Source organism: Mycobacterium sp. 852014-52450_SCH5900713, assembly GCF_001667075.1.
Lineage (GTDB): Bacteria > Actinomycetota > Actinomycetes > Mycobacteriales > Mycobacteriaceae > Mycobacterium.
Genome location: NZ_LZIL01000053.1, coordinates 168,900 through 226,570, shown reverse-complemented (window position 1 = coordinate 226,570; position 57,671 = coordinate 168,900). Strand labels below are relative to the sequence as shown.

Below are 57,671 nucleotides of genomic sequence, written 5' to 3'. Positions count from 1 at the left end.
CATGTGCCGGGCGAGCTGCTGGACAAGCTGGTCGCCGAGGGCGTCAACGTCGCCCCGCCGCCGCAGGCGCTGGTGCACGCCCAGGACAAGCTGGTCATGCGCCGGAAGCTGGAGTCGCTGGGCGTTCCCGTGCCCACCTACGCCGAAATCCGGAGCGTCGACGAACTCGATGCCTTCGCGCGGCGCATCGCCGGCCCCGTGGTCGTGAAAGCGGTGCGCGGTGGCTACGACGGGCGCGGGGTGCGGATGGCACGCGACCCGCTGCACGCCCGAGAGATCGCGGCCGACTTCCTGGCGGCTGAGGTGCCGGTGATGGCCGAGGAGCAGGTGAGTCTGCGCCGCGAGCTTTCGGCGCTGGTGGCGCGCTCACCGTTCGGCCAGGGCGCGGCGTGGCCGGTCGTCGAGACGGTGCAACAGGACGGGATCTGCGTGCAGGTGATCGCGCCCGCCCCCGGGCTGCCCGATAGCGTCGCGGCCGCCGCCCAGCAGCTGGCGTTGCGCCTGGCCGCCGAGCTGGGTGTGGTCGGGGTGTTCGCGGTCGAGCTGTTCGAGACCACCGACGGGGAGCTGCTCGTCAACGAGCTGGCGATGCGGCCGCACAACTCCGGGCACTGGACCATGGACGGGGCGCGCACCAGTCAATTCGAACAGCACGTCCGCGCGGTGCTGGACTATCCGCTGGGCGACACCGACGCCATCGCGCCGGTGACGGTGATGGCCAACGTGCTCGGCGCCGCGGAGCGGCCCGCGATGACGATCGACGAGCGGTTGCACCACCTGTTCGCGCGGATGCCCGACGCCCGGGTGCACCTCTACGGCAAGGAGGAACGGCCCGGTCGCAAGGTCGGCCACGTCAATTTTCTGGGTACCGACATGGCGGAGGTGGCCGCGCTGCGGACGCGCGCCGAGTTGGCGGCACACTGGTTGTCGCACGGGCAGTGGACGGACGGATGGGATCCGCATGAGTGAGCCTCGCGTTGGCGTGATCATGGGCAGCGACAGCGACTGGTCGGTGATGTCCGACGCCGCGGCGGCGCTGGCCGAGTTCGACGTGCCGGCCGAGGTTCGGGTGGTCTCGGCGCATCGCACGCCCCAGGCGATGTTCGACTACGCGCGCGGCGCGGCCGACCGCGGCATCGAGGTGATCATCGCGGGCGCCGGCGGCGCCGCCCACCTGCCCGGGATGGTCGCGTCCGCGACGCCGCTGCCGGTGATCGGGGTGCCGGTTCCGCTGGCGCGCCTGGACGGCCTCGACTCGTTGCTGTCGATCGTGCAGATGCCTGCCGGCGTCCCGGTGGCCACGGTCTCGATCGGCGGCGCGCGCAACGCGGGCCTGCTCGCGGTGCGCATCCTCGGCTCGTCCGACCCGGCGCTGCGGGCCCGCCTCGTCGAGTTCCAAGGCCAGCTGGCCGACAGCGTGCGCGCCAAGGATGAGGCGCTGCAGCAGCTGCACGGTAAAGTTACCGGCGAGTAGCAAGGAGGCTTGAGATGGCTGGTTGGGCCGGAGACCCGTCGTTCGATTTGTTCCAGTTGCCCGAGGAGCACCAGGAGCTGAGGGCGGCGATCCGCGCGCTGGCGGAGAAGGAGATCGCGCCGCACGCCGCCGACGTGGACGAGAATTCGCGCTTCCCGGACGAGGCGCTTCAGGCGCTCAACGCGTCCGGCTTCAACGCGGTCCACGTCCCCGAGGAGTACGGCGGCCAGGGCGCGGATTCCGTCGCGGCGTGCATCGTGATCGAGGAGGTCGCCCGCGTCGACGCCTCGGCCTCGCTGATCCCCGCGGTGAACAAGCTGGGCACCATGGGGCTGATCCTGCGGGGCTCCGACGAGCTGAAGAAGCAGGTGTTGCCGTCCATCGCCGACGGCACCGCGATGGCGTCCTACGCGCTTTCCGAGCGGGAAGCCGGCAGCGACGCGGCCTCGATGCGCACGCGGGCCAAGGCCGACGGCGACGACTGGATTCTCAACGGCGCCAAGTGCTGGATCACCAACGGCGGCAAGTCGAGCTGGTACACCGTCATGGCGGTCACCGACCCGGACAAGGGCGCCAATGGCATCTCCTCGTTCATGGTGCACGCCGACGACGAGGGGTTCACCGTCGGGCCCAAAGAGAAGAAGCTCGGCATCAAGGGCTCCCCGACCACCGAGCTGTACTTCGAGAACTGCCGCATCCCCGGCGACCGGATCATCGGTGAGCCGGGCACCGGCTTCAAGACCGCGCTGGCGACGCTGGACCACACCCGCCCCACCATCGGCGCCCAGGCGGTCGGCATCGCGCAGGGCGCGCTGGACGCCGCCATCGCTTACACCAAGGACCGCAAGCAGTTCGGCAACCCGGTCAGCGACAACCAGGGTGTGCAGTTCATGCTCGCCGACATGGCCATGAAGCTGGAGTCGGCCCGGCTGATGGTCTACCACGCGGCCGCCCGCGCGGAACGCGGCGAATCCAACCTGGGCTTCATCTCCGCGGCGTCCAAGTGCTGGGCGTCGGACGTCGCGATGGAGGTGACCACCGACGCGGTGCAACTCTTCGGCGGCGCCGGCTACACCGTCGACTTCCCGGTCGAGCGGATGATGCGCGACGCCAAGATCACCCAGATCTACGAGGGCACGAATCAGATTCAGCGCGTTGTCATGTCGCGGGCGCTGCTGCGCTGAACGCGACGCTAGCATCTCTCAGGGCAGCCATTCGGGGTGGTGGGGCCACACGTAGAGTCGTGCGAATGGGTCTGACCGTGGGGGTCTCAGTGAACGGCCTGGCGCCGTCTGTGCGCGCCCGGATGACCGGGAAATGATGCCCGTGCGCGCTCCAGTGACCCCGCCGGCGAACTGGCAGTCGTTCTCGTTGCTATTGGTCGAGGACGACCGCGCCGACGCGGTGCTGGTGGAAGACCTGATCGCCGATGCGGTCGCCGATATCCGGGTGGTGTGGGCGCAGTCGATGGCCCACGCCGAGCGCGAACTCGCCTCCGCCCGGCCCGACTGCGTGCTGCTGGACCTACACCTGCCCGACGCCAACGGCATGGACGCGCTGGACCGCATCGCCAAGCGCGACGCCACCGTTCCCATCGTCGTGCTGACCGGGCTGAACGACGAGTACTTCGGCGCCTCGGCGGTCGCCGCCGGTGCCCAGGACTACCTGGTGAAGGGCCGGGTCGAGCCCGAGATGCTGCGGCGCGCACTGCTGTACGCGATCGAGCGCAAGCGCGCCGAGCTGATCGCCGCCGACCTGCACGCGACCCAGCTGCGGGCCCGGGAGAACGCCCTGCTGGAGCGCGGCCTGCTGCCCTCCCCGCTGCTACTGGACAACCCGGGCGTAGACATCGTCGCGCGGTACCGGCCGAGCCGCGAGGACGCGCTGCTGTGCGGCGACTTCTACGACGTGGTCCAGACGCCCGACCGGGTCGTTCACGTCCTGATCGGCGACGTCGCTGGGCACGGGCCGCACGAGGCCGCCCTGGGCGCGGCGCTGCGCATCGCCTTTCGCGCGCTCACCTTCGCCGGCGTGCACGGGGTGGAGCTGATGCGGCAGCTCGAGCGGGTGCTGCACTCCGAGCGCACGGGCACAGGCGTTTTCGCGACCGTGCTCAGTCTGGAGATCCCGGCCGACAGCCAACTCATCACCGTCATCCGGGCCGGTCACCCCGGGATGCTGTTGCAGCGCGACGGAACGGTCGAATGGGTGGAGCCGCCGGGAGGTCCGGCGCTGGGCCTGCGCGCCGACGACGACTGGCCGCGCCATGAGATGGACTTTCCCGCGGGCCACGGCCTGCTGCTGCTGACCGACGGCCTGTTCGAGGGGTATTCCGGACAAGGCACCCAGCGCCTCGGCGAGGACGGTCTGCTCGAGCTGGCCCGCTCGCACGCGAACCGGCCGGGACTGGAGTTCGTCGACGCGCTCATCGACGGCGCCCAGGCGCTGGCCCAGTCGCAGGGCGGGCTCACCGACGACATCGCCGTGCTGCGGGTCGAACGGACCACCAGGTGATCCCGAGGTTGCGCCGCCTGCGCCTGTCGCAGCTCACCGTGCGTGGCTGGCAGGCCCTGGTCCTGGTCAGCATGGGCGTGATGGTGCTGGCCGGCGCACTCGTCGGCGCGCTCTTGCTGGACCGCACCGACGAGATGACGCACGAACTCCTCGACAACATCCAGCCGGCGCGCGTGGCGGCCTTCCAGCTGCAGGCCGCGCTGCGCGACCAGGAGACGGGCATCCGGGGCTACCTGATCGCCGGGGACCGGCAATTCCTCACGCCGTACTACGACGGGCAACACGCCGAACGCACTGCGGTGGACGACATCCGGCGCCACCTGAGCGAGCGTCCGGACCTCATCGGTGACCTGGACGCGATCGAGAACGCCGCGGCCAAGTGGCGGGCAAGCTACGCCGAACCGGTCATCGGCACCGTGATGCCGAACGGCAAGAACGTCACGAGCAAACCGTCGGCGGAGCGCGGCAAAGCCGAATTCGACCATTTGCGAATGCTTTTCGACAGCCAGAACGCGGACCTGGCCGCCGCGCGGGCGACCGCCGCGGACGAACTCAAGCGGGTCGATGCCTGGCGCAATAGGGCATTCGGCGCCATGGTGTTGCTGTTCTTCGTCACGGCCGGGATGCTGGGGGTCCTGATCCGGGACACGGTCGCGCGTCCGCTCGCCGCGCTGGCCGCGGCGTGCCGGCGGATCACCGAGGGCAACTTCGAGGAAAGCATCGCGCCGCCGAAGCGGCCCAAAGACGTTCGCGACATGGCGATCAACGTGGAGAACATGCGCAAGCGCATGGTCGACGAGCTCGAGACATCGCGTACGGCCCAGGCGCAGCTGGACGAGCAGGCGGCCGAATTGCGCCGGTCCAACACCGAACTCGAGCAGTTCGCCTACGTCGCGTCGCACGATCTGCAGGAGCCGCTGCGCAAGGTCGCCTCGTTCTGCCAGCTGCTGGAGCGGCGATACGGCGACAAGCTCGACGAGCGCGGTATCGAATACATCGGATTCGCGGTCGACGGGGCCAAACGGATGCAGGCGCTGATCAATGACCTGCTTACCTTCTCGCGCGTCGGGCGCCTGGGTGCCACGGAGACCGACGTGGACCTCGACACGGCGCTGGACTCCGGCCTGGCCAACCTGGCCACCGCGATCGAAGAGTCGGAAGCCGAAATCGTGCGCCCCGACGCGCTCCCGCGGATCAAGGGCGACCCCATGCTGCTGACGATGCTATGGCAGAACCTGATCGGCAACGCGGTGAAGTTCCGGCACAAAGACCGCCGGCCCCGCGTCGTCATCGAGTGCGCGCCGGGCACCGGCGTCCACGACGGCGAATGGGTGATCACCGTGTCGGACAACGGCATCGGTATCCCGGTCGAGTTCGCCGACAAGGTCTTCGTCATTTTCCAACGCCTGCACGGCCGCGACGTGTACGCCGGGACCGGCGTCGGCCTCGCGTTGGTCAAGAAGATCGTCGAGCATCATGGCGGCACCATCCGGATCGACCCGACCCGCACCGACGGGACGCGGTTCGAGTTCACGCTGCCCATGCCCGAGCCCGCCGGTGAAGCAGACTCAGACGCTTTGGAAGGAGCGCATCAATGACATCAGAAGGCAGAGCGATCGACATTCTGCTCGTCGAGGACGACCCGGGGGACGAGCTCATCACGCGAGAAGCCTTCGAGCACAACAAACTCAAGAACCGGCTCCACGTGGCGCACGACGGAGAGGAAGGCCTCGACTACCTCTACCGCCGCGGCAAGTTCGAGGATGCGCCGCGGCCCGACCTCATCCTGCTGGACCTGAACCTGCCCAAGTACGACGGCCGCCAGCTGCTGGAGAAGGTCAAGTCCGACCCGGACCTGGCCCGCATCCCGGTCGTCGTGCTCACCACCTCCTCGGCCGAGGAGGACATCCTGCGCAGCTACAAGCTGCACGCCAACGCCTACGTCACCAAGCCGGTCGACCTGGACCAGTTCATGAAGGCGGTCCGGCAGATCGACGAGTTCTTCGTCCAGGTGGTGCGCCTGCCCAGCCTGTAAGGCTATGGCGCCGTGAGGAACTCGTCATTGTGCTGCCCGGGCGCGGGCGGGGGATCGGTGACCACCGCGTCGAAGCTCGCGTAGCGCGCCGGCATGCGGACCACCGTGACCGCGTCGCCGCCGGTGCCCACCCGCAAGGCGAGCTCGTTCTCCCCGAACAGCGGGGTGTCCACCACCTGCTTCCAGGTGTAGGCCAGGCAGGCCATCAGGCCACTTTCCTGAAGCAGCTCAACCCATTCGGCCGCCGTCTTGGCGGCCAGCGCCGACTCGAGTTCTTCGGTCAACTCGTGGTAATTCATTGCCCGCGAACGCTGATCGATGAACCGCTCGTCGGTCAGCAGGTCCGGCCGCCCGATGATCTGGCACAGCTTCGCCCAATGCTTTGGCACATACGCGCTGATCACCAGGTACCCGTCGGCGGCCTTGAACGCGTCGGAGGGTTGGGTCGCGAAGCCAACTCCCTTGCGCTTCTTCGGCTTCGGTGTGGCGTCGGGCTTGGCAGCCTCGCTGGGTTTGTTCAGATGAATCGTGAGCTGACTGGCCTGCAAGTTGACCGCCACGTCGTACATGGCGACGCTCACCACGTCGGCGACGCCGTGGCGCTCCCGGTTGAGCAGCGCGGCCAGCACCGCCTGGGCCAGCACGTGACCGCTGGCGGCGTCGACGAGCTGGAAGGGGATGATCTGCGGTTTGCCGGTCGGTGTCGGCATCCCGGTGGTCATGCCCGACTCGGCTGCGACCATCAGATCGACGCCCGGCCTGCTGCCGTGCGGGCCGTTGCCGCCATAGGCCGACAGCCGCGCGTAGACCAGCCGGGGGTTGCGGGCGCGCAACTCGTCGGGGCCCAGGCCCATCCGTTCCATCACGCCGGGGCGGAACCCTTCCAGCACGACGTCGGCGTCATCGACCAGCCGCAGGATCTGTTGCTTGGCTTCGTCGTTCGTGAGGTCGACGGCCACCGACTTCTTGCCCCGGTTGTGCGGCAGAAACAGCGTGGGCAGCGGCGGACGCCCGGGCAGGACCGCGGTGATCTGCCGGGCCGCCTCACCCAGGGGCGCCTCGACCTTGATCACCTCGGCGCCCAGGTCGGCCAGCACCTGGCCGGCCAGCGGCCCGGCGATGTTCTGGGTGAAATCGAGTACCCGGAACCCGTCAAGCGGCTTGGCGGGCGTGCTGTCTGCCATGGGTGGCCTTCCGTCAACGGGCCGTGTGCAACTCCGCGATGCAGTAGTAGTTCTCGGCGAACGGCGCACCGGCTTCGGTGCGCTGCAAAGGTAACCCGTTGTCGGCCAACAACTGATTCAGGGGTGTGCGAACCGGGCGCCAGCCCCGCCGCTCCAGATACGTCGCCGCGTCGTTGCGCTCGCCGGGGAACCCCAGGTCGCCGAGCGCAATGTCCAGGCCGTTCTCCCGCCACTTCTCGCTGGCGGCGTTCAGGGCGTCCCCGTTGTCGCCGGAGTTGCTGAAGATCTCGGCCACCAGCCGGCTCCCGTCGGCGCTGAGCGCGGTGATGTCGTCGAGCAACCGGTCCTGTGCCTCGGGCGGCAGGAAGCCGAGCAGGCCCTCGGCGGCCCAGGCGGCCGGCCGGCCGGTGTCGAAGCCGGCCTCGCGCAGCGCCGACGGCCAATCGTGGCGCAGGTCGATGGGCACGGCCCGAACCTCGGCGGTGGGCCGGGCGCCCAGCTCGGCGATGGTCGCCGTCTTGAATTCGATGACTTGCGGTTGGTCGATCTCGAACACCGTGGTGCCCGCCGCCCACGGCAGCCGGTAGGCGCGCGCGTCCAGGCCCGAGGCCAGGATGACGACCTGGCGGATGCCCGTCGCACCCGCCTCGGCGAAGAACGCGTCGATGTAGCGCGTGCGGGCGGCCAGCATGTCGGTCATGCGTTGCATGCCCCACGGGGCGCCGGGCTCGTCGACGTCGGCCGAGCTCAATTCGCCGGCGGCCCACCGCGTCATGAAATCGACGCCGACGGCGCGCACCAGGGGCTCGGCGAACGAGTCGTCGATCAGGCCGTCGCGGGTGGCCCGGGCCCGTCCGGCTGCCACCATGGTGGCGGTGGCCCCCACGCTCGTGGCCAGGTCCCAGCTGTCGTTGTCGGTGCGCGTCATCGGCAATGCCCTTTCCGTCTAGTCGTTAACCAGAGTAACGATGGTGACGAAAGACCCCTGTCGCAGTGGCGTTGCGCCCTTATTCCCGGGCGGGGCCCGGCGGCAGCATCGACGTGTGGAACCTCTTCGGCGCGCGGGCTTGGAAGCCCGGTCGCTCTTTCTCTATGTTCGGTCCGGGGGATTGGGGTGGCTACCGCCCGGGCGGATCGTGCCGGCGCTGCGCGCCCTCAAACGCTACGGCCTGCTGGGGGCGGCGCCGGCGATCGCCGCCGGGCGAGACCGTGACGGGGTGGCGCTGATCGACGAGCGCGGGCCCCTGACGTTCGGTGAGCTGGACGAGCGGACCAACGCGTTGGCCAACGAGTGGCGGCGGCGCGGGCTCGGCCCGGGCGCCGGTGTGGCCATCCTGGCCGGCAACCACCGGGGGTTCCTGGAGGCCGTCTTCGCCGCCGGCAAGTGCGGCGCATTCGTCCTGCTGCTCAACACCGGCTTCGGGCGCACGCAGTTCGCCGAAACGCTGGCCCGCGAAGGCGCGGACCTGCTGGTCTACGACGAGGAGTACAGCGCCGTCGTCGGGGACGTCCGCCCGAGGCTGGGCCGGATCCGGGCCTGGACGGATACGCCCGCTCCCGACTCCCTGGACGCGCTGATCGAACGCGGGGATCCCCGCCCGCCGCCCTCGTCGGGTGGGCGGCCCAAGATTGTCATCTCGACCAGTGGGACGACGGGAACGCCGAAGGGCGCCGCGCGCTCCGAGCCCCACTCGCTGATACCGGTGGGCGGTCTGCTCGGCAAGGTGCCGTTCCGCGGCCGGGAAGTCACGGAATGCTGTGTGCCGCTTCTTCATTCGATGGGTTTCAGCCACGCGATGTATGCGATGGTGCTGGGCTCGACCCTGGTGCTGCGCCGCCACTTCGATGCCCGAGAGACGCTGGCCAGCGTGGCCGCGCATCGGGCCAGCGCCATGATCGTCGTGCCGATCATGTTGCGGCGCATCCTTGATCTGGGGCCGGCCGCCCTGGCCGAGCACGACCTGTCGTCGCTGCGCATCGTGTTCATCGGCGGTTCCCAGCTCGGTGGCGCGCTGGCCACCCGGGCGCTCGAGGCGCTCGGCCCCGTGGTCTACAACATGTATGGATCCACCGAGGTCGCCTACGCCACCATCGCCACGCCGGCCGACCTGACCGCCGCGCCCGGCTGCGTGGGTGCGGTGGTCCCGGGCTCGGTCGTCAAGATCTTCGGCGACGACGGCCGCGAGGTGCCGCCGGGGACGCCGGGGCGGATCTTCGTCGGCAACGTGCTGACCTTCGAGGGATATACCGATGGCGGCACCAAGGAGTCGGTTCAGGGCCTGATGTCCACCGGCGACATGGGCCATTTCGATTCCGACGGCAGGCTATTCATCGACGGGCGCGACGACGAGATGATCGTCTCCGGCGGTGAGAACGTCTACCCCGGCGAGGTCGAAGAGGCGCTCACGCAGCATCCCGGCATCCTCGACGCCGCCGTCGTCGGCGACACCGACGAGGAGTTCGGGCAGCGGTTGCGCGCCTACCTCGTGCTCCGGCCGGGCGCGACGCTGGCCGAGCACGAGGTCCGGGAATATGTGCGAAACCGGCTGGCGCGCTTCAAGATCCCGCGTGACGTGCTGTTCGTCGACGAGCTGCCGCGCAACGCGGGCGGCAAGGTGCTCAAGCGGGTGCTAGTCCAGCCGGTAGCGGATCAGCCGGGAGCTGTTGGCCACCACCGCGACTGACGACGCGTTGTGCAGGATCGCGGCCAGCACGGGGGATAGCGCACCGCCCGCGCCGATGATCAGCCCGGCGGCGTTCACGGCGATGGACATGCCGTAGTTCTCCCGGATGACGTCGACGGCCCGGGCGCCCAGGTCGCGCACGTCGAGCAGCCGGTGCAGGTCGTCGTTGGCCAGTGCCACGTCGGCGGTCTCGACGGCGACGTCGGTTCCGGCCAGGCCCATGGCGATCCCGATGTCGGCGGCCGCCAGCGCCGGGGCGTCGTTGATGCCGTCGCCGACCATGCCAACCACGTAGCCGTCGTTCTGCAGCCCGCGCACCACCTCGAGCTTGTCCTCCGGCATCACCTCGGCGCGCCACTCGTCGAGGCCCAGCTCCTCGGCGACCACCCGGGCGATGTCGGGATGGTCGCCGGTGAGCATGACGATGCGGCGGATACCGTTGTCCCGCAGCTGCTTCAGCACCTCGACCGCCTCGGTGCGCACCTCGTCGCGCAGGCTGATCAGTCCCACCAGCTTGCCGTCGACCGCGAGCAGCAGCGGGGTCTCGGCCTGGCGGCGCAGCCGGTCCACCCACTCCGACGCCTTCTTCGAGACCCGCACCTTTTCGGCGCGCAGCAGCCCGGGGCTGCCCAGCAGCAGGGTGCGGCCGTCGGCCCAGGTGCGCATGCCCAAACCCACCAGGACCTCGCACTCCTCGTGCGGCGGGATGGTGATGTGGCGTTCCTCGGTGGAGCGGATCACCGCCTCGGCCAGCGGATGGCGGGAGTGGATCTCCGAGCTGGCCGCGTAGGCCAGCACCTGCTCGGGTGCCCAATCCTTGTGCAGGGCAATGATATTGGTGACCACGGGGCGGCCGACGGTGAGCGTCCCGGTCTTGTCGAACACGATCGCGTCGACCCGGCCGGCCTGCTCGAGGTGGGAGCCGCCCTTGATCAGGATGCCGCGGCGGGCGCCGTTGCCGATCGCGGCACTGATCGCGGTCGGGGTGGACAGGCCCACCGCGCAGGGGCACGCGATCAACAGCATGGTCATCGCGCGGCGCACATCACCGGTGACCGCCAGGGTGAGGGCCGACACGATGAACGAGGTGGGAACGAAACGGCGAGAGAAGTTTTCGCCCACGGTCTGGATGGGCGCGCGGTCGTGCTGGGCCTCCTCGACCCGGGTGATGATGCGCCCGATCGCCGTCTGGTTGCCGACGGCCTGCGCGCGCACCACCAGGCGCCCGCGCACCACGACCGACCCGGCGTGCACGTGCGCGCCGACCAGGACGGAGACGGGCAGGTTCTCGCCGGTGATCGCGGACTGGTTGACGATCGCCTCGCCGTCGACCACCTCACCGTCCACCGGTATCGCGACGTGGTCGTGGATGATCACCTCGTCGCCGATCTGAACGCCGTCGATGGGGACCTGGACTTCGGCCCCATCGGTCAGCCGGATCCACGCCGTGTCCTGGCTGCCGCGCAGCAGTTCGGAAATCGCCCGGCGGGTCCGGCGCAGGGTGAGGTCTTGCAGGTACTCGCCGATGTTGAGCAGCCACAGCACCGTCAGCGCCACCACGTTCTCGCGCAGCACCAGGCTCGCCACCGTCGCCGCCGACACCAGGGCGTCGGTGCCGGCCCGGCCGGAGCGCAACGAGCGCAGCGCGCCGCGCAGGAACGGGTAGCCGGTGAAGATGGTGACCCCGGTGGCCAGAACCCGGCCGTTCGGGCCGAGCAGCGGCGGCCGGGCGAACACGTAGCGCCGCACGCCGAGCAGGGCCAGCGCGGCACCTCCGACGACCATCCGCAACACGTCGGTGTTGCGGATCTCCTCCGAATGCGGCGCGCGTGCGGGAATCAGCTCGGCGGCGACGTGTGCGGCGGAGCTGATCGCGCCCAGCACCGCGGCGCGGTCACAACGCCGGGGCGAATACCAGACGACGACGGATCCGGTGCGCGGGTAGGCGTGCACCACGCGCACGCCGTCCTCGTTGGCGACGGCCTCCTCGACCGCCACCGCGCGCCGGGAGTCGCACCGCAGCCAGTCGACGGAAACCCGCATGCGCCCGGCCGCATCCGAAACGATTTGCAGCGCGGGGTCTTTCGAGCGGACCGGGTCCAGGGCGGTGGCGAGCGCCATCTGCGCGGGGATCAGTGGTCGTGCTGGTGGACGTCGGCGACGGCCGGCGTGGGCGCTTCCTCGCCGATGCGTTCGCGGGCTTCGGCCATGACGTCGGCGATCTTCAGGCGGGCGGACTCGGCGGCTTCCTCGGCCTTGCGCGTCCCGCGCAGCCCCAGCTCGGCAGCCGACACCGCGGTCTCGTGCAGCGGCGCCTTGGCCACGGCCTTGCGCACCACCTCGTAGGCCGTCACGCCGACCAGGCCGGTGACCACCGTCGATGCCGCCTTCGCCAAGAGCGCGTACCCCGCCATTACCCGGACCTCCCTGTCGTCGTGGCGTCAGCTGATGCTCGCTCGACGTTAACATTGAAATATTGCGATATCAATATGTATCCGCGCGTTAGAGCACCCGGGTGACCTTTTCGGTCTCGATCCTGCGCTGCAACGCCGACGGGTCGGGATTGGCCACCTGCACCAGCGAGCCGCCGACGGCCAGGATCGCCAGCGGGCCGTCCACCAGCTCGCCGGGTTCCGACCACGCGGAGGTGGACAGCACCCGGTCGGCGGCCGTCAATTCCTTTGCGGCGGCGGCGCTTTGGCAGTCGGCGAGGACCTCGTCGACCGATCGGCCGGCCAGCGCCGGACCGGGATGGGGTTCGGCGACGATCTGGTCGCCGTGCACCCGCACGGCGGTCGCGTAGTCGGTGACTCCGATCGGCAGGCCCGGCGCAGGGCGGCCGAACGGGTCCAGCGACAGCACCGCCACCTCGCCGGCCCCGGTCTCGTCCGCCTCGTCCAGCCGCTCGGCGGTGCACATGGCGATGTCGGCCGGGCCCGATGCGAGCACGGCCTCGGCGCCGATCCACCACACCCCGAACAGCACGGCCGCGGTCTGCCAGTGCGCGGGCAGCAGGATCGCGACCCGGCTGCCCGGTCCGGCGCCGAGCTCGTCGCGTAACAGGTTGCCGGTCTTGGCCGCCCAATTGGCCAGCGTCGCCGCCGACAGCTCGATGCGCTCGCCGGTCGCGTCGTCGTAGTAGGTGATGCGCGGGCCGACCGGGTCGGTCCGCAGCATCGGGTCGAGGATGGCGCCGGCGAGCGTGCTCAGTTGATGCACTCGGGCTTGTCGGAACCGGCGGTCAGGATCGGCGAGGGCGGCGGGACGTTCGGGTCGGCGGCCACCGCACCGACGTTGGACACCCGGGCGGGCATCACCGACGCGGTGCCGGAAAGTCCGGAGCCGGGGCCGCTGTAGTCGTTGCCCAGCACCACCTTGACCGAGCCCGCCGCGACGGATGCATCGGCGACCACCGGCAGCCCGCCGAGCTCCTTGGCCACCTCCTGGGCCCCCAGGTCGTCGGTCTTGGCGGCCCGGACCTGGCTGCCCTTGACATGGCCGGCGTCGTTGTTGCCGACGGTACCTGCGCCAAATCCCTTGGCGGTCAACACCTGTGAGACCGCCGATGCCAGGCCGTTGATGTCGGTGTCGTTGATCACGCTGGCGGTGGTCTTCGCCGGGGTGTAGGCGATCTCCTCGGTCTTGCCCTGCTCCTGCTCGTGCAGTAGCCCATTGACCCAGTCCTGTACCTGATGCGGGTCCACCCGCACCACACTCTGCATGCCGTCGTCACTCCAGCCGGCCCCGTCCAGCACCGGGATGGTGGCGAACGCGACGTTGCCGCCCGCGAGCTTCTGCATCTGCTGGACGAAATCCATTACGTCCCAACCCTGAGAGATCACCACCGAGCGTTGCACCGCGGCCTCGAGGCGTCGCACGGTGGTGGGGCTCGACAGCGTCTTGCCGGAGATGACCCGGTGGGCCAGTGAGGCCATCACCACCTGCTGACGCACCACCCGGTCCAGGTCGCCGCGCGGCAATTCGTGGCGCTGACGGACGAAGCTGAGCGCCTCCGGCCCGTCCAGGCGTTGCTGGCCGGCCGGGAAGTCGGCGCCCGAAAGCGGTTCGAAAACCGGCTCTTTGAGGCAGACGTCCACGCCACCGAGCGCGTCGGTGATCAACGAGAAGCCGAGCAGCCCGATCTCGGCGTAGTGGTCGACGGTGACGCCGGTGAGGTCGGCGACGGTCTTGATCAGGGCCTCGCGCCCGGCCTCGGTGCCCTGCGCCGCGGCGTCCTCGGCCGAATCGCCGGCCTTGACCAGGCTGGTGCGCTTGGCCTCGCGGGTCTGGCCGTAGACGCCGTTGATCTTCGTCTTGCCCAGGCCGGGGGCCGCGACGTAGGAGTCGCGGGGGATCGAGATGGCCGTCGCCGACTTCCCGTTGTTGGGGATCCGGATCAGGATGATCGTGTCGGTGTTGGTCGCTTCCTCGTCGCCGGCCCGCAGGGCGGCCAGCTCCTCTTGGGACAGCGGGTTGCCGTGCGCGTCCGTGCGGCTGTCGAGGCCGACCAGCAGGATGTCGATCGCGCCGTCGTCGCCGCCCTTGCCGAGCGAGGGCGCGGACATGTGGAAGATGCCGTCCTCGAAGGACCGGACGTTGCTCCACGCGAGCCCGGTGCCCAGGACCACCACAAGGGTGAGCGCAGTGGCAATCACACGAACCACACGTTGCACAGGCATCCCACTAGGTTACTTGCGGCACACCTGCTTCGCGGGTAACGAGCCCCCGCGCGCCCCGGCGTTCGCCCGGGCTTTCCCGGGCATGCCAGACTCGAACCATGTCGAGCAGGATCGTGATCGCCGGTGCCGGGGGCCAGCTGGGCGGCTATTTGCGCTCGCTGGCGGCCAGTCAGGGCCGCGACGTGGTGGGGCTGACCTCGTCGGAGTGGGACATCACCGACCCCGCCGCCGCCGAACGGATCATCGAGCGCGGTGACGTGGTGGTCAATTGCGCGGCCTACACCGACGTCGACGGCGCCGAGAGCGACGAGGCAGGCGCCTACGCCGTCAACGCCACCGGCCCCGAGAACATCGCCCGGGCCTGCGCGCGCGCCGGTGCCCGGTTGATCCACGTCTCCACCGATTACGTCTTCAACGGGGACTTCGGCGGCGCCGACCCGCGGCCATACGAGCCCAGCGATCAAACCGCCCCGGCGGGCGTGTACGGGCGCAGCAAGCATGCCGGGGAGGAGGCCGTCATTTTGGCGTTGCCGGACGCCGTCATCGTCCGCACCGCCTGGGTCTACACCGGCGGCGACGGCAAGGACTTCGTCGCCGTCATGCGCCGGCTGGCCGCGGGGGACGGCCCGGTGAACGTCGTAAACGACCAGGTCGGGTCACCGACGTATGTGGGCGACCTGGCGGAGGCGCTGCTGCAGATCGCCGACGACCACGTGCCCGGGCCGATCCTGCACGCCGCCAACGAGGGCGCGGTGTCCCGCTTCGAGCAGACCCGCGCGATCTTCGAAGAATGCGGCGCAGACCCCGAGCGCGTGCACCCGGTCAGCACCGCGGAGTTTCCGCGCCCCGCCCCGCGCCCGACCTACTCCGCGCTGTCGGGCCGCGAGTCCGCCGCGGCGGGCCTGCGGCCGCTAAGGCCCTGGCGCGCTGCGCTTGTCGCGGCGCTCACCGCCGATCTACCGTTACCCTCTACGCGTGACTGACGTCCTGCCGGTCGTGACGGTGACCTACTCACCGGGCCCACACCTCGAGCGATTCCTGGCCTCGCTGTCGCTGGCCACCGAGCGGCCCGTGTGTGTGCTGATGGCCGACAACGGCTCCACCGACGGAACCCCGCAGGCCGCCGTCGAGCGCTACCCGAACGTGCGACTGTTCCACACCGGCGCCAATCTCGGGTACGGCACCGCGATCAATCGCGCGGTCGCGCAGCTCGCCGAGACGCCGGACATCGACGACGACTGGGTGATCGTGGCTAACCCCGACGTCCAGTGGGGCCCGGGCAGCATTGACGCCCTGCTGGACGCCGCCACCCGCTGGCCGCGCGCCGGCGCCCTTGGCCCGCTCATCCGCGACCCCGACGGCTCGGTGTACCCGTCGGCGCGCCACCTGCCCAGCCTCATCCGCGGCGGCATGCACGCGGTCGTCGGCCCGCTCTGGAAGCGCAATCCGTGGACGGCGGCCTACCGCCAGGAGCGGCTGGAGCCCACCGAACGCCCCGTGGGCTGGCTGTCGGGGTCGTGCCTGCTGGTGCGGCGGTCCGCCTTCGGCCAAGTCGGCGGGTTCGACGAGCGCTACTTCATGTATATGGAAGACGTCGACCTCGGGGACCGGCTCGGCCGGGCCGGCTGGCTGAACGTCTACGTGCCGTCGGCCGAGGTGTTGCACCACAAGGGCCACTCCACCGGCGACGACCCGGCGAGCCACCTGGCGGCGCATCACAAGAGCACCTATATGTTCCTGGCCGACCGGCATTCCGGGTGGCGGCGCGCGCCGCTGCGCTGGACCCTGCGGGCCTCACTGGCGCTGCGGTCCCGTCTGATGGTGCGTGGCGCGCTGCGCACCCGGAGACGGAAACTGGCGGAAGGGCGGCGCTGAGATGGCTAACCCGCAAGTCGATGCGGTAATTCTGGTCGGCGGCAAGGGCACCCGGCTGCGGCCGCTGACGCTGTCGGCGCCAAAGCCGATGCTGCCGACCGCCGGGCTGCCGTTCCTGACCCACTTGCTGTCGAGGATCGCGGCGGCGGGCATCGAGCACGTCATCCTGAGCACCTCGTATCAGGCCGCGGTGTTCGAGGCGGAGTTCGGCGACGGGTCCAAGCTCGGCCTGCAGATCGACTACGTCACCGAGGACCGGCCCCTGGGCACCGGCGGCGGCATCGCCAACGTGGCCGCCCACCTGCGTCACGACACCGTGATGGTGTTCAACGGCGACGTGCTCTCGGGTTCGGACCTCAATCAGATGATCGACTTCCATCGCGCGCAGCAGGCCGACGTCACCCTGCACCTGGTGCGGGTGGGCGACCCGCGGGCCTTCGGCTGCGTCACCACCGACGAGAACGGCAGGGTCACCGCCTTCGTGGAGAAGACGCAGGATCCGCCCACCGACCAGATCAACGCCGGCTGCTACGTCTTCGAGCGCGGCATCATCGACCGCATCCCGCGCGGGCGCGAGGTGTCGGTCGAACGCGAGGTGTTTCCCGCCCTGCTCTCCGATCCGGACGTCAAGGTGTGCGGCTACGTCGACGCGACCTACTGGCGGGACATGGGCACACCGGAAGACTTCGTGCGCGGATCGGCGGACCTGGTGCGCGGGATCGCTCCGTCGCCGGCCCTGCACGGCCACCGCGGCGAGCAGCTGGTGCACGACGGCGCGGCGGTGTCGCCCGGCGCCGTGCTGATCGGCGGCACCGTCGTCGGGCGCGGCGCCGAGATCGGTCCCGGCGTCCGGCTGGACGGCGCCGTGATCTTCGACGGCGTCAAGGTCGAGGCGGGCAGCGTGATCGAGCGATCCATCATCGGCTTCGGCGCGCGCATCGGCCCGCGGGCGCTGATCCGCGACGGCGTGATCGGCGACGGCGCCGACATCGGTGCGCGCTGCGAGCTGCTGCGCGGCGCCCGGGTCTGGCCCGGCGTTTCGATTCCCGACGGCGGCATCCGCTACTCGTCCGACGTCTGAGGCCCCATCCCTGTGCGCGAGTGTGCAGCTAGCCGCCCGCTCGAGCCCGAGTGTGCAGCTAGCTTCACACTCGGCGGCTAGGGGCGGGTGGCGCGGCCGACCAGATACGCCAGCGCGTGGTCGGTGCCGTCGGGCAACGCGTCGGCCGCCCACCACCGCAAGTCCTCCGACTCGTCGCTGATCGCGATCCGTGCGCCGGCCGGCGCGTGCGCGACGAACTGCAGATCCAGGTGGCGGGTGGGCACGCCCAACGAGCAGGTGACCGGGTGGACGTGGATGGCGGCCAGCCGGGGCTCGATGCGCAAGCCGTCGACGCCGGACTCCTCGGTGGCCTCGCGCAGCGCCGCGGCGACGATGTCGTCGTCGTCCTCGTCGCAGTGGCCGCCCAGCTGCACCCACCGGCCAACGCGGGGATGCAATGTCAGCAGCACCCGGCCGCCGGTGTCGTCGAGCACCAGCGCCGAGGCCGTGACATGACCCGGCACGCACTCGCGGCGACACGCGTCGGGCCGGGCGTGCACATAGGCCAGGACCGCGTGCCGCAACGCGTCCTGCGCCGCGTCGGGCGCCTCCCACTCGGACAGCAGCGAGATCGCCGACTCCCGGACGCTCACCGGGAACCCCGTCGCTTCCGGCGGTCCCGCAGCGCGACCCAGGCCGCGCGGCAGTGCGTCACCACCTCCGGCGTGAGCCCCAGGCCGTCGATCAGGACGTGGCGGTCGACGAGGTCGAGCGCCTTCTCGATCTCGTTGGCCTTCAACAGCAGATCGACGTCGCACGCGAGCTCGGGGCCGGCGAGCGCCGGCGGGGGAATGGGGAGCTGCTCGGCTTCGCGCGGTTCCAGCTCCAAAATCCCCCCGCCGTAACTGCGGCCGATGACCTCGGCGAAGGCGAACGTCACGCTGTTGTGGAACACCGCGGCCAGCCCGGTCGGGTCGACACCGCCGGCGAGCCGGACCCGGTGCACCGTGTCGGTGCTCGTGGCCGCGGCGGCGTTGACGGTCAGCCGCGGCGCGCGGTGGATCTGGCGCAGCATGAACAGGTCCGGGATCCACAGCGACGGCGTGCTCCACCACGGCTTGCGGATCGAGCACTTGAAGCCGCGATCCACGCCGGCGGCCGCACCGGCAGCGATGTGCGCGAGCACGGCGGGGTCGACGGGCTCGCGCGGCGCGTTGAGCAGCCAGCCGCGGCGCCCGGCGGCGACATCGCTTGCCCGGCAGTCGGTGTCGTAGACCAACCCGGACAACTGCGCGCTGCGCGAGACGAGCGGGACGCAGTGGGGCAGCAGCCCGAGCTCGCGGGCCTGCGCGTCGGTGAGCGTGAAGAAGCTGTTGCGGCCCGTCACGATCCCCACATCCACGGCGGCGACCGACCCGAGCCGGATCAGCATCGTCGACCGCTTGAGGGTTCGCAGCAGTCGGATGGCGGCCGGGTCGAGGAAGTACTGGGTCCACTTCTCGTTCTCGTGCAACAGCGCGGGCGCCCATTCGGCGTCCAGGTCCGCGTGCGCGAGGGCACCGGCGTCGGTGAGGTGGACCGTGCGGATCCGGGCGGGCCCCGGGCCGGCGACCCCGCAGAACAACACCACCTCCTGCAGGACGCCGTCGAACACCAATCGCTCGAACGTCACCAGCGTGATGTCGCTGAACCGGCTCAACAGGAACTCGCGCAGCTGTGCGGCGTAGGTGACCTGGAGTAACTCGGCGGGCAGCACCAGGCCCACCCGGCCGCCGTCGCGCACCAAGATCGAGCTCGCCACCACGAAGGGGACCCAGGCGTTGGTCAACCGGGTGGGCCGCAATCCCTCGCGCCGCATCAGCTCCAGTGCGGGATCGCGCTGCTCGGACGCCCAGTTGCCGAACCGGATGTAGGGCGGGTTACCCGCGACCCCGTCCCAGCCGCCGGGCGCGGCGCTGGCCAGCCACGCGAACAGGTTCGCGACGTCGACGGGCGCGAATTCCCGTGCCTTGGCCGCCTCTTCGGCGACGAGTTCGACGCCGTGGACCCGCCCGCCGAGGGCGGCCAGCTCGCGCAGGATCGCACCGTCACCGCAGGAGGGTTCCAGCACGCGCGGTCCGGCGTCGCGCACCCAGCGGGCCAGGAACCGGGCGACGGGCGCCGGCGTGTAGTAGCCGCCGCGGGCCTTGTCGGCGGACGCCGCCGCCTTGCCCGCGAACGTTTTCATGGGGCCAGTATCACTTGCGGATCAACAAATCCCCGGCGTCCGCCGTGTCACGCGGGCCGGCGGGTTCCTCGGGGTAGCCGATCGCAATGGCGCCCAACGGCTCCCAATCACCCGGCAGGTCGAGCTCGGCGCGCACCAGGTCGGCGGCGAAGATCGTCGAGCCGATCCAGCAGCTGCCCACCCCCCGCACGGCCAACGCGACCAGCAGGGCCTGCACGGCCGCCCCGACCGCGACGGTGAACATGGTGTGCTCGGCGTCGGTGCGGGCCGCGTCGGGATACGTGTGCGCACCGTCGGGAACCAGCATCGGGACGACGACCTCGGGTGCGTCGTAGAGGATCTGGCCGCGCGCCACCCGCCGCTCCACCGAGTCGTCGGGCCGGCCGTCGCCGGCGAGGTCCGACCGCCACTTGTCCTTCATGCGGTCCAGCAGCCGCGTCCGAACGTCGGGGCTCTGCAGCCAGACGAACCGGACCGGCCGGGTGTGGTGCGGGGCCGGCGCGGTGAGCGCCTCGGCGACGGCGGACTCGATCAGCTCGGCCGCGACCGGCTCGGCGCTGAACCGGCGCACCGACCGACGCAACAGCTGCGCCTGGCGGCGCCCCATGTCGAGCGCCTCGGCGGTGCCCAGCCAGAACAGGTCTTCCTCGCCGGGCCGCAACAGCTGCCGGGCCGTCGAGCCGTCGTCGGCCACCGCCAGGCCGCGCACCACGGCCACCGGCATCGCGGTCAATTTGCCCTTCACCAGATCGGCCGCCGCCGCGACCTCGTCGGCGACCGCGATCTCGGTCACCACCAGCTCGTTGCCGTGGCGGTCGACGGTCCCCGAATAGCCGTGCAGCACAGCCAGACCGGCCGACCCCACCGCAGCGTCGATCTGGCCGTTGCGCCACGCGCGGCCCATCGTGTCGGTGATGACCACGGCGACGTCGACCCCGAGCCGGTCGGCCAGCCCGGCACGCAGGGCCGCGGCGCTGCCGTCCGGGTCTACCGGCAGCAGCGCCAGTTCGTCGCGGCCCACGTTGGATCCGTCCACACCCGCGGCGGCCTGAATCAGGCCGATGCGGTTCTCGGTGATCAGGGTGCGGCCCTTGCGCGCCAGCACCCGCACCGCCTCGGCCTCGACCAGCTTGCGCCGGAGTTGGTCGCGCTCCTCGGCGTCCTGCGGCGCCGGCACCAGCCGGCCCTCGCACTTGGACACCACCTTGCTCGTCACCACCACGACGTCGCCGTCGCGCAGCCAGGGCGCCGCCGCGGCCAGGGCCGCGCTCAGGTCGTCGCCGGGCCGGAATTCGGGCAGCCCGGCGACGGGCAGGATCTCGATCGCCGCGCCGGTGCCGTGTTCGGTCACGGCTTCACGCCCGCGAGGTCGAGCCCGGCGCTCACCATCTCGGCCGTCGCCTTCGGGTCGGTCATCAAAAGCGGCACGGCGGCCACCGCCACACCCTGAATGTCGGCGTGGTCGCCCTCGTGCACCAGCCAGCAATCCAGGATTCCGGTGCCACCGCGCGCGCCGTAGTGCTGGCCGACCGCCTCCGCGGTGGACTCCACCCCGATCACCGACAGGCACGCATCGGCCATGCCGCGCAATGGTTTTCCACCGATGATGGGCGAGTAGCCGACGACCGGGGCGGTCGCCGAGCGCAACGCCGCCCGGATGCCGGGGACGGCCAGGATGGCGCCGACGCTCACCACCGGGTTGGACGGCGCCAGCAGGATGACGTCGGCGTCGGCGATGGCCGCGACAGCATCACTTGTGGCGGTGGCCTTTTCGGCGCCGACGAACGCGAAGCTGTGCGTGGGCACGCCGGCGCGGTAGCGCACCCACCACTCCTGGAAGTGAATCGCCCGCCGGGTGCCGTCGTCCGGATCGGTGATCACCACATGCGTCTCGCAGCGGTCGTCGCTCGCCGGCAGCAGTCGGGCGCCGGGTTGCCAGCGATCGCACAGCGCCGAGGTGATCTGCGAGAGCGGGTAGCCGGCGCCCAGCATCTGGGTGCGCACCAGATGGGTGGCGATATCCCGGTCGCCGAGGCCGAACCAATCCGGCTGCACGCCGTAGCGCGCCAATTCCTCTTTGGCGTGCCAGGTTTCGTCGCGGTGACCCCACCCTCGCTCCGGGTCTACCCCTCCACCTAAGGTGTACATGCAGGTGTCCAGATCCGGGCAGACCCGCAGTCCATGAATCCAGGCGTCGTCGCCGATGTTGACGATTGCATTAAGTTCGTGGTTGCCGCTTCCCGCGTCTGGGTGCTGTTGCGTTTCGAACTGTCCCAGCCCGAGCAACTGTTGAATCCCCAGCAGGAAGCGGGCGCCGCCAACCCCACCGACCAGAACGGTGACCTTCACGTGGACGACAGTACTGCCCGACGACTGTGCGGTGGCGGGGCCGTTACGCGGCCCTTAAGCGTAGTCGCGCGCGGTGTGATCGACACGCCGAATGCGCAAAACAACGGAAACGCCGTAATTCGGTCACGAGATGGTATGGAAATGCGCCGTAATGCTTGACCCGGCAGATTAACCCGTGTCTAATCACAACAGTGTCATTTCCCGGTTGGCCGGCCGGTTCCGGTGTCGCAGACCGAGATTCGATCACTTGTTCGAATTGTCGGTACACATCAGAAAAGTGGGAACCACTCACTCTCCCAATCAAACTGAGGAGGCGGACGACCGTATGTCTTACGAACATCTTCGAGGAGTCATGGCGAGCACGCCGCACACCCCTATTGTCTCAGCGCCGGTCCCAACCGTTCGGCCGCACCTGACCGTGGTTCCTGATGCGCCAGTCGCATTCGAGCCCGAGCCGATGCTGGCGCCCGTCGCTGACCAATGGCAGGACCGGGCGCTTTGCGCCCAAACGGATCCCGAGGCGTTCTTCCCGGAGAAGGGCGGCTCCACCCGCGAGGCGAAGAAGATCTGCCTGGGGTGCGAGGTACGCCACGAGTGCCTGGAGTACGCCCTGGAGCATGACGAGCGCTTCGGTATTTGGGGCGGGCTCTCCGAGCGCGAGCGCCGTCGCCTCAAGCGCGGCATCATCTGACGCCGCGCCACAACGTCATTCGTCGTCGATCGTCGGGTCGATGACCGACGGCTCTACATCGAGGTAGATGGCCACCTGGGCCACCAAGATTTCGTGCAGTAAATCACCAAGTTCGACGGTGTCCTTAGCCCGTCGCTCAATTGGCTTGCGGAACAAGACAATTCGTGCCCGCGTGGCGTTGCCGCGGACGTCGACGCCGGCCGGGATCAATCGCGCCAGCGGGATCGGCCCGTCGGCGATCACCTCGGGCGGCCACTGCACGCTGTCGGGATCCTTGGCCGCGATCCGCGGAATCTCGTCGACCGCCACGTCGAGGTCGGCCAGGCGGGCCTGCCAATTCCGCTCGATGGGTTCGTAGGCCTCCAGCACCGCCATGTCGAATCGCTCGGCCCGGCTGCGCCACCCGGGCACCGTCGGCGGCAGCAGCGGGCCGCGCACATCGCGGCCCCGCCGGGAGGACCGATGGGAAGCGAATCGGCCCTGAGACCGATCCCTGTGCGGGGAGCTGCGCGAATCGCCCACGCGCCGATGGTAACGGTTGCACATCGGGGGTCGGCCGGTTGCGCGTGTCCGGCGCTTCGACGGCGTTTCCGCACGATAGCCTTTCGGCGTGAACGTTCCCCGTCGCTGTTGCCGGCCCGGGTGCCCGCACTACGCCGTGGCGACCCTGACGTTCGTCTACTCGGACTCGACGGCAGTCGTCGGCCCGTTGGCGACCGCGCGGGAACCGCATTCCTGGGACCTGTGCGTCGGCCATGCCGGCCGGATCACCGCGCCCCGCGGGTGGGATCTGGTGCGCCACGCCGGCCCCCTCGTTTCTGAGCCCACCCACCCCGACGAGGACGACCTGGTCGCCCTGGCCGACGCGGTGCGCGAGGGTGGCGATCGCGGCGTGCCGTACGCCGCAACGCCGGTGAACGGTTTCGCCGACCCACACATTCACCACGGCGGGTCGCAGGCCACCGCGCCCAGCAGCAGTGTGCTCGCGCCGCCCGAGCATCGATCCGGCCGGCGCCGCGGGCATCTTCGGGTGTTGCCCGACCCCAGTGACTAGCCGTTCCGGCGTCGCGCGCATTCCCCGCGCACCGCTACGGTCGGTGTTTCCCGGGGGCCGATAGGCTGACGGCCAACAGGCGAAGGAACAAACCCTTTCAACGCGTCAGGAGGCCCCGGCATGTCTCGGCTCGCCGCGACCGTGCACCGCGTCGTCAAGGCTTATGACGTACGCGGGCTGGTCGGCGAAGAGCTGGACGAGCCGCTGGTCACCGCTTTGGGGGCGGCCTTCGCCAAGCTGATGCGCGGCGAGGGTGCCCGGCAGGTGGTGATCGGCCACGACATGCGCGACAGCTCGCCCGCGCTGGCCGCGGCATTCGCATCCGGCGTGACGGGCCAGGGCCTGGACGTGGTGCGGATCGGTTTGTCCTCCACCGACCAGCTGTACTTCGCCTCCGGGTCGCTTGACTGTCCGGGCGCGATGTTCACCGCCAGCCACAACCCGGCGGCCTACAACGGCATCAAGCTGTGCCGCGCGGCAGCCAAGCCGGTCGGCGCCGACAGCGGCCTGCGCATCATCAGCGAGGATGTGATCGCCGGGGTCGAGCGCTATGACGGACCACCAGGAACCGTCACCGATCGCGACGTGCTGGAGGACTACGCGACGTTCCTGCGTTCGCTGGTGAACACCGCGGGGCTACGTCCCTTGCGAGTGGCAGTGGACGCCGGCAACGGCATGGCCGGCCTCACCGCGCCCGCGGTGCTCGGCGCGATCGGCTCAATCACCTTGTTGCCGTTGTACTTCGAGCTTGACGGCTCGTTTCCCAATCACGAGGCCAACCCGCTGCACCCGGCCAACCTGGTCGACCTGCAGGCCTACGTCCGCGACAGCGGGGCCGATATCGGGCTGGCCTTCGACGGGGACGCCGACCGCTGCTTCGTCGTCGACGAACGCGGCCGGGGCGTGTCGCCCTCGACGGTGACCAGCCTGGTGGCCGCCCGCGAGCTGGGGCGCGAGATCGGCGCCACCATCATCCACAACGTGATCACGTCGCGGGCGGTGCCCGAGCTGGTCACCGAACGCGGCGGCACGCCGCTGCGCTCGCGCGTCGGGCACTCCTATATCAAGGCGATGATGGCCGACACCGGCGCCATCTTCGGCGGCGAACACTCGGCGCACTATTACTTCCGCGACTTCTGGGGTGCGGACTCCGGAATGCTCGCCGCGTTGCATGTGCTGGCCGCCCTCGGCGAGCAGGACCGGCCGCTGTCGGAGTTGACCGCCGACTACCAGCGCTACGAATCCTCCGGCGAGATCAACTTCACGGTGGCCGACGCCGCGCTGTGCACGGAGGCGGTGCTGAAGTCCTTCGGCAGCCGGATCCACTCCATCGACCACGTGGACGGGGTGACGGTCGACCTGGGCGACGGCAGCTGGTTCAACCTGCGCAGCTCCAACACCGAGCCGTTGCTGCGGCTCAACGTGGAGGCGCGCAGCACCGAGGACGTCGACGCGGTGGTCGCCCAGATCAGTGGGCAGATCCACGCGCAGTCGGCGCCCGCCGGGGCCGCGCCGTGAGCGCGGTCCGGGCGATCGATCTGGAGGACACCGAGGGCCTGCTGGCCGCCGACCGGGATGGCCTGCTGCGCTCGGCGTCGTCGGCCGGCGCGCAGGTGCGCGCGGTTGCCGCCGCCGTCGACGAGGGCGCGCTGGATGCGCTACGGGCCGACGACCGACCGCGCAGCCTGATCTGGGTCGCCGGTCGCGGGGCCGCCGAAACCGCCGGCGCCATGGTGGTCGCGACGGTGGGCGGTGCGGCGTCCGAGCCGATCGTGCAGACGGCCGAGGTTCCGCCGTGGATCGGCCCGCTCGATGTGTTGATCGTCGCGGGCGACGACCCCGGCGACCCGGCGCTGGTCACCGCCGCCGCGACCGGGGCACGCCGCGGGGCGCGGGTCGTCGTCGTTTCGCCCTACGAGGGTCCGTTGCGGGATGCCACGGCCGGCCGGGCGGCGGTGCTGGCGCCGCGGCTTCCGCTCCCGGACGAGTTCGGGTTGTGCCGCTACCTGGCCGCCGGCCTGGCCGTGATGCAAAGCGTGGACCAGCGACCCGGCATCGACCTGGGCGCGCTGGCCGACCAGTTGGACGCCGAGGCGCTGCGCAACAGCGCGGCCCGCGAACTGTTCACCAACCCGGCCAAGACGATTGCGGCGCGCATCGCCGACCGACAGGTGGCGCTGGCCGGCGACTGCGCCGCGACGCTGGCGCTGGCCCGGCATGGCAGTTCGGTCCTGCTGCGGATCGCCCACCAGGTGGTCGGCGCCACCGGATTGTCGGATGCGGTAGTCGCGCTTCGCGCCGGGGTGTCCGGCGGCTTCCGGGACCCCGCCGAAGCGCTGTTCCACGACGAACAGATCGACGGGCCGCTGCCCGCGCGCCCGCTGGTGCTGGCGCTCACCTTGTCCGCCGAACAACCGGTCGTGGCGGCCCGGACCGCCGGGCTTGACGACGTGTATCTGATCGCCGCCGAAGATGTGCCGGACGGGCCCGGCGGCTCGGCGGGCTCGACGGTCGCGCCGGCGTTGGGTGGCGCCATCAGCGCAGAGCAGCAACTGGCAGTATTGGCCGTTCGACTGGAGATGGCCGCGGTTTACGCGCGGCTGGTGCGGGGATAGATAGAACAGTGGAACTGCTTCGCGGAGCCTTGAGGACCTACGCCTGGGGATCGCGTACCGCCATAGCGGAGTTCACCGGGCGTGCGGTTCCGGCCGCTCATCCTGAGGCCGAGCTCTGGTTCGGCGCGCACCCGGGCGACCCGGCCTGGCTGGAAACCGACGCGGGCGAGGTGTCCTTGCTCGACGCGCTGGTCGCCGACCCGGAAGGGCAGCTCGGCCCCGGGGCGCGCGCCCGGTTCGGTGACGTGTTGCCGTTTCTGGTGAAGGTCCTCGCGGCCGACGAGCCGCTGTCCCTGCAGGCCCACCCGAGCGCGGCGCAGGCGGCCGAGGGTTACCTGCGTGAGGAGCGGCTGGGCATTCCGCTGTCCTCCCCGGTGCGCAACTACCGCGACACCTCGCACAAACCCGAGCTGCTGGTGGCGCTGCAGCCGTTCGAGGCGCTGGCCGGATTCCGGCAGGCCTCCCGCACCGTCGAGCTGCTGCGGGCCCTGGCCGTCTCCGACCTCGACCCCTTCATCGACTTGCTCAGCGACCAGTCCGACGCCGACGGCCTGCGCGCGCTGTTCACCACCTGGATCACCGCACCGCAGCCCGACATCGACGTGCTGGTGCCGGCCGTGTTGGACGGTGCCATCCAGTACATCAGCTCCGGCGCAACGGAATTCGCCGGGGAGGTCAAGACGGTGCTGGAGCTCGGGGAACGCTATCCGGGCGACGCCGGGGTGCTGGCGGCCTTGTTGCTGAACCGCATCACCCTGGCCCCGGGCGAGGCGATCTTCGTGTCGGCCGGCAGCCTGCACACCTACCTGCGGGGCTTCGCCGTCGAGGTCATGGCCAACTCCGACAACGTGTTACGCGGCGGCCTGACCCCCAAGCACGTCGACGTCCCCGAGCTGCTGCGGGTGCTGAACTTCACGCCGACCACCGAGGCCCAGGTGCGGCCCCACATCCGCCGCGAGGGCTTCGGCCTGATCTACGAGACCCCGGCCGACGAGTTCGCGGTCGCGCTGCTCGAACTCGACGGCGACTATCTGGGCCACGAGGTCGACGCCTCGTGCAGCCACGAGGGTCCGCAGATCCTGCTGTGCGCCGAGGGCTGCACGACCGTGCACGGCAAGTCCGGGTCGCTGACCCTGCAGCGGGGGATGGCCGCCTGGGTGGCGGCCGACGACGCCCCGATCCGGCTGGTCGCGCGCGAGCCCACCAAGCTGTTCAGGGCGACTGTAGGGCTGTAACGGCCCGCCGGTCCTTCGCGGCCTGACGGCGCTCGCCCAGCCACAGCCGCAGGTTGTGCGCGATGGTGCGTCCGACGATGCGCGGCGGCGGAACCATGTAGAGGCTGTCGAGCAGCGAGAAGCGGCGCAAAAACCATTCCGCCAGAACCGGATCGGTTTCCGCGGCCCCCAGGAACTGGTCGAACAGCGCACCGGAGGGCCGCCACCACCAGGGGATGGGCCCCTTGGTGCCGGCGTGGTGGAAAGTGACGTCGCCGATGGCGTTCATCGTCCACACCGGAAACGTGCTCTTGGCCGTCGCTCGGTTCAATGCGACGGCCACCTCGTCGTCCGGCAACTGCAGGGCGCGGCGTAGGTGACCGGCCTGCAGCGAGGTCATTGTCATGCCCTGCCCGAAGGTGGGGTTGAAGCTGGCGACGGCGTCGCCGAAAGGGATGATGCCCGCCGGCAAGCGGTCCAGCTTGTCGTAGCGGCGCCACTTGCTGGCCGGGAAGGCGTGGAACGCGGGCTCCCCGATGGGGTCGGCCTGCTTCAGCGCCGCGTTGACATGCGCCGGGACCAGCTCTTCGGCCAGTTCCAGCATCTCGGGAAAGGTCTGCGGCGGCTTGACGTTGGCCACCCCGAAGGTGGTCAGCACCCAGGTCCCGTCCTCGTAACACAGCATGCCCAGCCCCAGCGACTTGTCGTGTGAGGCGCCGGCGACCACCACCTTCTCGGCGATCAGGCCTTCGGGGATGCGGAACTGCTGGGTGGCGTAGTAGATGCCGATGTCGAGCAGGTCTTCCCTGGGGCGCTCGTACCCCCACTGCTCCAGCCACACCGGCAGCCGGGTGCCCCGCCCGGCCGCGTCGACGACTAGGTCGGCCCCGACGAATTCCGGTTCGCCGCCGTCGGCGGGATCCAGCACCACCCCGGTCACCCGCTGGCGCGCCGGATCGAACCGCGGTTCGGTCACGGAGCGGCGCGCCATTGTGACGTTGTCCGTGTTCTGGACTCGTTTGCGCAACTGCCACTCCAGGTGCGGGCGGCTGGGCACGTAGGCGGTGAATTCGTCGCGCAGGGTGTGCGCCGTCCCGAGCACGTGGCCCGCGGCGCCGAGGTGGATGCAGTCGGGCCTGTTCTCCAGAATCGGCACGCCGGCGGCCACCATGTCTTCCAGCAGCCCGGGGAACAGGCTCTCGAACTCCATTGCGCCGCGGGCCATCAGCATGTGTAGGTGCCGGTCCTGGGGGACCGTCGCCCGGTTCGTCGGTGTGCTCGGCAAGTCGTCGCGTTCGTAGACGGTGACGCGCGAATACGTATCCGAGAGCACCCGTGCGGCGCACAGGCCGGCGATGCTGCCCCCGATGACCACCGCATGGTCCCTGGTGTTTGCTTTGGTGTCCGGCATCTCGGCAGAGTACCCAGTACTGTCACGGACCAATGGGTCCCAGTGAATGGGAAAGGGCGGCGGATGGCCAACCGATGGCGCATGAAGTCGGTAGAACAATCGATCGCCGACACCGACGAGCCAGACACCCGGCTACGCAAGGAACTGACCTGGTTCGACCTGGTCGTTTTCGGGGTCGCCGTGGTGATCGGCGCCGGGATCTTCACGGTGACCGCGTCGACGACCGGCGACATCACCGGCCCCGCGATCTGGATTTCGTTCATCATCGCCGCGGTCACCTGCGCGCTGGCGGCCCTGTGCTACGCCGAGTTCGCCTCGACGCTGCCCGTCGCGGGCAGCGCCTACACCTTCTCGTATGCCACGTTCGGGGAGTTCCTGGCCTGGATCATCGGCTGGAATTTGCTGCTGGAGCTGTCGATCGGCGCGGCGGTGGTGGCGAAGGGCTGGTCGAGCTACCTGGGCAATGTGTTCGGATTCGCCGGCGGCACAAGCAGCCTCGGGTCTTTCGATCTGGACTGGGGCGCGCTGCTCATCGTCGCGGGGGTGGCCACCCTGATCGCCCTGGGGACCAAGCTGTCGTCGAGGTTCTCCGCGATCATCACCGGCATCAAGGTCTCGGTGGTGCTGTTGGTCGTGGTGGTCGGCGCCTTCTACATCAAGTCCTCCAACTTTTCGCCGTTCATTCCCAAGCCCGAAGCCGGGCACGAGGCCTCGGGCGTCAACCAGTCGGTGCTGTCGCTGCTCACCGGGGCGCACAGCAGCCACTACGGCTGGTACGGCGTGCTGGCGGGCGCATCGATTGTGTTCTTCGCGTTCATCGGGTTCGACATCGTCGCGACCATGGCCGAGGAGACCAAGCGGCCCCAGCGCGACGTTCCGCGGGGGATCCTCGCGTCGCTGGCGATCGTGACCGTGCTCTACGTGGCCGTCTCGGTGGTGCTGTCCGGGATGGTCTCCTACACCCAGCTCAAGACCGTCCCCGGCCACAAGCCGGCGAATCTGGCCACGGCGTTCACGGCGAACGGAATCCACTGGGCCAGCAAGATCATCGCGATCGGGGCGCTGGCCGGACTGACCACCGTGGTGATGGTGTTGATGCTCGGCCAGTGCCGGGTGCTGTTCGCGATGGCGCGCGACGGGCTGTTGCCGCGTCAGCTGGCGAAGACCGGCTCGCGCGGCACCCCGGTGCGGATCACCGTGCTCGTCGCGCTGGTGGTGGCCGTCACGGCGTCGGTGTTCCCGATCGCCAAGCTCGAGGAGATGGTCAACGTCGGAACGTTGTTCGCGTTCATCCTGGTCTCGGCCGGCGTCATGGTGCTGCGCCGCACCCGCCCCGACTTGGAGCGCGGCTTCCGGGCCCCCTGGGTTCCGGCCCTGCCGATCGCCTCGATCTGCGCGTGCGTGTGGCTGATGGTCAACCTCACCGCGCTGACCTGGGTGCGGTTCGGCGTCTGGCTGGTGGTGGGAACCGCGATCTACGCCGGCTACGGATACCGGCATTCGGTGCAGGGCCGCCGCGAGTCGGAGGGCGTCGAAGCGCCGGCGGGTGCCGAGCCCGGCGCCGTGCCCTAAACGGTCAGCTTTACAAAATGACGTCTTGTGTCTAGACACGAGACGCATATGGCGATATTGTCAATCTCCCACGTGGTGTGACTCACAAGGAGGTTTGGCATATGACCACATTCGAACCGCAGGTGACGCCCGAAGCGGCCGACCCGCCCGTCTGGCGCGACAAGAAGCGGCGCCTCTGGCTGATGGGGCTGATCGCGCCGACTGCGTTGTTCGTGGTGCTGCCGCTGGTCTGGGGGATGAACCGACTCGGCTGGCAGACCGGCTCCCAGGCGCTGCTGTGGATCGGTCCGATCCTGGTGTACGTCCTGCTGCCGATCCTGGACCTGCGTTTCGGGCCCGACGGGCAGAATCCGCCCGACGAGGTGATGGAGCAGCTGGAGAACGACAAGTACTACCGCTACTGCACCTATATCTTCATCCCGTTCCAGTACCTCAGCGTGGTCTTCGGCGCCTACCTGTTCACCGCTTCGAACCTGAGCTGGCTGGGCTACGACGGCGCGCTGGGCTGGGCGGGCAAGCTGGGCGTGGCGCTGTCGGTCGGCGTCCTCGGCGGCGTGGGCATCAACACCGCCCACGAGATGGGCCATAAGAAGGATGCGCTGGAGCGGTGGCTGTCCAAGATCACCCTGGCGCAGACCTGCTACGGCCACTTCTACATCGAGCACAACCGCGGCCACCACGTGCGGGTGTCCACGCCGGAAGACCCGGCGTCGGCCCGCTTCGGAGAGACCTTCTGGGAGTTCTTGCCGCGCAGCGTCTTCGGCAGCCTGCGCTCGTCGCTGCGGCTGGAGGCCCAGCGCCTGCGCCGGCAAGACAAGAACCCGTGGAACCCGGTGACGTATCTGTCCAACGACGTGCTCAACGCCTGGCTGCTGTCGATCGTGTTGTGGGGAGTGCTGATCGCGGTCTTCGGCCCGGCGCTCATCCCGTTCGTGATCATCCAGGCCGTCTTCGGCTTCAGCCTGCTCGAGGCCGTCAACTATCTCGAGCACTACGGGCTGCTGCGGCAGAAGAACGCCAACGGTCGCTACGAGCGTTGCGCGCCGGTGCACAGCTGGAACTCCGACCACGTCGTCACCAACCTGTTCCTGTACCACCTGCAACGGCACAGCGATCACCACGCCAACCCCACGCGCCGCTACCAGACGCTGCGCAGCATGGAGGGGGCGCCCAACCTGCCGAGCGGGTACGCGTCGATGATCTCGCTGACCTACATCCCGCCGCTGTGGCGCAAGGTGATGGACCACCGGGTGCTGGAGCACTACGACGGCGACATCAGCAAGGTCAACATCCACCCGCGGATGCGCGAGCGGGTGCTGGCGCGCTACGGGGTGCGCGCATGATCGCCTACCGCTGCCCGGGTTGCGACTACATCTACGACGAAGCGAAAGGCGCCCCGCGGGAAGGCTTTCCGGCGGGCACGCCCTTCAGCGACATCCCCGACGACTGGTGCTGCCCCGATTGCGCGGTGCGCGAGAAGGCCGACTTCCAGGAGATAGGAGTGAATCAGTGACCGACTACAAGCTCTTCATCTGCGTGCAGTGCGGGTTCGAGTACGACGAGGCCAAGGGCTGGCCGGAAGACGGCATCGCGCCCGGAACCCGCTGGGACGACATCCCGGAGGACTGGAGCTGCCCGGATTGCGGCGCCGCGAAATCCGACTTCGAGATGGTGGAGATCGCCCGTTCGTGATCGCCACGAACACGGTTGAAGAAGCGGAAACGGTCGCGAAAGCAGCTATTGTCGCGCCTGTGAAGCGGATGCCGTACCCCGAGGCGTCGCGCGTCCTGCTGCGCGACTCGGTGCTGGACGCCATGCGCGAGTTGCTGGGGACCCGCGACTGGTCCGCCATCACGCTGTCGGACGTGGCCCGCGCCGCGGGCATCAGCCGGCAGACCATCTACAACGAGTTCGGGTCGCGGCAGGGCCTGGCGCAGGGTTACGCCCTGCGCCTGGCCGATCGCCTCGTCGACGCGGTCGGGGCCGCGATCGAGGCCAACGTCGGCAACATCTATGAAGCGTTCCTGCAGGGCTTTCGCGCCTTCTTCGCGGAGTCGGCGGCCGACCCGCTGGTGATCTCCCTGCTGACCGGTGTCGCCAAGCCGGACCTGCTGCAGATCATCACCACCGACAGCGGACCCATCATCACGCGGGCGTCGGAACGGCTGAGTGCGGCATTCACCCAAAGCTGGGTGGCCACCAGTGACGAGGACGCCGGCGTGCTCGCGCGCGCCATCGTGCGGCTGGCGATGAGCTACGTGTCGATGCCGCCCGAGGCCGACCACGACGTCGCGGCGGACCTGGCCCGGCTGATGACGCCGTTCGCGGAACGTCACGGCGTCGTCAACGTGCCCTGACGCCTGCTGCCCCCGCGGCCGCCGACTACAGTGGCGCAAGAGCGCATACCTAAGCTAAGTAATCCTCTTGGACCCTAAGCCGCAGAAGGAATGAGATTTATGACGACGACCGAAAGTTCGCTGACCGCCGACGTCCGCAACGGCATCGATTTCAAGGTCGCCGACCTGTCGTTGGCGGACTATGGTCGCCGGGACATCGAGCTCTCCGAGCAGGAGATGCCGGGTCTGATGTCGCTGCGCCGCGAGTACGCCGAAGTGCAACCGCTCAAGGGGGCGCGGGTCTCGGGCTCGCTGCACATGACCGTGCAGACCGCGGTCCTCATCGAGACCCTCGTCTCGCTGGGCGCGCAGGTCCGGTGGGCGTCGTGCAACATCTTCTCCACCCAGGACCACGCCGCCGCCGCGGTGGTCGTCGGCCCGCACGGCACACCCGAGGAGCCCAAGGGCGTCCCGGTGTTCGCCTGGAAGGGCGAGACGCTGGAGGAGTACTGGTGGGCGGCCGAGCAGATGCTCACCTGGCCGGACGAGCCGGCCAACATGATCCTCGACGACGGCGGCGACGCCACCATGCTGGTGCTGCGCGGCGCGCAGTACGAGAAGGCCGGCGTGGTGCCCCCGGCGGAGGACGACGACCCCACCGAGTGGAAGGTCTTCCTGGAGCTGCTGCGCAAGCGCTTCGAGACCGACAAGGACAAGTGGACCAAGATCTCCGAGTCGGTCAAGGGTGTCACCGAGGAGACCACCACCGGCGTGCTGCGCCTGTACCAGTTCGCCGCGGCCGGTGACCTGGCGTTCCCGGCGATCAACGTCAACGACTCGGTGACCAAGTCCAAGTTCGACAACAAGTACGGCTGCCGGCACTCCCTGATCGACGGGATCAACCGCGGCACCGACGTGCTCATCGGCGGCAAGAAGGTGCTGGTCTGCGGCTACGGCGACGTGGGCAAGGGCTGCGCCGAGTCGGTCAAGGGCCAGGGGGCGCGCGTCGTCGTCACCGAGATCGACCCGATCAACGCCCTGCAGGCCCTGATGGAGGGCTACGACGTCGAGACGGTCGAGGACGCGATCGGCCAGGCGGACATCGTCATCACCGCCACCGGTAACAAGGACATCATCACCCTCGAGCACATGAAGGCGATGAAAGACTATGCGGTGCTGGGCAACATCGGGCACTTCGACAACGAGATCCAGGTCGCCCAACTGGAGCGCTCGGGCGCGACCAAGACGAACATCCGGCCGCAGGTCGACGTGTGGACGTTCAAGGACAGCGGCAAGTCGATCATCCTGCTGTCCGAGGGGCGGCTGCTGAACCTGGGTAACGCCACCGGCCACCCGTCGTTTGTGATGAGCAACAGCTTCTCCAACCAGGTGATCGCCCAGATCGAGCTGTGGACCAAGAACGACGAATACGACAACGAGGTCTACCGGCTGCCCAAGCACCTCGACGAGAAGGTGGCCCGCATCCACGTCGAGGCGCTCGGCGGCAAGCTGACCAAGCTCACCAAGGAGCAGGCCGAGTACATCGGCGTCGACGTTGACGGCCCCTACAAGGCCGACCACTACCGCTACTGAGCCGGGTCGCTCTGCCGAACGTGAAACTAGTTTCACGTTCGGCACCGAGTGTGAAAGTAACTTCACGCTCGTCGGCCCGATAGGCTCGGCGCCGTGCTGATCGCGATCGAAGGGGTCGACGGCGCGGGCAAGCGGACGCTGTCCGACGGACTTCGCAGAGCCTTCGAGGCGGCTGGGAAGTCGGTGGCGATCGTGGCGTTCCCGCGCTACGGGAAATCGGTCACCGCCGACGTCGCGGCCGAGGCCCTGCACGGCCAGCACGGTGATCTCGCGTCATCGGTATATGCGATGGCGTTGCTGTTCGCCCTCGACCGGGCGGGCGCCGTGGAGGACATCGAGGCCCTGCGCCGCGACCACGACGTGGTCATCATGGATCGCTACGTCGCATCCAACGCGGCCTACAGCGCCGCGCGCCTGCACGAGGACGCGGGCGGGGCGGCGGCCGCCTGGGTGCTCGAGCTGGAGTACCGGCGGCTCGGGCTGCCCGCCCCCGACTGGCAGGTGCTGCTGGCGGTGCCGGCCGAGCTGGCCGGGCAGCGCGCCCGCAGCCGGGCGGAGTCCGACCCTGGCCGGGCGCGCGACAGCTACGAACGCGACCACGAACTGCAGCTGCGCACGGGCGCGGTCTACGCCGAGCTGGCCGCCGCGGGCTGGGGCGGACCCTGGCTGGTCGCCGACGCGCAGGTCGATCCGGACCGGCTGGCCGCGACCCTCATCGGCGCCAAAGAGGTCCCCGCAACCGCCCGGGAGGGCACGCCGGGGGCGTCGAGCACCGGAATTTGACCGAATTTGCATCCATTTTTGCGGCTCGGCGCAAGAAACACCCGTGTGGCGCGCCGGGTTTGTCCTGATCTGGTGACACCATGGACTCCATGAGGCAAAGGATCTTAGTCGTCGATGACGACGCTTCGCTCGCCGAGATGCTCACCATCGTGTTGCGTGGGGAGGGTTTCGACACCGCGGTCATCGGTGACGGCACCCAGGCCCTGACTGCGGTGCGCGAACTGCGCCCCGATCTGGTGTTGTTGGACCTGATGCTGCCGGGCATGAACGGCATCGACGTCTGTCGCGTGCTGCGCTCCGATTCGGGCGTGCCGATCGTGATGCTCACCGCCAAGACCGACACCGTCGACGTGGTCCTCGGCCTCGAGTCGGGCGCCGACGACTACATCATGAAGCCGTTCAAGCCCAAGGAGCTGGTGGCCCGGGTGCGCGCGCGGCTGCGGCGCAATGACGACGAGCCGGCCGAGATGCTGTCCATCGCCGACGTCGAGATCGACGTGCCGGCGCACAAGGTGACCCGCAACGGCGAGCAGATTTCCCTCACGCCGCTGGAATTCGACCTGCTGGTCGCGTTGGCGCGCAAACCGCGGCAGGTGTTTACTCGTGATGTGCTGCTCGAACAGGTGTGGGGCTACCGTCACCCAGCGGACACCCGCTTGGTGAACGTGCATGTCCAGCGTCTGCGGGCCAAGGTTGAGAAAGACCCTGAGAACCCGACCGTGGTATTGACCGTTCGAGGAGTGGGTTACAAGGCCGGACCTCCGTGATCCGCATCGGAGACGATGCAGAACGGAGCGATGCTGAGGAGCGCCGTCATTGATCTGGGGCTCCCGGCGACGCACTCGGAGCCGTTGGGGGCGCTCCGGCCCCATGACTCGCGGCGTGGGTGCGGTGAGTCGAGCCGTTGCCGTTGCGTGGCGCCGGTCGTTGCAGCTGCGTGTCGTGGCGCTGACGCTCGGGTTGTCCCTGGCGGTGATCCTGGCGCTCGGCTTCGTGTTGACCAGCCAGGTCACCAACCGGGTTCTCGACGTCAAAGTCAAGGCCGGCATCGAACAGATCGAGCGCGCGCGCACCACCGTCGGCGGGATCGTTAGCGGCGAGGAGACGCGCTCGCTGGACAGCAGCCTGCAGCTGGCCCGCAACACGTTGACTTCCAAGACCGACCCCGCGTCGGGCGCCGGGTTGGCCGGAGCGTTCGACGCGGTGCTGATCGTGCCGGGCGACGGGCCGCGCGCGGCGACCACGGCCGGGCCCGTCGACCAGGTGCCGAATTCCCTGCGCGGCTTCGTCAAGGCCGGGCAGGCGTCGTACCAGTACGCCACCGTGCACACCGACGGCTTTTCCGGTCCGGCGCTGGTCATGGGCACGCCCGCGTCGTCCCAGGTTGCCAACTTGGAGCTGTACCTGATCTTCCCGTTGAAGAACGAGCAGGCCACCATCACGCTGGTGCGCGGCACCATGATCACCGGCGGCGCCGTCCTGCTGGTGCTGCTCGCCGGGATCGCGCTGCTGGTCTCGCGCCAGGTGGTGGTGCCGGTGCGGTCGGCGTCGCGGATCGCCGAACGCTTCGCCGAGGGGCACCTGTCCGAACGGATGCCGGTGCGCGGCGAAGACGACATGGCCCGGCTGGCGGTGTCGTTCAACGACATGGCCGAGAGCCTGTCGCGCCAGATCACCCAACTCGAGGAGTTCGGCAACCTGCAGCGCCGGTTCACCTCCGACGTCAGCCACGAACTGCGCACCCCGCTGACCACCGTGCGGATGGCCGCCGACCTCATCTATGACCACAGCGCCGACCTCGACCCCACGCTGGCGCGGTCCACCGAGCTGATGGTGAACGAGCTGGACCGGTTCGAGTCGCTGCTCAACGACCTGCTGGAAATCTCCCGGCACGACGCGGGTGTGGCCGAGTTGTCCGTCGAGGCAGTGGATCTGCGCATCACCGTGCAAAGCGCGCTGAGCAACGTGGGCCACCTGGCCGAAGAGGCCGGCATCGAGCTGCTCGTCGACCTGCCCGACCAGGAGGTGATCGCCGAGGTCGACACCCGGCGGGTGGAGCGGATCCTGCGCAACCTGATCGCCAACGCCATCGACCACGCCGAACACAAGCCCGTGCAGATCCGGATGGGCGCCGACGAGGACACCGTCGCCGTCACCGTCCGCGACTACGGGGTGGGGCTGCGGCCCGGCGAGGAGAAGCTGGTGTTCAGCCGGTTCTGGCGCGCCGACCCGTCGCGGGTGCGCCGGTCCGGCGGCACCGGCCTTGGCCTCGCGATCAGCGTGGAGGATGCGCGCCTGCACCAGGGCCGGCTGGAGGCCTGGGGCGAGCCGGGCGAGGGCTCGTGCTTCCGGCTCACACTTCCGCTGGTTCGCGGCCACAAGGTCACCACCAGCCCGCTGCCCATGAAGCCCATTCCGCCGACCGCCGGCGCGAATCCGGCGGGCCCGCCAACCGCGAAAGACCGCTCGCGCCAACGTGAACACGCCGAGAGGAGCGGGTGATGCGGCGCCTGCTCGGGTTGTTGCTGGTGGCGCTGCTGCTGGGCGGCTGCGCGGGGGTGCCCAGCTCGTCGGCGCCTCAAGCCATCGGCACCGTCGAACGGCCGGCCCCGTCGAATCTGCCCAAGCCGACGCCGGGCATGGACCCCGATGTGTTGCTGCGCGAATTCCTCAAGGCCACAGCCGATCCCGCGAACCGGCATCTGGCGGCCCGGCAATTCCTCACCCAGTCGGCGTCCAACGCGTGGGACGACGCCGGTAGCGCGCTGCTGATCGACCACGTGGTGTTCGTGGAAACCCGTGCCGCCGAACGTGTTTCGGCGACCATGCGGGCGGACATCCTGGGATCGCTGTCGGACATGGGGGTGTTCGAAACCGCCGAGGGGGTACTGCCCGACCCGGGCCCGATCGAGTTGGTCAAGACCTCGGGCGGGTGGCGGATCGACCGCCTGCCCAACGGGGTCTTCCTGGACTGGCAGCAGTTTCAGTCCACCTACAAGCGCAACACCCTGTACTTCGCCGACCCCACCGGCAAGACCGTGGTCCCCGATCCGCGCTACGTCGCGGTCGCCGACCACGATCAGTTGGCCACCGAGCTGGTGTCCAAGATGATCGCGGGGCCGCGGCCGGAGATGGCTCACACGGTCCGCAACCTGCTCGCCCCACCGCTCCGGCTGCGCGGACCGGTGACCCGCGCCGACGGCGGCAAGAACGGGATCGGGCGCGGCTACGGCGGCGCGCGCATCGATCTGGAGAAGCTGTCCACCACCGATCCGCACAGCCGGCAACTGCTTGCCGCGCAGATCATTTGGACGCTCGCCAGGGCCGATATCCGGGGTCCCTACGTCATCAACGCCGACGGTGCGCCGCTGGACGACCGGTTCGCCGAGGGGTGGACGACCTCCGACGTCGCCGCCACCGACCCGGGCGTGGCGGACGGCGCGGGCGCCGGGCTGCATGCCCTGGTGAACGGCTCGCTGGTCGGCCTGGACGGACAGCGCATCAGCAACGTGCCGGGGGCCTTCGGGCGGATGGGGGATCAGACCGGGGCCGCACTGTCGCGCAGCGGGCGGCAGGTGGCGTCCGTCGTCACGCTGCACCGCGGCGCCCCGGACGAGGCGGCGTCGCTGTGGATCGGTGACCTCGGCGGCGAAGCGGTCCAGTCCGCCGACGGGCACAGCCTGTCGCGGCCGAGTTGGTCGTTGGACGACGCGGTCTGGGTGGTGGTGGACGGCAACAACGTGCTGCGCGCGATCCAGGAGCCGGCGTCGGGGCAACCCGCCCGCATCCCGGTCGATTCCGTCGCGGTGTCCACCCGGTTCCCGGGGCCGATCACCGACCTGCAGCTGTCCCGCGACAGCACGCGCGCCGCGATGGTGATCGGCGGCCAGGTGATCCTGGCCAGCGTCGAGCAGACGCAGGCCGGCCAGTACGCGCTGACCTACCCGCGGCGGCTCGGCTTCGGGCTGGGCAACTCGGTGGTGTCGCTGTCCTGGCGAACCGGCGACGACATCGTGGTGACCCGGACCGACGCCAGCCATCCGGTGTCGTACGTCAACCTCGACGGGGTGAACTCGGACGCGCCCGCCCGGGGTCTGCAGATGCCGGTGATCACGGTCGCGGCCAACCCGTCCACGGTCTACGTCGGCGCACCCCAAGGGGTGCTGCAGTATTCGGCCTCGGCGGCCGAAAGCCAGCAGGGCTGGTCGGAGGTGCCGGGTTTGACGTTGTTCGGCGCGGCGCCGGTGCTGCCGGGCTGAGACGGCCAAGGCCTTGTCGGTCCCGCCCGCGACACTGGCCCCATGCTCGACCTCATCCTGCCGCTGCAGTGCGGCGGCTGCGGGGCGCCGTCGGCCCGATGGTGTGACGCGTGCGCGCGGGAGCTGTCGGTGGCCGCCGACCAACCGCACGTGGTGAACCCCCGGATCGACCCGCAGGTGCCGGTGTTCGCCCTCGGGCGCTACGCCGGCGCGCGCCGGCAAGCGATCCTGGCCCTCAAGGAGCAGGGCCGCGTCGATCTCGTCGGGCCGTTGGCGGTCGCGCTGGCCACCGGCGTGCACCGGCTGCTGTCGTGGGGAATCGTCGAGACCCCGCTGACCGTCGTGCCGGCGCTGACGCGTCGTTCGGCGGCGCGCCGGCGCGGCGGCGACCCGGTCACCCGGCTGGCGCGCACCGCGGTGGGCCGCCACCCGGGCATCGCCGTCACCCCGGCATTGCGGATGCGGGCCCTGGTTCGCGACTCGGTGGGCCTGGGCATCACCGCCCGCGAGCGCAATGTCACGGGGCGGGTGGTGCTGCGCGGAACACCGCCGCGAACCGAGGTTTTGATCGTCGACGACATCGTCACCACCGGGGCGACGGCCCGCGAGTCGGTGCGAGTGCTGGACGCCGCGGGCGTCCGGGCGACCGCCGTGTTGGCGGTCGCTGTCGCGTGAGGCTGTGCGGTCGCCAAGCGGATGTGAAGAACTCGCAACAGCTCAGCGAAATTAGTGGCATGGCGAGGCGAACAAGAGCTAACGTCGAGAACAACGTTAACCAACTCACTGGTCTGCCTCACTGGTCGCGACATTCCCAAAGTTGAGACCCCCACTCGCGGGAAGGGGTGAGTATTCGACACCTTGCATCGGCGAGCACTCTGCGGCGGTGACTTCTCCTAAGGACCGCTCTCCCACCTCGTCGGCGCGTCGTTAGCAAGCCGGGCACGCAGGGCGCGTGCGACGTGAAAGAGAAACGAGTTGTCACGTATGTCAAGGCTATCCGTGGATTCCGGTCAGATTCTCGACCAACCGCCGACGCAAACCGACGGCCAACCTCAACCGACGACCACTGCCGAAGTCGTTTTCAAGGGCCGCAATGTAGAAATTCCCGACCACTACCGGCTGTACGTCTCCCAGAAACTTGCCCGCCTCGAGCGGTTCGATCGCTCCATCTATCTCTTCGATGTCGAGCTCAAACACGCGCCGAACCGGCGCCAGCGCAAATCGTGTCAACGCGTGGAGATCACCGCCCGCGGCCGCGGGCCGGTCAGCCGGGCGGAGGCCTGCGCCGACAGCTTCTATGCGGCGTTCGAGTCCGCGGTGGACAAACTGGAGAACCGGCTGCGTCGCGTCAAGGACCGCCGCAAGGTCCACTACGGCGACAAGACGCCGGTGTCGCTGGCCGCCGCCACGGCGGTCGTCCCGCCGCCGCGGCAGGAACGCATGCCGGAGCCAGCCGTCGACCATGACGGCGCCGACGCCGGCCACGAGCCAGGGCGGATCGTGCGGACAAAGGAGCACCCGGCCACGCCGATGACGGTCGACGACGCGCTCTACGAGATGGAGCTCGTCGGGCACGACTTCTTCTTGTTCCACGACAAGCAGACCGAACGGCCGTGCGTGGTCTACCGCCGGCACGCCTACGACTACGGGCTGATCAGGCTTTCCTGACGGGGCCTTCGGGCGGCGGCCCGCAGCGCCCGGCGGTGCCGCGCTTGCGATCGCCGCTACGACGGCCTTTGGGGGGTTGTCACCTACCATGGGAGTCGCTTAAGAGAAGAGACTCCTACCAACAGGGGACATAGCTGTGCTGTCGAAGTTGCTGCGCCTTGGCGAAGGTCGCATGCTCAAGCGTCTCAAGCGGGTGTCTGACTACGTCAACACCTTGTCCGACGAGGTCGAAAAGCTGACCGACGCGGAGCTGCGGGCCAAGACCGACGAGTTCAAGAAGCGGCACGCCGACGGTGAAAGCCTCGACGACCTGCTGCCCGAGGCGTTCGCGGTGGCCCGCGAGGCGGCCTGGCGGGTGCTCGACCAGCGCCCGTTCGACGTCCAGGTGATGGGCGCCGCGGCGCTGCACTTCGGCAACGTCGCCGAGATGAAGACCGGTGAGGGCAAGACCCTGACCTCGGTGTTGCCGGCCTACCTCAACGGGATCGGCGGCAAGGGCGTGCACGTCGTCACGGTCAACGACTACCTGGCCAAACGCGACAGCGAGTGGATGGGCCGTGTGCACCGCTTCCTCGGCCTGGACGTCGGCGTGATTCTCGCCCAGATGACGCCGGACGAGCGCCGCGTGGCCTACGCCGCCGACATCACCTACGGCACCAACAACGAGTTCGGCTTCGACTACCTGCGCGACAACATGGCGCACTCGCTCGACGACCTGGTGCAGCGCGGGCACAACTTCGCCATCGTCGACGAGGTCGACTCCATCCTGATCGACGAGGCCCGCACCCCGCTGATCATCTCCGGGCCCGCCGACGGGGCCTCCAACTGGTATCTCGAGTTCGCCCGGCTGGCGCCGCTGATGGAAAAGGACGTCCACTACGAGGTGGACCTGCGCAAACGCACCGTCGGCGTGCACGAGCTGGGCGTCGAGTTCGTCGAGGACCAGCTCGGCATCGACAACCTTTACGAGGCCGCCAACTCACCGCTGGTCAGTTACCTCAACAATGCGCTGAAGGCCAAGGAGCTGTTCAACCGCGACAAGGACTACATCGTCCGCGACGGCGAGGTGCTCATCGTCGACGAGTTCACCGGCCGCGTGCTCTATGGCCGCCGCTACAACGAGGGCATGCACCAGGCGATCGAGGCCAAGGAGCACGTCGAGATCAAGGCCGAGAACCAGACGCTGGCCACCATCACGCTGCAGAACTACTTCCGGCTCTACGACAAGCTCGCCGGCATGACCGGTACCGCCCAGACCGAGGCGGCCGAGCTGCACGAGATCTACAAGCTGGGCGTGGTGCCCATCCCGACAAACAAGCCGATGGTCCGCACCGACTGCTCCGACCTCATCTACAAGACCGAGGAAGCCAAGTACATCGCGGTGGTCGACGACGTCGCCGAGCGTTACGAGAAGGGCCAGCCCGTCCTGATCGGTACCACCAGCGTCGAGCGCTCGGAATACCTGTCGCGGCAGTTCCAGAAGCGCCGCGTCCCGCACAACGTGCTCAACGCCAAATACCACGAGCAGGAGGCGACCATCATCGCCGTGGCGGGCCGCCGCGGCGGGGTCACGGTGGCCACCAACATGGCCGGCCGAGGCACCGACATCGTGCTGGGCGGCAACGTCGACTTCCTCACCGACCTGCGGCTGCGCGAGCGTGGCCTCGATCCGGTCGAGACGCCCGACGAGTACGAGGCGGCCTGGCACGAGGAGCTGCCGCTGGTCAAGGAGGAGGCCGGCAAGGAGGCCGCCGAGGTGGTCGAGGCTGGCGGTCTGTACGTGCTGGGCACCGAGCGTCACGAGTCGCGACGCATCGACAACCAGCTGCGCGGCCGCTCCGGCCGGCAGGGTGACCCGGGTGAGTCGCGCTTCTACCTGTCGCTGGGCGACGAGCTCATGCGCCGGTTCAACGGAGCCGCGCTGGAGGCGATGCTGAACCGGCTGAACCTGCCCGACGACGTGCCGATCGAGGCCAAGATGGTCACCCGGGCGATCAAGAGCGCGCAGACGCAGGTCGAGCAGCAGAACTTCGAGGTCAGAAAGAACGTCCTCAAGTACGACGAGGTGATGAACCAGCAGCGGAAGGTCATCTACGCCGAGCGTCGCCGCATCCTGGAAGGCGAGAACGTCAAGGATCAGGCGCTGGGCATGGTCCGCGACGTGGTCACCGCGTACGTCAACGGCGCGACGGCCGAGGGCTACGCCGAGGATTGGGACCTGGAGGCGTTGTGGACGGCGCTCAAGACGCTGTACCCGGTCGGCATCGAGCACGAGACGTTGATGCGCCTGGACGGTGACTCCGAGCGCGACGACCTCACCCGCGAGGAGTTGCTCGACGAGCTGCTCAAAGACGCCGAACGTGCTTATGCCACAAGGGAAGCCGAGCTCGAAGAGCTCGCGGGCGAGGGCGCGATGCGGCAGCTGGAGCGCAACGTGCTGCTCAACGTCATCGACCGCAAGTGGCGCGAGCACCTCTACGAGATGGACTACCTCAAGGAGGGCATCGGGCTGCGCGCGATGGCGCAGCGCGACCCGCTGGTGGAGTACCAGCGCGAGGGCTACGACATGTTCATGGCAATGCTCGACGGCATGAAAGAGGAGTCGGTCGGCTTCCTGTTCAACGTCACCGTCGAGGCGGTGCCGTCCCCGCAGGTCGCGCCGGTGGAAACGCCCGAGGGGCTCAAGGATCTCGCAACCGCCGCAGACCAGGGCGAGGCCGCCCCGCCCGCGCGGGAAGAGCCCCCAACTCAGTTGCGCGCCAAGGGCATTGACAACGAGGCGCCGGCCATGACCTACTCCGGCCCGTCGGAGGACGGCTCGGCGCAGGTGCAGCGCAACGGTGGCGACGGGAAGGCCCCGGCCGGGGTTCCCGGCGGGGCGAGCCGGCGCGAGCGGCGGGAAGCCGCCCGCCGGCAGGGCCGCGGCGCCAAGCCGCCCAAATCGGTGAAACGGCGCTAGCCCCCACCTTTTCGCGAGTGTGCGGCTGGCTTCACGTTCGGCGCCGAGTGTGCGGCTGGCTTCACGCTCGGCGGGTGCCGGAAAATTTGAGGCCCCAGCACGTACGCGCTGCGCAACGGACTAGTCAAAAATGCCTAGGGCCCGGCTCGCCGAAGATGAGGCAAACGACCTATATCCGAACGTGCCTGGCCGGCGGACACTTAACCCCATGAAGCGATACTTGACGCTTGGTTACGGCGCCGCGGCGTACCTGCTCTTCCTCGCGGCCTTTCTGTATCTCATTGGTTTCGTGGGCAACCTCGTGGTGCCCCGAAGCGTCGACCATGGGCTCGCGGCGCCCGTCGCCGCGGCGATACCGATCAACGTGGCGTTGGTCGTCTTGTTCGGCGTCCAGCACAGCGTGATGGCCCGGCCCGCGTTCAAGCGATGGTGGGCGCGGTTTGTGCCTTCGTCGATCGAGCGCAGCACCTACGTGCTGCTGTCGAGTGTGGTGCTGGCCCTGCTGTACTGGCAGTGGCGAACGATGCCAACGGTCATCTGGGATGTGCGGATGCCGGCGGCCCGCGCGGTGCTGTGGGCGCTGTTCTGGCTCGGCTGGGCGATTGCGCTGCTGGCGACGTTCCTGATCAACCATTTCGATTTGTTCGGGCTCCGGCAGGTATATCTGGCGTCGCGCCAAAAGCCTTACACCAGCGTGGAATTCCGCGTACGACTGCTCTACCGCGTGGTGCGTCACCCCCTGATGCTCGGGATGCTCATCGCGTTCTGGGCGGCGCCGGCCATGACGGCGGGGCACCTGCTGTTCTCGATCGGCATGACGACCTACATCCTGATCGCCACGCAGCTCGAAGAGCGTGACCTGGTCGCGTCTCTCGGCCACCCGTACCGCGAGTACCGCCGCGAGGTGTCGATGCTGCTGCCGATTCCGCGCCGCCAGGCCACGAGCATTGCCCGGCAGGGCTGAATCTTTGTAATTCGTTAGCAGCTCGGCGATCGGGTGCGGCGCCTGCGGCCGACCTGTCAGGATTGACGGATGGATGTCAAGGAGGTGCTGCTGCCGGGCGTCGGCCTTCGCTACGAATTCACTGATCACAAAGGCGACCGCATCGGCATCATTGCGCGGCGGAGCGGCGATTTCGAGGTCGTCGTCTATGCCCGGGAGGACCCGGACGAGGCCCGGCCGCTCCTGCACCTCAGTGACGAAGAGGCCGAGGCGGTGGCCCAGATCCTGGGGGCACCGCGCATCGCGGAGCGGTTCACCGAGCTGGCCCGCGAAATACCCGGACTCGAGACGGGGCAGGTCCACATCCTGGCCGATAGCCCCTTTGTGGGCCATCCCTTGGGCGACACCCACGCCCGCACCCGCACCGGCGCCTCCATCGTCGCGATCGTGCGTAACGAGGAAGTGCTCGCCTCGCCGGGTCCGGCCGAAATGCTCTATGCCCGAGATGTTTTGATCGTCATCGGCACCCAGGACGGCATCGCCGGCGTCGAACAGATCATCGACAAGGGCTGAGCCGGTGCAGGTTTCGTGGGCGCTGCTGTTACAACTCGGCGCCCTCCTGGCCACGCTGGCCGTAGTGGGCGCCATCGCACGCCGATTCGCCTTGTCTCCGATCCCGGTGTACCTGCTGGCGGGCCTGTCGCTGGGTAAGGGCGGGATTCTGCCGCTGGATGCCGGCGGCCAGTTCATCACCACGAGCGCGCCCATCGGCGTCGTGCTGCTCCTGCTCACCCTGGGCCTGGAATTCTCCGCGGCCGAGTTCGCCGCCAGCCTGCGCCACCACCTGCCGTCGGCGGGGGTCGACATCGTCCTCAACGCGGCGCCCGGCGCGATCGCCGGCTGGCTGCTGGGATTGGACGGCGTGGCAATCCTGTGCCTGGCCGGCGTCACCTACATCTCCTCCTCGGGTGTCATCGCGCGGCTGCTGGAGGACTTGCACCGGCTCGGTAACCGGGAGACGCCGGCGGTGCTCTCCGTGCTGGTCCTCGAGGACTTCGCGATGGCGGCCTACCTGCCGCTGTTCGCCGTCCTGGCATCCGAGGGCGGCTGGTTGCACGCCGTCGTCGGCATGGTGGTGGCGGTGGCCGCGCTGTTGGCGGCGTTCGCCGCGTCCTACCGCTGGGGCCACCATGTCGGCCGGCTGGTCGAGCACCCCGACTCCGAACAGCTGCTGCTGCGGGTGCTGGGCATCACGTTGATCGTGGCGGCGCTGGCCGAATCCCTGCATGCGTCGGCCGCGGTCGGCGCGTTCCTGGTGGGGCTGACGCTGACCGGGGAAACGGCGGACCGAGCGCGCCGGGTGCTGGGGCCGCTGCGGGATCTGTTCGCCGCCATCTTCTTCCTTGCTATCGGCTTCTCGGTCGATCCGCACGCGCTGATCCCGATGCTTCCCGCGGCGCTGATCCTCGCCGCGGTGACCGCGGCGACCAAGGTGGCCACCGGGATCTTCGCCGCCCGGCGCGACGGAGTCGCGCGGCGCGGGCAACTGCGCGCGGGCACCGCGCTGGTCGCCAGGGGAGAGTTCTCGCTGATCATCATCGGCTTGGCGGGCACGTCGATCCCCGCGGTCGCCGCGCTGGCGACGGCGTACGTGTTCATCATGGCGATCGTCGGGCCGGTGCTGACCCGCTACACGGGCGGCCCGCTGGTACCGACTGCCGGGGCCCCGCACTGACCTCGCGATCAACCGATGTGCAAGGCCACCACCAGCCAGCGCGCGCCGGCGCCGGCGGACACCCGCTCGATGCGGCAGGCGATGGCGTGGATCCGGTTGCCGCGGCTATACGAGCCGGAAACCTCGGCCGCGGCCTCGGGGTCCCGACCGGCCGGCTGCAGGCGCAGCCGCCGAAGCACCGCCGCGCCCTGCTGACCGGCGACCGCCTGGCCCATCGAGACGACGGAATCCACCAGGCTTGGCGTCAGCAACGGGCGCAGCTGGGCGGCGGGGCGGCGGCGGTCGATGACCTCCAGCACCCGGCGCAGCGCCGCGTCGGCGAATATCGCGGCCTGCCGCGTCGGCCCCGATGTCGCGGTGCGCGGCTCTTCGGCCGGCTGCCTGCCGGGCGGGCAGGGGCGATGCGGTGGGTGGGCGCTGCGCCTGCGCAACGGTGCGCGCGACGACGACAGGCAGGAAGCGACGCTTCGTGGTACGTCTTGTGCCGGGGGCTCGTAGTCGACGACGGGTAGGACGGCGAACGCGCCGGGTGGACCCGCGACAGGACTGATGTTCAACGCGCACTCTCCAACTCTTCGGTCGAACCGGGAGCCCGCTGGAGAGTGGCAGGCAGTGGTCATCATGGCACAACTCGGGCCCGCGCGTACCCGCGCTCGGACGCTGCCCCGCCGGACGATTACCGTGGGCGCAACATCTCCTTCAGCAACAGGGCAATGATTCGGTGAGGAGGACTGCGCCCTATGGTGACCCGGCTGTCCCCATCGGACGCGGCGTTTTTTCGGCTGGAAAACACGGCCACCCCGATGTACGTCGGATCACTGTCGATCCTGCGCCGACCGCGCGCCGGATTGAGCTACGAGACGCTGCTGGCCACCATCGAGCGGCGGCTGCCGCAAATTCCGCGCTATCGGCAAAGGGTCCGGGAGGTGCGGGTGGGATCGGCCCGGCCCGTCTGGGTCGACGACGGCGACTTCGACATCACCTATCACGTCCGGCGCTCCGCCCTGCCCTCCCCGGGCAGCGACGAACAACTGCACGAGCTGATCGCCCGGCTGGCCGCCCGGCCGCTGGACAAGTCGCGGCCGCTGTGGGAGATGTATCTGGTCGAGGGCCTGTCCAAGAACCGCGTCGCCCTCTACACCAAGTCGCATCAAGCCCTCATCAACGGCATGACGGCGCTCGAGATCAACCACGTCATCGCCGATCGCACCAAGCGCCCGCCGTCCTTCCCCGAAGACATTTGGGTGCCGGAACGCGACCCGGGTGGCGCGCGGCTGATCTTCGGGGCCATCGGCGACTGGTTCGTGGGGCCGGGCACCCAGCTGCAGGCCGTCGGTTCGGCCATCGGCGGCCTGGCGACCAACCATGGCGAACTGCTCGCCGCCGGCCGCCGGGTCCTCGATTTCGCGCGCACCGTGGCGCGCGGCACCGCACCCAGCAGCCCGCTCAATGCCACCGTGTCGCGCCACCGGCGCTTCACGGTCGCATGCGGCAACCTCGACGACTACCGCACCGTGCGCGCCCGGTACGACTGCGACGTCAACGACGTGGTGCTCGCGGTGATCGCCGGCGCCCTGGGCAGCTGGCTGATGTCACGCGGGGTGGCTGTGTCGGCGACCGCGACGGTGCGGGCCATGGCGCCGCTGCCCATCTACGCCGACGGTCAGCTCGATGCGACCGGCCCCGGTCAGGCCATCAGCCAGGTGACGCCGTTTCTGGTCGACCTGCCGGTGGGGGAGCCGAACGCGGTGGTGCGGCTGTCGCAGATCGCGCATGCCACCGAATCGAACCCGACGGCCGCGCGCCTGGTGGACGCCAGGACCATCGTCACGCTGTCGGGATTTGCGCCACCCACGCTGCACGCCATGGGTATTCGGGTGGCCACCAGCTTCCCCAGCTTTTCCAGGCGGACGTTCAACCTGCTGATCACCAACGCGCCCGGGGCACAGTCGCAGATGTACATCGCCGGCACCAAGTTGCTGGAGACCTACGCCGTCCCACCGCTGTTGCACAACCAGGCGCTGGCCATCAGCGTGACGTCGTATAACGGCATGCTGTACTTCGGCATCAATGCCGACCGCGAAGCGATGAGCGACGTCGACCTGCTGCCGGGCCTGTTGAACCAAGCGCTCGAGGAATTGCTGGAAGCTTCCCGCCCGTAGTCGGAGGTGAACCTTGCTGCCTGGAACTATCATCCGTTGATATGAGCATCGGGACCAAAGACGGCGAGTCTGCGAAGGCGCACACAAAGAAATCGGCTTCGCCGCCTGTGCGGAAGGTCCCCGACGAGGTATATCGAGCTGAATTGTTCCGCCTGCAAACCGAATTCGTCACGTTGCAGGAGTGGGTGCGGAACACCGGCGCCCGCGTAGTGGTCATCTTTGAAGGCCGCGACGGAGCGGGTAAGGGCGGAACCATCAAGCGGATCACCGAATACCTGAACCCACGGGCCGTCCGCATCGCGGCACTGCCCGCGCCGACGGAGCGGGAGCGCGGACAGTGGTACTACCAGCGCTATATCGCCCATTTGCCCGCCAAAGGGGAGATCGTGCTGTTCGATCGGTCGTGGTACAACCGCGCCGGTGTCGAGAAGGTGATGGGATTCTGCACGCCGCAGGAGTACGTGTTGTTCTTGCGGCAGACGCCCATCTTCGAGCAGTTGCTGATCGATGAGGGGATCCTGCTCCGCAAGTATTGGTTCTCGGTTTCCGAGGCCGAACAGCTGCGCCGGTTCAGGGCGCGGCTGAATGACCCTGTGCGGCAATGGAAACTGTCCACCATGGACCTGCAATCGGTCTACCGATGGGAAGAATATTCGCGGGCCAAGGACGAGATGATGGTGCACACCGATACCTCGTTCAGCCCTTGGTATGTGGTGGAATCGGATATCAAGAAGCACGCGCGGCTGAACATGATGGCCCATTTGTTGTCCACGATCGACTACCACGAAGTGGAGCGGCCGAAGATCAAACTGCCGAAACTTCCGCTCCCTGCCGTGAGTTACCGGCGCCCGCCGCGCGACCTGGCGACGTATGTCGACGACTACGTGGCCACGCTGATCGGGGACTGAGCCATCCAGGTCTACATTCCGGCCACGCTGGCCATGTTGCAGGGGCTCGTCGCCGACGGCTCGTTGCGGCCCGTCAACGGCACCGCGTTCGCCCTGACTCCGACGTTGCGCGAGGCGTACGCCGAGGGCGACGACGACGAACTCGCCGAGGTCGCCCTGCGCGAGGCGGCGCTGGCGTCGCTGCGGCTGCTGGCCGACACCGAACCCGAAGGGGCGGCCGGATCCCTGCCGCCGCGGCGCGCGGTGCTGGTCGCCGAGGTCGGCGACGTCAGCTGCCGTCCCGATCTCGACGACGCGGTGGTGAGACTCGCCGGGCCCGTCGCGCTGGAGGACGTGATCGCCGCGTACGTCGACAACGCGGATGCCGAGCCAGCCGTGAAGAAGGCGATTGAGGCCATCGACGCCGCCGACCTCGGCGACGAGGACGCCGAACTGATCGTCGGCGACGCGCAAGACCACGACTTGGCGTGGTACGCCAACCAGGAGCTGCCGTTCCTGCTCGAGCTGCTGTAGGGGCAAAGGTGATGTGATCGCGGCCACCGAGAGCTGGCTACGCAACCGTAGGTTACGGTACCGTAGGTTTCGTGAGGCCCACCGAATCGACCACAATGGTCAACACAAGCAAGACACCGCGTAGTGAGCAGGAGCCTCCCCTGGGCAGACGTAACCCATCGATCACGGGCAACGTCGTCGAGACCAAGCGGCCAGTCGTCGCGGGCGCCGACCGGCACCCCGGTTGGCACGCAGTGCGCAAGCTGGCCGCCCGCATCACGACGCCGCTGTTGCCCGACGACTACCTCCATCTGGCCAACCCGCTGTGGTCGGCGCGGGAAGTGCGGGGCCGCATCCTCGAGGTGCGCCGCGAGACGGAGGATTCCGCGACCCTGGTGATCAAGCCGGGGTGGGGCTTCAACTTCGACTACCAGCCGGGCCAGTACATCGGGATCGGCCTGCTGATGGACGGACGCTGGCGCTGGCGGTCGTATTCGCTCACGTCCAGCCCCGCCGCGACGTCCGGATCCGGCTCGGCACGCACGGTGACCATCACGGTGAAGGCGATGCCCGAAGGATTTCTGTCGTCGCACCTGGTGGCGGGTGTGGAGCGGGGGACCATCGTCCGGCTGGCCGCCCCGCAGGGCAACTTCGTGCTGCCCGACCCGGCGCCGTCATCAATCTTGTTCCTCACCGCCGGATCCGGAATCACGCCGGTGATGTCCATGCTGCGAACACTGTTGCGCCGCAACCAGATCGGCGACATCGCGCACGTCCATTCGGCACCCACCGAATCCGACGTGATGTTTCGGGCCGAGTTGGCCGCGCTGGCGGCCGACCATCCGGGCTATCGCCTACTACTGCGGGAGACCCGTACCCAGGGCCGTCTCGACCTCGCCCGGCTCGACCACGAGGTACCGGACTGGCGCGAACGACACACCTGGGCCTGCGGCCCGGAAGGCATGCTGACCCAGGCCGAAAAGATCTGGTCGGCGGCGGGCATCGGCGACCGGCTGCACCTCGAGCGGTTCGCGGTGTCTAAGGCCGCGCCGGCCGGTGCCGGTGGGACGGTGACCTTCGCCCGCAGCGATCGCGCCGTCGCCGCCGACGCCGCCACGTCGTTGATGGACGCGGGGGAGGGCGCCGGCGTGCAGATGCCGTTCGGCTGCCGAATGGGTATATGTCAGTCGTGCGTGGTCGGTCTGGTGGAGGGGCACGTCCGTGACCTGCGCACCGGCGCGGAGCACGATCCGGGCACCCGGATTCAGACCTGCATCTCGGCCGCTTCCGGCGACTGCGTGCTCGACATCTAAAGGCTACTCACTGGTAACCTACGGATTCGTAGGTTACGATAGCGTAGGTCTGGACCTGGTCTAGGACGGACAAAATCGACCGCAGGGAGAAGGAACGATGGCGATCACCGACATCGACGTATTCGCCCATCTGACGGACGCCGACATTGAAAACCTGGCCGTTGAGCTGGACGCGATCCGCCAGGACGTTGAAGACTCGCGCGGCGCGCGGGATGCCCGCTACATCCGCCGCACCATCGCGGCCCAGCGGGCGCTGGAAGTGTCCGGCCGGCTGCTGCTGGCCGCCGGTTCCCGCCGCTCGGCCTGGTGGGCGGGGACGGTAACGCTGGGCGTGGCCAAGATCATCGAGAACATGGAGATCGGCCACAACGTCATGCACGGCCAGTGGGACTGGATGAACGACCCGGAGATCCACTCCTCGACGTGGGAGTGGGACATGAGCGGGTCGTCGAAGCACTGGCGCTACACCCACAACTTCGTGCACCACAAGTACACGAACATCCTCGGGATGGACGACGACGTCGGCTACGGCCTGCTGCGCGTCACCCGCGACCAGCGCTGGAAGCGCTTCAACATGTTGAACCTGTTCTACAACACCATGCTTGCCCTCCTCTTCGAGTGGGGCGTCGGCCTGCAGCACGTCGAGCTCGGGAAGATCGCCAAGAAGCGGATGGATTCCGACGACGCGCGCCAGCGGGTGGACGAGTTCCTGGCCAAGGCGGGCCGCCAGGTGGTCAAGGACTATGTCGCGTTCCCGGCGCTGACCGCGCTGTCGCCCGGCGCGACGTACCGCTCCACGTTGAAGGCCAACGCGGTCGCCAACGTGATCCGCAACGTGTGGGCCAACGCCGTCATCTTCTGCGGCCATTTCCCCGACGGCGCAGAGAAATTCACCAAGACCGACATGATCGGCGAGACCAAGGGGCAGTGGTACCTGCGCCAGATGCTGGGCAGTGCCAACTTCGAGGCCGGCCCCGCGCTGCGGTTCATGAGCGGCAACCTGTGCCACCAGATCGAGCACCACCTGTTCCCGGACCTGCCGAGTAACCGGTACGCGGAGATCGCGGTGCGGGTGCGCGAGATCTGCGACAAGTACGACCTGCCCTACACCACCGGCTCGTTCCTCGTGCAGTACGGCAAGACCTGGCGCACGCTCGCCAAGCTTTCGCTGCCGGACTCCTACCTGCGCGATGACGCCGACAACGCTCCGGAAACCCGCAGCGAGCGCATGTTCGCCGAGTTGGAGCCCGGTTTCGCGGGCATCGACCCGGAGACGGGCCGGCGGCGCGGGCTGAAGACCGCCATCGCGACCGTGCGTGGCTGGCGGCGCGCCAAGCGCGCGCAGCGGGATGCGCAGCGCGCGGTCGGCGGCGCGGACGACCTGGCGGCCTAGCGCTCTTCGCATCGAACGCGGCGGCGCCGCCGTTCGCCATACTGGGACACGTGCAGGTGTTCGTCGGATCGCAGGTTTCGCACTGGGATTTCCCGCGTAGCACGGCCAGCGTTGCGTTGATGACCGAGTTCGGTTGCGAGAACGGCCTTGCCGTGGCGGACCTGCTCGAGGGAAGCGGCCTGTCGCAGGCCGACCTGCACGACCACAACCGGATGATCGTCGGGCGCCAGGAGCTGGCGGTCGTGACGAACCTGGTGAACCTGCTCGGGGACCCGGCCGACCTCGGGGTTCGGGTGGGCGGCGGCTATCACGTCGGATCGCTGGGCATCTTCGGATTCGCCTGCCTGACCAGTTCGACGCTGGGTGACGCCGTCCGGTTCGCGGCCCGGTTCTACGAGCTGAGCTACGGCTTCTGCCTGCCGACCGTCACCCTTGACGGGCCGGTGGTGGCGATGCGGCTCGACCTGCCCGACCTGACCGGTCCGGTGGCGGAGTTTTTGGTGCGGCGCGACCTGGCGGCCATCGCCCGGGTCATGGCGGAGATGCTGGGCCGCCCAGTCCCATTCACCTCGATCGAGTTCGCGAGCCCGGCGCCGGCATCGGGAGACGCATTGGCCCGCAAGGTATTCGGCGTCACACCGCGTTACGACTCACCCGCCAACGTGGCGCGCTGGCCGGCCGCGTTGCTGGACAACCCGTTGCCCCGGGCCAGTGAGATAACGGTGGCCATGTGCGAGCAGCAGTGTCGAGCTTTGTTGGAACGCCGCCGGGAGCGCACCGGTGTCGCTCGGATGGTGCGCGAGCGCCTGGCGTCGATCGACGGCGAACCCCACACGATCGCGGCCGTCGCCCGGCAACTGGCGATGAGCGAGCGGACGCTGCGGCGGCGCCTGGCGGAGGAGAACACGACCTTCCGCGATCTGGTCGAGGAGGTGCACCGGGTCCTCGCCGAGGAGCTGTTGGCAACCGGCGCACTGTCGGTTGAGGACGTCGCGCTGCGGCTGGGCTACGCCGAGGCGACGAGCTTCATCGCCGCGTTCAAGCGGTGGACGGGCACCACCCCCGCGCGCTATCAGCGGTCGGTGGCGCCGCGGGCCCGGCTCCAGGCCGTCTGATCGTGGCCGGAATCATGGATTTGCCGACCGCAATCGGCTGCCCGCAACCCGCAGCCCGCCCCTAGCGTTGGAGTCATGACTTCGACTCGTCCTCGCGTGCTGGTGATCGGCGCCGGATTCGGCGGCCTCGCCGCCGCCTACGAGCTGTCCAGGGATGGCCTCGCCGACGTGACGGTGCTGGAGAAGGCCGACGACATCGGCGGCGTCTGGCGGGAGAACACCTACCCGGGTGCCGCCTGCGACGTCCCGTCGAACCTGTACTCCTACTCCTTCGCCCGGAAGACCGACTGGGGCCGGCGATACGCCGAGCAGCCCGACATCCTCGGCTACATCCACGACACCGCCGACCGGTTCGGCCTTCGCGACGTGGTGCGCACCGGTGTGGAGGTCACCTCGGCCTGCTACGACGACGGCACCGCCACCTGGCGGGTGGAGACCTCGACGGGCGATGTGTTCGAGGCCGATGTGTTGGTGCCCGCGGTCGGGCAGCTGTCGCGGCCGGCGCTGCCGAACATCCCGGGACTCGACACGTTCGCGGGCCCCTCGTTCCATTCGGCGCAGTGGCGCCATGACGTCGACCTGGCCGGCAAGCGCGTCGCCGTCCTGGGCACCGGCGCGTCGGCGATCCAGTTCGTGCCGCGCGTTCGTGAGACCGCCAAGCATGTCACCGTCTTTCAGCGATCCGCCCCATATGTGCTGCCGAAGCCGGATCGTGCCTACACCCACGCCCATCACGCCGCCTTCCGGACGGTGCCCGGGTTCGCGGCCGCGATGCGGAACCTGATTTGGGAGATCTCGGAATTCTTCGGCCTCGCGCTGACCAGGGTGGCTCCGCTCGCCCGGCTGATCGGCGTCGCCGCGTCGGCAAACCTCAAGCGCCACATCAAAGATCCGGTCTTGCGGGCCAAGCTCACGCCCGACTACCCGATCGGCTGCAAGCGCGTCCTGTTCAGCAGCGACTGGTATCCGGCGCTGGCCAGTGCCAACGTCGACGTCGAGACCGGGGCGATCACCGAGGTGACGCCCGCGGGTGTACGCACCGCCGACGGCCGGGTGCACGAGGTAGACGCCATCATCTACGGCACCGGGTTCAAGGCGACCGAATTCCTCGCGCCGATGACGATCACCGGCCGCGACGGGCGGGACCTGCAGTCCGAATGGGCGGAGGGAGCGCGGGCACATCTCGGCATGGCCGTGCCGGGTTTCCCTAACATGTTCCTGATCTACGGCCCCAACACCAATCTCGGCAGCAGCTCGATCATTTTGATGATGGAGCAGCAGGCCGGTTACATCCGCCAGATCGTCGAGGAGCTGGCCCGCGGGGGCGTGGCCCGCGCGTTCGAGGTGCGGCGCGCCGTGGAGCAGGTCTACGACGCGGAGGTCCAGGCCCGCCTGGACGCCGGCGTCTGGACTACCTGCGATTCCTGGTACCGCGTCGCCTCCGGTCGGGTCACCACCAACTGGCCGGGGCTGGTGCACGAATACCAGCACCGCACAACGGCAGTGGCCTTCGCGGACTACGACGTGGTCCTTCCCGACCGCGCGGCGAATAAGGTCGGCGCTTAACCCGGTCCGACGGCCGGGACTACGCTTGCAGACATGCTCGCAGCGTTTGGATTCGAAACCCTGGGCGTCGTCGTCGGGGACATGTTCTTCGTCGACCCGAACCCCAACAAAGGTCAAGAAACCCCGGAGCGGGGAGTCAGACTGGAGCTGCGCCTCGTCGACCGGGATGAGCCGCAGGGGTCGATCTACGCCGGTGTCCCGATCGGCTTCAACCGCCCGGTGTGGCGGGTGGACCTCTTCGGCTCCACCGAGAGCCCGCCCGGGACGCTGGACCGGGCGCATCACCATCCCCGGTTCGACGGGTGGGAACCCGGCCGGCGGCATTTCGTTCCCGAGCTGTCCGCCGATCCGGTTGCCTGGCTGGCCGATCAGCTGGCCGACCCGGCCGCGGTGCTGGCCCGGGCGGGCGTCGACCCCGACGAGATTCCCGAAGCCGACAAGGCCGGCCTGGCCGCGGCGGCCCCGGACATCGTCGCCGCGGTGAAGCGGATGCTCGACGGCGTGCGCGACGGCGACTTGGCCCCGGCGCCGCCCGAGCCGGTGGCCGCCGCCCGCACCGGCTGGCTCTGAGTTCTCGAGTTCGGTTGCCTAGCAAAGGCTACCGGGAGTCTTCCGCGGAAAAGACGTCGATCGCTCGCACGGGCGTCAACATCACCAGCGGGATCTGACGGCTGGTTGACTGCTGATAGGTGAGGTACGGCGGATACAGGTGAGACATGTACGCCCACACCTGATGGCGTTCCTCGGCTTCGGGCTCGCGCCAGGTGGCCTCGAATGCTTGGGTGGCGATCTGGACGCCGATCGTGTTGCTCTGCACGACATTTAGGTACCACTCCGGATGCGTGTCGGCGCCTCCCTTGGATGCGACGACTACGATCTCGCCGCCGACGTTGCCGTAGATCAACGGCCTGACATAGCTCTTGCCCGATCTGCGGCCCACACACCTGATCAAGCAATGGGTGGTCAGTACCCGGCCCCCGACCGCGCTCACGTCCATGATGTGCCCCCGCGCGCCACCGGAGGTCAGATACGTGTCGAGGTGCTCGGCGATCCAGTCGCTGCGTGCGGCTCGGATCGATGCGGCGTCGGCGTCGCTCATGGGTGACTCCTAACATAAACGGGGCGAAGGTCATTGGATCACACCGCTCCGTCGCTGGCTGTGCCAGGCGGATCATGCAACCGCGTCGAACCGGATCGCGGGCGGCGGTCTGGCCCAACCACTCGATCATTGTCGCGCTGGGCACGCCGCCGCCCTCGCATACCGTTTGCAGCCCATACCGCCCGCCGCGCTGCTCGAGCGCGTTGACCGGTGCGGTCCTGATGCAGGCACCACAGCGCCGAGCGGGTGGCCGATCGCGATTCAGGACGTGAAACACTGCCAGAGCAACTCCGCGAGGCGGGAGGACGCCCATGGCGCTTACCCTGAAGCAGGCCCGTGCGGTCTACAACCGAATCGGACGCATCCAGGACTGGCAAGCCTTCTACGAGGACGCGACCACGGACCGTCTCGTGGCCAACGCAGCCCTGGCGGGAGGCCAGACGATTTTCGAGTTTGGTTGCGGCACAGGCCGGTTGGCCGCGCGTCTGCTGGAGACTCTGCCTGCAGGCGTCAACTACCTCGGGGTCGACATCAGCCCGGTCATGATCAACATAGCTACCGGTCGGCTCGCCGCCTGGTCCAAACGGGCCAGCGCGGTGCTGGTCGACGGCTCACTGCCGCTACCCGCCGATGGCGGGTCCGCGGACCGTGTGCTGTCCACGTTCGTGTTCGACCTGCTGGCTGAAGACTATGCACGGGCAGTCCTGGACGACCTGCAGCGAATCCT

At 69.1% G+C, this 57,671-nt stretch carries 54 protein-coding genes and 1 pseudogene (2 of these 55 cut by a window edge); 40 read left to right on the top strand and 15 right to left on the bottom strand.

Annotated features, from left to right (window positions below; translation table 11 throughout):
- The 6 genes from A5773_RS17515 to A5773_RS17490 form a co-directional block, all read left to right on the top strand.
- Positions 1 to 969, top strand: partial view of a 5-(carboxyamino)imidazole ribonucleotide synthase gene (locus A5773_RS17515; protein ID WP_197507889.1) — the 3' portion only. 261 nt of this gene lie to the left of the window's left edge; 969 of the gene's 1,230 nt are visible here — the last part of the coding sequence; its start codon lies beyond the left edge, outside the window; it ends in the stop codon at positions 967 to 969.
- A complete protein-coding gene (gene purE / locus A5773_RS17510; protein WP_156659307.1) occupies positions 962 to 1,474 on the top strand; it encodes a 5-(carboxyamino)imidazole ribonucleotide mutase in 513 nt (170 codons plus the stop codon). Before A5773_RS17515 ends, purE begins: the two co-directional genes overlap by 8 nt.
- 14 nt (positions 1,475 to 1,488) lie before the next feature.
- A complete protein-coding gene (locus A5773_RS17505; RefSeq protein ID WP_066949853.1) occupies positions 1,489 to 2,658 on the top strand; it encodes an acyl-CoA dehydrogenase in 1,170 nt (389 codons plus the stop codon).
- A gap of 133 nt (positions 2,659 to 2,791) precedes the next feature.
- Complete coding sequence (locus tag A5773_RS17500; protein WP_066949856.1) at positions 2,792 to 3,988, top strand: PP2C family protein-serine/threonine phosphatase; 1,197 nt, start codon at positions 2,792 to 2,794, stop codon at positions 3,986 to 3,988.
- Positions 3,989 to 4,059: 71 nt separating this feature from the next.
- Positions 4,060 to 5,586 (top strand): sensor histidine kinase, encoded by a 1,527-nt coding sequence (locus A5773_RS17495; RefSeq protein WP_082948290.1) that lies wholly within the window; start codon positions 4,060 to 4,062, stop codon positions 5,584 to 5,586.
- Positions 5,583 to 6,023 (top strand): response regulator, encoded by a 441-nt coding sequence (locus A5773_RS17490; RefSeq protein ID WP_066949862.1) that lies wholly within the window; start codon positions 5,583 to 5,585, stop codon positions 6,021 to 6,023. Before A5773_RS17495 ends, A5773_RS17490 begins: the two co-directional genes overlap by 4 nt.
- 2 nt (positions 6,024 to 6,025) lie before the next feature.
- Here A5773_RS17490 and A5773_RS17485 read toward each other — a convergent pair whose 3' ends face one another.
- Together A5773_RS17485 and A5773_RS17480 are read right to left on the bottom strand one after the other, a co-directional pair.
- Positions 6,026 to 7,207, bottom strand: a complete 1,182-nt coding sequence (locus tag A5773_RS17485; protein ID WP_067791771.1) for a CoA transferase — start codon at positions 7,205 to 7,207, stop codon at positions 6,026 to 6,028.
- Between the two features lie 13 nt (positions 7,208 to 7,220).
- A complete protein-coding gene (locus tag A5773_RS17480; RefSeq protein ID WP_067260495.1) occupies positions 7,221 to 8,135 on the bottom strand; it encodes a class I SAM-dependent methyltransferase in 915 nt (304 codons plus the stop codon).
- 115 nt (positions 8,136 to 8,250) lie between these two features.
- Between A5773_RS17480 and A5773_RS17475 the strand changes: the two genes are divergently transcribed.
- The gene (locus A5773_RS17475; protein WP_067791768.1) at positions 8,251 to 9,891 is read left to right on the top strand and encodes an AMP-binding protein; all 1,641 of its coding nucleotides are present in this window, start codon (positions 8,251 to 8,253) and stop codon (positions 9,889 to 9,891) included.
- Here A5773_RS17475 and ctpC read toward each other — a convergent pair.
- From ctpC to A5773_RS17455, 4 genes are all read right to left on the bottom strand, one after another.
- Positions 9,838 to 12,012, bottom strand: a complete 2,175-nt coding sequence (ctpC, locus tag A5773_RS17470) for a manganese-exporting P-type ATPase CtpC (protein ID WP_067791766.1) — start codon at positions 12,010 to 12,012, stop codon at positions 9,838 to 9,840. The genes A5773_RS17475 and ctpC overlap by 54 nt on opposite strands.
- A gap of 11 nt (positions 12,013 to 12,023) precedes the next feature.
- Positions 12,024 to 12,305, bottom strand: coding sequence for a DUF1490 family protein (locus tag A5773_RS17465; protein WP_066949897.1), 282 nt, complete (start codon positions 12,303 to 12,305; stop codon positions 12,024 to 12,026).
- 88 nt (positions 12,306 to 12,393) lie between these two features.
- Complete coding sequence (locus A5773_RS17460; protein WP_197507888.1) at positions 12,394 to 13,110, bottom strand: TIGR03089 family protein; 717 nt, start codon at positions 13,108 to 13,110, stop codon at positions 12,394 to 12,396.
- A complete protein-coding gene (locus A5773_RS17455) occupies positions 13,098 to 14,570 on the bottom strand; it encodes an LCP family protein (RefSeq protein ID WP_067791764.1) in 1,473 nt (490 codons plus the stop codon). The genes A5773_RS17460 and A5773_RS17455 overlap by 13 nt, the downstream gene beginning before the upstream one ends.
- A gap of 98 nt (positions 14,571 to 14,668) precedes the next feature.
- Between A5773_RS17455 and rfbD the strand changes: the two genes are divergently transcribed.
- From rfbD to A5773_RS17440, 3 genes are read left to right on the top strand one after another with little or no spacing between them, the layout of a single operon-like run.
- On the top strand, positions 14,669 to 15,553 hold the full coding sequence (rfbD, locus tag A5773_RS17450) for a dTDP-4-dehydrorhamnose reductase (RefSeq protein WP_066949903.1): 885 nt from the start codon (positions 14,669 to 14,671) through the stop codon (positions 15,551 to 15,553).
- On the top strand, positions 15,546 to 16,445 hold the full coding sequence (locus A5773_RS17445) for a glycosyltransferase family 2 protein (RefSeq protein ID WP_066949907.1): 900 nt from the start codon (positions 15,546 to 15,548) through the stop codon (positions 16,443 to 16,445). The genes rfbD and A5773_RS17445 overlap by 8 nt, the downstream gene beginning before the upstream one ends.
- Before the next feature lies 1 nt (position 16,446).
- Positions 16,447 to 17,526, top strand: a complete 1,080-nt coding sequence (locus A5773_RS17440; RefSeq protein ID WP_066949910.1) for a sugar phosphate nucleotidyltransferase — start codon at positions 16,447 to 16,449, stop codon at positions 17,524 to 17,526.
- Between the two features lie 77 nt (positions 17,527 to 17,603).
- Here A5773_RS17440 and A5773_RS17435 read toward each other — a convergent pair whose 3' ends face one another.
- Genes A5773_RS17435 through cofD form a run of 4 tightly spaced genes read right to left on the bottom strand, consistent with a single transcriptional unit; the run spans position 17,604 to position 22,063 of the window.
- Positions 17,604 to 18,140 (bottom strand): NUDIX hydrolase, encoded by a 537-nt coding sequence (locus tag A5773_RS17435; protein WP_067260505.1) that lies wholly within the window; start codon positions 18,138 to 18,140, stop codon positions 17,604 to 17,606.
- On the bottom strand, positions 18,137 to 19,714 hold the full coding sequence (locus A5773_RS17430) for a class I SAM-dependent methyltransferase (RefSeq protein ID WP_067260508.1): 1,578 nt from the start codon (positions 19,712 to 19,714) through the stop codon (positions 18,137 to 18,139). The genes A5773_RS17435 and A5773_RS17430 overlap by 4 nt, the downstream gene beginning before the upstream one ends.
- Before the next feature lie 10 nt (positions 19,715 to 19,724).
- Positions 19,725 to 21,065, bottom strand: a complete 1,341-nt coding sequence (locus A5773_RS17425) for a coenzyme F420-0:L-glutamate ligase (protein WP_067791762.1) — start codon at positions 21,063 to 21,065, stop codon at positions 19,725 to 19,727.
- Positions 21,062 to 22,063, bottom strand: a complete 1,002-nt coding sequence (cofD, locus tag A5773_RS17420; RefSeq protein WP_067791760.1) for a 2-phospho-L-lactate transferase — start codon at positions 22,061 to 22,063, stop codon at positions 21,062 to 21,064. Before cofD ends, A5773_RS17425 begins: the two co-directional genes overlap by 4 nt.
- 352 nt (positions 22,064 to 22,415) lie before the next feature.
- Between cofD and A5773_RS17415 the strand changes: the two genes are divergently transcribed.
- Positions 22,416 to 22,754, top strand: coding sequence for a WhiB family transcriptional regulator (locus A5773_RS17415; RefSeq protein WP_082948283.1), 339 nt, complete (start codon positions 22,416 to 22,418; stop codon positions 22,752 to 22,754).
- Positions 22,755 to 22,769: 15 nt separating this feature from the next.
- Here A5773_RS17415 and A5773_RS17410 read toward each other — a convergent pair whose 3' ends face one another.
- Complete coding sequence (locus tag A5773_RS17410) at positions 22,770 to 23,192, bottom strand: metallopeptidase family protein (protein WP_066949924.1); 423 nt, start codon at positions 23,190 to 23,192, stop codon at positions 22,770 to 22,772.
- A gap of 172 nt (positions 23,193 to 23,364) precedes the next feature.
- Here A5773_RS17410 and A5773_RS17405 point away from each other — a divergent pair, with 172 nt between their 5' ends.
- The 4 genes from A5773_RS17405 to manA all read left to right on the top strand — a co-directional run bounded on the left by A5773_RS17405 (position 23,365) and on the right by manA (position 27,658).
- A complete protein-coding gene (locus tag A5773_RS17405; RefSeq protein ID WP_082948282.1) occupies positions 23,365 to 23,808 on the top strand; it encodes a DUF3499 domain-containing protein in 444 nt (147 codons plus the stop codon).
- A 120-nt stretch (positions 23,809 to 23,928) separates the two neighbouring features.
- Entirely contained in the window at positions 23,929 to 25,326 is a 1,398-nt protein-coding gene (locus A5773_RS17400; protein WP_067791758.1) for a phosphomannomutase/phosphoglucomutase, read from the top strand.
- Positions 25,323 to 26,423: a TobH protein gene (locus A5773_RS17395; RefSeq protein ID WP_066956276.1), complete on the top strand. Its 1,101-nt coding sequence runs from the start codon at positions 25,323 to 25,325 to the stop codon at positions 26,421 to 26,423. Before A5773_RS17400 ends, A5773_RS17395 begins: the two co-directional genes overlap by 4 nt.
- An 8-nt stretch (positions 26,424 to 26,431) precedes the next feature.
- Positions 26,432 to 27,658 (top strand): mannose-6-phosphate isomerase, class I, encoded by a 1,227-nt coding sequence (gene manA / locus A5773_RS17390; RefSeq protein WP_066956273.1) that lies wholly within the window; start codon positions 26,432 to 26,434, stop codon positions 27,656 to 27,658.
- On the opposite strand, the gene A5773_RS17385 is transcribed toward manA, so the two are convergent.
- Positions 27,636 to 29,012, bottom strand: a complete 1,377-nt coding sequence (locus A5773_RS17385; RefSeq protein ID WP_197505444.1) for an NAD(P)/FAD-dependent oxidoreductase — start codon at positions 29,010 to 29,012, stop codon at positions 27,636 to 27,638. The two genes, manA and A5773_RS17385, sit on opposite strands and share 23 nt — an antisense overlap.
- A 99-nt stretch (positions 29,013 to 29,111) precedes the next feature.
- On the opposite strand from A5773_RS17385, the gene A5773_RS17380 reads away from it, so the two are divergent.
- From A5773_RS17380 to A5773_RS17305, 16 genes are all read left to right on the top strand, one after another.
- Positions 29,112 to 30,620, top strand: a complete 1,509-nt coding sequence (locus tag A5773_RS17380) for an APC family permease (protein WP_066956267.1) — start codon at positions 29,112 to 29,114, stop codon at positions 30,618 to 30,620.
- Positions 30,621 to 30,721: 101 nt separating this feature from the next.
- A complete protein-coding gene (locus A5773_RS17375) occupies positions 30,722 to 31,963 on the top strand; it encodes an alkane 1-monooxygenase (RefSeq protein WP_066956264.1) in 1,242 nt (413 codons plus the stop codon).
- A complete protein-coding gene (locus tag A5773_RS17370) occupies positions 31,960 to 32,133 on the top strand; it encodes a rubredoxin (RefSeq protein WP_066956261.1) in 174 nt (57 codons plus the stop codon). Before A5773_RS17375 ends, A5773_RS17370 begins: the two co-directional genes overlap by 4 nt.
- Entirely contained in the window at positions 32,130 to 32,312 is a 183-nt protein-coding gene (locus tag A5773_RS17365; protein ID WP_066956259.1) for a rubredoxin, read from the top strand. Before A5773_RS17370 ends, A5773_RS17365 begins: the two co-directional genes overlap by 4 nt.
- Positions 32,313 to 32,380: 68 nt before the next feature.
- Positions 32,381 to 32,977: a TetR family transcriptional regulator gene (locus tag A5773_RS17360; protein WP_067791819.1), complete on the top strand. Its 597-nt coding sequence runs from the start codon at positions 32,381 to 32,383 to the stop codon at positions 32,975 to 32,977.
- 99 nt (positions 32,978 to 33,076) lie between these two features.
- A complete protein-coding gene (gene ahcY / locus A5773_RS17355; protein ID WP_066956256.1) occupies positions 33,077 to 34,549 on the top strand; it encodes an adenosylhomocysteinase in 1,473 nt (490 codons plus the stop codon).
- A 93-nt stretch (positions 34,550 to 34,642) separates the two neighbouring features.
- A complete protein-coding gene (locus tag A5773_RS17350; RefSeq protein WP_066956253.1) occupies positions 34,643 to 35,332 on the top strand; it encodes a dTMP kinase in 690 nt (229 codons plus the stop codon).
- Between the two features lie 80 nt (positions 35,333 to 35,412).
- Positions 35,413 to 36,099 (top strand): two-component system response regulator MtrA, encoded by a 687-nt coding sequence (gene mtrA / locus A5773_RS17345; protein ID WP_046187325.1) that lies wholly within the window; start codon positions 35,413 to 35,415, stop codon positions 36,097 to 36,099.
- A 49-nt stretch (positions 36,100 to 36,148) separates the two neighbouring features.
- Positions 36,149 to 37,834 carry an MtrAB system histidine kinase MtrB gene (gene mtrB, locus A5773_RS17340; protein WP_082948281.1) on the top strand — a complete coding sequence of 562 codons (1,686 nt, stop codon included), beginning with the start codon at positions 36,149 to 36,151 and terminating at the stop codon, positions 37,832 to 37,834.
- Positions 37,834 to 39,591, top strand: a complete 1,758-nt coding sequence (gene lpqB / locus A5773_RS17335) for an MtrAB system accessory lipoprotein LpqB (protein WP_197505439.1) — start codon at positions 37,834 to 37,836, stop codon at positions 39,589 to 39,591. The genes mtrB and lpqB overlap by 1 nt, the downstream gene beginning before the upstream one ends.
- A gap of 42 nt (positions 39,592 to 39,633) precedes the next feature.
- Positions 39,634 to 40,266 (top strand): ComF family protein, encoded by a 633-nt coding sequence (locus tag A5773_RS17330; RefSeq protein WP_067791756.1) that lies wholly within the window; start codon positions 39,634 to 39,636, stop codon positions 40,264 to 40,266.
- Positions 40,267 to 40,590: 324 nt separating this feature from the next.
- Positions 40,591 to 41,259: a ribosome hibernation-promoting factor, HPF/YfiA family gene (gene hpf / locus A5773_RS17325; RefSeq protein WP_066956243.1), complete on the top strand. Its 669-nt coding sequence runs from the start codon at positions 40,591 to 40,593 to the stop codon at positions 41,257 to 41,259.
- 136 nt (positions 41,260 to 41,395) lie between these two features.
- Positions 41,396 to 44,218 (top strand): preprotein translocase subunit SecA, encoded by a 2,823-nt coding sequence (gene secA / locus A5773_RS17320; protein WP_067791754.1) that lies wholly within the window; start codon positions 41,396 to 41,398, stop codon positions 44,216 to 44,218.
- A gap of 208 nt (positions 44,219 to 44,426) precedes the next feature.
- Entirely contained in the window at positions 44,427 to 45,182 is a 756-nt protein-coding gene (mddA, locus tag A5773_RS17315) for a methanethiol S-methyltransferase (protein ID WP_066956237.1), read from the top strand.
- 69 nt (positions 45,183 to 45,251) lie between these two features.
- Entirely contained in the window at positions 45,252 to 45,734 is a 483-nt protein-coding gene (locus tag A5773_RS17310; RefSeq protein ID WP_066956234.1) for a cation:proton antiporter regulatory subunit, read from the top strand.
- A 4-nt stretch (positions 45,735 to 45,738) separates the two neighbouring features.
- A complete protein-coding gene (locus A5773_RS17305) occupies positions 45,739 to 46,896 on the top strand; it encodes a cation:proton antiporter (RefSeq protein WP_067791752.1) in 1,158 nt (385 codons plus the stop codon).
- Positions 46,897 to 46,904: 8 nt separating this feature from the next.
- Here A5773_RS17305 and A5773_RS17300 read toward each other — a convergent pair whose 3' ends face one another.
- A complete protein-coding gene (locus tag A5773_RS17300; protein ID WP_067791750.1) occupies positions 46,905 to 47,453 on the bottom strand; it encodes an Rv3235 family protein in 549 nt (182 codons plus the stop codon).
- A 183-nt stretch (positions 47,454 to 47,636) separates the two neighbouring features.
- Here A5773_RS17300 and A5773_RS17295 point away from each other — a divergent pair, with 183 nt between their 5' ends.
- From A5773_RS17295 to A5773_RS17260, 8 genes are all read left to right on the top strand, one after another.
- On the top strand, positions 47,637 to 49,058 hold the full coding sequence (locus tag A5773_RS17295) for a wax ester/triacylglycerol synthase family O-acyltransferase (protein WP_067791747.1): 1,422 nt from the start codon (positions 47,637 to 47,639) through the stop codon (positions 49,056 to 49,058).
- 41 nt (positions 49,059 to 49,099) lie between these two features.
- A complete protein-coding gene (ppk2, locus tag A5773_RS17290; RefSeq protein ID WP_066956222.1) occupies positions 49,100 to 49,966 on the top strand; it encodes a polyphosphate kinase 2 in 867 nt (288 codons plus the stop codon).
- 33 nt (positions 49,967 to 49,999) lie between these two features.
- A complete protein-coding gene (locus tag A5773_RS17285; protein WP_067791746.1) occupies positions 50,000 to 50,479 on the top strand; it encodes a hypothetical protein in 480 nt (159 codons plus the stop codon).
- A gap of 95 nt (positions 50,480 to 50,574) precedes the next feature.
- Positions 50,575 to 51,771: a ferredoxin reductase gene (locus A5773_RS17280; RefSeq protein ID WP_369817369.1), complete on the top strand. Its 1,197-nt coding sequence runs from the start codon at positions 50,575 to 50,577 to the stop codon at positions 51,769 to 51,771.
- 97 nt (positions 51,772 to 51,868) lie between these two features.
- Positions 51,869 to 53,164, top strand: a complete 1,296-nt coding sequence (locus tag A5773_RS17275) for a fatty acid desaturase (RefSeq protein ID WP_066956215.1) — start codon at positions 51,869 to 51,871, stop codon at positions 53,162 to 53,164.
- Between the two features lie 50 nt (positions 53,165 to 53,214).
- Positions 53,215 to 54,279: an AraC family transcriptional regulator gene (locus A5773_RS17270; RefSeq protein ID WP_082948280.1), complete on the top strand. Its 1,065-nt coding sequence runs from the start codon at positions 53,215 to 53,217 to the stop codon at positions 54,277 to 54,279.
- Positions 54,280 to 54,354: 75 nt separating this feature from the next.
- Positions 54,355 to 55,845, top strand: coding sequence for an NAD(P)/FAD-dependent oxidoreductase (locus A5773_RS17265; RefSeq protein WP_067791743.1), 1,491 nt, complete (start codon positions 54,355 to 54,357; stop codon positions 55,843 to 55,845).
- 33 nt (positions 55,846 to 55,878) lie between these two features.
- Entirely contained in the window at positions 55,879 to 56,415 is a 537-nt protein-coding gene (locus tag A5773_RS17260) for a hypothetical protein (protein WP_066956208.1), read from the top strand.
- A gap of 28 nt (positions 56,416 to 56,443) precedes the next feature.
- Here A5773_RS17260 and A5773_RS17255 read toward each other — a convergent pair whose 3' ends face one another.
- Positions 56,444 to 56,944 (bottom strand): nitroreductase/quinone reductase family protein, encoded by a 501-nt coding sequence (locus A5773_RS17255; RefSeq protein WP_066956205.1) that lies wholly within the window; start codon positions 56,942 to 56,944, stop codon positions 56,444 to 56,446.
- Positions 56,945 to 57,059: 115 nt separating this feature from the next.
- Positions 57,060 to 57,205, bottom strand: a pseudogene (locus A5773_RS26105) (steroid 3-ketoacyl-CoA thiolase); the annotation flags it as partial.
- Positions 57,206 to 57,255: 50 nt separating this feature from the next.
- Here A5773_RS26105 and A5773_RS17250 point away from each other — a divergent pair.
- A protein-coding gene (locus A5773_RS17250; protein WP_067791741.1) for a class I SAM-dependent methyltransferase crosses the window boundary here: on the top strand, positions 57,256 to 57,671 show its 5' portion. The gene runs 244 nt beyond the window's last position; the window shows 416 of its 660 coding nt (coding positions 1–416); its start codon is at positions 57,256 to 57,258; its stop codon lies off the right edge, out of view.

Coding starts and splice junctions, on each gene's coding strand:
- purE (WP_156659307.1), top strand. CDS start 962: ATGAGTGAGCCTCGCGTTGGCGTGATCATGGGCAGCGACAGCGACTGG.
- A5773_RS17505 (WP_066949853.1), top strand. CDS start 1,489: ATGGCTGGTTGGGCCGGAGACCCGTCGTTCGATTTGTTCCAGTTGCCC.
- A5773_RS17500 (WP_066949856.1), top strand. CDS start 2,792: ATGATGCCCGTGCGCGCTCCAGTGACCCCGCCGGCGAACTGGCAGTCG.
- A5773_RS17495 (WP_082948290.1), top strand. CDS start 4,060: ATGGGCGTGATGGTGCTGGCCGGCGCACTCGTCGGCGCGCTCTTGCTG.
- A5773_RS17490 (WP_066949862.1), top strand. CDS start 5,583: ATGACATCAGAAGGCAGAGCGATCGACATTCTGCTCGTCGAGGACGAC.
- A5773_RS17485 (WP_067791771.1), bottom strand. CDS start 7,207: ATGGCAGACAGCACGCCCGCCAAGCCGCTTGACGGGTTCCGGGTACTC.
- A5773_RS17480 (WP_067260495.1), bottom strand. CDS start 8,135: ATGACGCGCACCGACAACGACAGCTGGGACCTGGCCACGAGCGTGGGG.
- ctpC (WP_067791766.1), bottom strand. CDS start 12,012: ATGGCGCTCGCCACCGCCCTGGACCCGGTCCGCTCGAAAGACCCCGCG.
- A5773_RS17465 (WP_066949897.1), bottom strand. CDS start 12,305: ATGGCGGGGTACGCGCTCTTGGCGAAGGCGGCATCGACGGTGGTCACC.
- A5773_RS17455 (WP_067791764.1), bottom strand. CDS start 14,570: ATGCCTGTGCAACGTGTGGTTCGTGTGATTGCCACTGCGCTCACCCTT.
- rfbD (WP_066949903.1), top strand. CDS start 14,669: ATGTCGAGCAGGATCGTGATCGCCGGTGCCGGGGGCCAGCTGGGCGGC.
- A5773_RS17440 (WP_066949910.1), top strand. CDS start 16,447: ATGGCTAACCCGCAAGTCGATGCGGTAATTCTGGTCGGCGGCAAGGGC.
- A5773_RS17430 (WP_067260508.1), bottom strand. CDS start 19,714: ATGAAAACGTTCGCGGGCAAGGCGGCGGCGTCCGCCGACAAGGCCCGC.
- A5773_RS17415 (WP_082948283.1), top strand. CDS start 22,416: ATGGCGAGCACGCCGCACACCCCTATTGTCTCAGCGCCGGTCCCAACC.
- A5773_RS17400 (WP_067791758.1), top strand. CDS start 23,929: ATGTCTCGGCTCGCCGCGACCGTGCACCGCGTCGTCAAGGCTTATGAC.
- A5773_RS17380 (WP_066956267.1), top strand. CDS start 29,112: ATGGCCAACCGATGGCGCATGAAGTCGGTAGAACAATCGATCGCCGAC.
- A5773_RS17375 (WP_066956264.1), top strand. CDS start 30,722: ATGACCACATTCGAACCGCAGGTGACGCCCGAAGCGGCCGACCCGCCC.
- A5773_RS17370 (WP_066956261.1), top strand. CDS start 31,960: ATGATCGCCTACCGCTGCCCGGGTTGCGACTACATCTACGACGAAGCG.
- A5773_RS17360 (WP_067791819.1), top strand. CDS start 32,381: ATGCCGTACCCCGAGGCGTCGCGCGTCCTGCTGCGCGACTCGGTGCTG.
- ahcY (WP_066956256.1), top strand. CDS start 33,077: ATGACGACGACCGAAAGTTCGCTGACCGCCGACGTCCGCAACGGCATC.
- mtrA (WP_046187325.1), top strand. CDS start 35,413: ATGGACTCCATGAGGCAAAGGATCTTAGTCGTCGATGACGACGCTTCG.
- lpqB (WP_197505439.1), top strand. CDS start 37,834: ATGCGGCGCCTGCTCGGGTTGTTGCTGGTGGCGCTGCTGCTGGGCGGC.
- A5773_RS17330 (WP_067791756.1), top strand. CDS start 39,634: ATGCTCGACCTCATCCTGCCGCTGCAGTGCGGCGGCTGCGGGGCGCCG.
- mddA (WP_066956237.1), top strand. CDS start 44,427: ATGAAGCGATACTTGACGCTTGGTTACGGCGCCGCGGCGTACCTGCTC.
- A5773_RS17310 (WP_066956234.1), top strand. CDS start 45,252: ATGGATGTCAAGGAGGTGCTGCTGCCGGGCGTCGGCCTTCGCTACGAA.
- A5773_RS17295 (WP_067791747.1), top strand. CDS start 47,637: ATGGTGACCCGGCTGTCCCCATCGGACGCGGCGTTTTTTCGGCTGGAA.
- ppk2 (WP_066956222.1), top strand. CDS start 49,100: ATGAGCATCGGGACCAAAGACGGCGAGTCTGCGAAGGCGCACACAAAG.
- A5773_RS17285 (WP_067791746.1), top strand. CDS start 50,000: ATGTTGCAGGGGCTCGTCGCCGACGGCTCGTTGCGGCCCGTCAACGGC.
- A5773_RS17280 (WP_369817369.1), top strand. CDS start 50,575: ATGGTCAACACAAGCAAGACACCGCGTAGTGAGCAGGAGCCTCCCCTG.
- A5773_RS17275 (WP_066956215.1), top strand. CDS start 51,869: ATGGCGATCACCGACATCGACGTATTCGCCCATCTGACGGACGCCGAC.
- A5773_RS17265 (WP_067791743.1), top strand. CDS start 54,355: ATGACTTCGACTCGTCCTCGCGTGCTGGTGATCGGCGCCGGATTCGGC.
- A5773_RS17260 (WP_066956208.1), top strand. CDS start 55,879: ATGCTCGCAGCGTTTGGATTCGAAACCCTGGGCGTCGTCGTCGGGGAC.
- A5773_RS17255 (WP_066956205.1), bottom strand. CDS start 56,944: ATGAGCGACGCCGACGCCGCATCGATCCGAGCCGCACGCAGCGACTGG.